Origin of the sequence: Bradyrhizobium sp. 33ap4 (assembly GCF_032654765.1) — a bacterium.
GTDB lineage: Bacteria > Pseudomonadota > Alphaproteobacteria > Rhizobiales > Xanthobacteraceae > Bradyrhizobium > Bradyrhizobium australafricanum.
In genome coordinates this window covers 1-57671 of record NZ_JAUMTJ010000044.1, presented here as the reverse complement: position 1 = coordinate 57671, position 57671 = coordinate 1, and the positions used below count along the sequence as shown (strand labels likewise).

The following is a 57671-nucleotide window of genomic DNA, read 5'->3' as shown; positions in this document are numbered from 1 at the left end:
CTCGCGACGAACGGTGGGACACAGCAAGACGCTCGAACGCATCGAGGGTGCGGGCGTGCGGCTCCTGAGAGGCATCCTGGGGTTTCCGCCCGGGCGAGGCACTGCGGGCAATCGGACGGGAGCGCTTCGCGCACCGCCTGCTGCTCGCGGGAAAACTCGACCTCGAGGGAGCCGACCTCTCCCGGATTTCTCCACATTATCACTCCCAAGGAAGCAGATCGCGACCGCTTTCGGGAGCCGCGGCGTACATTCTGACGATCGAAAACTTCGCAAGCTTCAACCGGCACATTGCCGAGGCGGACCCCGTCGACTGGGAACGACGACGTACGTCGGCGGTTACTCCTCGCTCGCCACCCAGCAGGCGCTGCGGACGGTCGTAGGGTCGGTATCCGAACAGACGCCGACCTTCCATCGGTCGGACATCGATCCCGACGGGACCGGATATTCCACACCATCGAGCGCGCCGTCGGTCGACCGATCCGCCCCCGCCTGATGAGCGTCGAAATTGCCGAGCGCTCGGGACAAGTGCCGTCCAAAAACTCCGGACCCGCCAGATGCTCACCAGAGTCCGGTATCGCGCTGCTGGCAGCGTACCTGGCAGAAGATGAAGCCAAGACGGTTGAGCAGGAAGAACTCGATCCCGTTTTGCCAGAGCTTCGTTAGAAAATCCGCGTCGGTGGCAGGACCGACATCGCGCCGTCCGCGATTCAAGAATCTCGGCGGGCGATTGTTGAACAACACCCGCGATCGGCAAAGCGGACGCCATGAGTAAGGCGGCTGCTCGCCGGGATAAGATAAACGTCGTCGGCACGCGGCGACACGCCCCGAAGCACCCGCCTGCCCTCCGGAAGAGATCGCATCTACCGCTTTTCTGAGTTGCGAACCCAAGCTCGTGGTCAAGCGTATGCGTACAAGGGCGGCGCTTGTGATCAGCGTGACGGCGGAGGACCATGTCCATCTCGCCAATGCCCGCGGAGGCATCGTGACCGATGTTGCCGTCCGGACACAAGTAATGGGAAGTGGGTCGATGTCTGTCTTCGACGAACTCATCAATCTCGGCACATATGCGCAGAATTCCGGTCTGGTGCAGCGTGAATTCAAGACGAAGGAGCCTGCTCCGACCGCAAGCCGGCCGATCGCCAATCTTACACCCGTCCCTGCCGCCCGGCATCGCATATTGGCAATCGGCACCCTAGAATGTTTCACGTCTACCGGAGCACGGGGCCGCCAACTCCTTCATAGATGCCGAGGATCGTCTCTATGACGTGGGTCGCTCCTTGAACTGCGAAGGCATCTCGTCCGGCAATGCACCTTCTGTGTGGCGTCAACGCGCCGGGCCGATCATTCCCCTCGCCTATGTTACTGACAAGCCGCAGTCGGCCAGGTCGACCACGACGTCGCTTGTAGAAACCACGCCTTTGCGGTGAGTGATCGCCAGCACGGTCACATCTTTGGCTAGCGTACGGATATGGTCCATAATGTCCTGCTCGGTTTCTTCGTCGAGCGCGGAGCTGGCCTCGTCAAGAAGAAGGATCGCCGGCTCGCCATAAAGCGCGCGGGCAATAGCAATACGCTGGCGCTCTCCGCCGGAAAGCTTCAAACCACGTTCTCCAACGGCTGTGTCAAATCCTTCAGGCAAGGCCTCGATTAAGGGGAGAATAGCGGCTTTTTCCGACGCAGCGCGAAGGCGCACCTCGTTGCGGGGCCGTCCTAGCAGGATGTTGTCGGCTAGCGACTCATTGAGCAACATCACGTCCTGCGGCACGACAGCAACTGCGGCATACCAATCCGCGCGTTCGATACCCGCTATATCGGTTCCATCCACCAAAATACGACCGCAGTCCGGTTCAATCGATTTCAAGACGAGCTTAAAGATTGTCGATTTTCCCGACCCCGATTCACCGACAAGGAAGGTGATCCCACCGCGCCCGGCCATAAACGAGACGTTCGTAATGCCACGACCGCTGTCGTAGGCGTAACCAATGCCCTCGAAAGATAGCTGGCCAGCGGAAGGCGTAAACTCTTGAGCGTGAGATGGTCGCCGCTCTTCCGGTGCGGCCCATAGCCTAGCTAGAGGGATGAGGTCGGCTCGCGACCGCGCCACGTCAGAAATGGCTCGCGCAACCATCTCGAATGGCATATTGAGCTGGAGCAGAAGCATGTTGAATAGCACCATATTCCCGATGGTGACCGCCCCAACCTGGTATTCAGGTATGAGAAGGAGAAACGTGACCGCAAATTGTAGCGCGACGGCTGGGCCGAGCACGGCGATGTAGGCGACGCGTTGCAACACATAGGCGCGCCAGTTGTCACGCACCTCCCGCGCCTTCATCGTAAAGCGCTGGCTCACCCAGGAATGACTGCCGAAATACCGCAAGGTGTCCATGGAGTTCATGACGTTGCCAACGAAACGCGCATTGTCCTGTCCGGCTTCTCTGGCTCGTTCCAGGAACACGTACGCGCGACGCGTGGAACTCCACGTCAATGTGATCAGAACTGCGCCATAGACGATGACGATTGCAGCGATCTGGATATTGAGGAGCACACCGAGAGTAGCGAACGTAAGCAGAAGTTGTGTTGCAGCAGGGATGAACACGACGATCCCAAGCTGGACCAAAGCCGTCAGGGCGCTGCGCCCGCGAGCGGCCGCATTCTGTATCTCTACGGGATTGTGCTCAAGAAAAAAGGCTGCGGTTTTCCTCAGGATGCGATCAAAGAAGCCTGTTGCAGCGATGAAGCCCAGGTTCTCGGCTGTCATGAAGGACAGATACTGCAGCATGCGCTGCAATGCGGAGGCTGTCCCGAGTAGGACCGCATAGCCTGCGACCCCCCATGCAAGCACCGACATGTCTTCCCGCGGGAGGCGGTCAATGAGGCACGAAAATACATAGGGCGCTGCGACGCTGGTCGCGCTTGAGATCAGCACCACTGCGACAACGACGAGAAGCAACCACTGATCGGAGCGCCAATACGCATGCAAGATTTCGAAAACCGGTGATAACGTGCTGTCGTTCGACATATCTAGCGGATAGAGGAAATGAGCTCTGCTTAGGCTGAAAGAGCCGACATAGCTCCGTTTGCACGATGATGATATGCGAGCTCACATAAAAAACGATCGATGAGTGCTCGCCGGGACTTTCCGTGTACTATTGCTTGGCTTCAAATCGAACGATCCAGCACGCTCATCAACTCACCAAGGCTGGTAGGTTGTCGTCCGACTTCTCACATGAGAGATCATGTTTCGTGGCGTGCTGGCTGAACACCAGTGCGAATTTTGCGATTTTTGTTTGGCTATTGCAAACTCGACGTAGCGCTATGGGTTTTCACCTTGAAGCGCGCCGAGACAACATTAGGCAGGAGGTCTCAACTCAACGATTTCAACCGCGTTGATATCTCGTTCCTGGCCTCGGTGACAAAGTGGAGCTCAGCGGCGCGCGTTGCCTGATCGTTGTCAACCACGCTGTCCTTCCGGGCGCCCCCAAAGCTCCGGCGGAGCGGAGTCATAGTGATAGGCAACCGGCTGGCGTCGATCGCGGCGATCCACCAGCAGGAACGACCATTGGGAACCACGGCGATTGAGGTTTGTAGCGTTTGCATCATTCGCGGCAAGAACAGGAAGCCGGCTGTATCGCTACCATTCTTGACAGTGCGATGGGCAGAAGTTCGCCACGATATTCACGCAGTCGGCGGAACAGTATCCGCTTAACACCTACGCACACCTATGCTCTCGGCCTGCCTGACCGCGCTCCGGCTGCGTACCAACATGCCACGTAACTGTATCCGCAGGCATTGCTACCCCCAAATGTTGCGGGGCAGAATTATTGCCGGAGGGAACGCTGAAGAAAGTGCAGTTAGCAATCTGCCAGCATAGTCGGAGAAGGAGGACGCGGCCGCCGTCCAGCGAGCGGCCGGTGCCTCTATCCTCGTTCTAGGCTTGGTTTGTCTTCCGTCGTTAGTGCTGTACGCACGCCGGATCGGTCAAACAAAAAAACAGATCACAGATGCCATCCAACGGGTCCTCCGCGCATTGAGGATATGACGTATCGGCTAGCTGCACCTTGCTGGCGACGGGTTGATCGGCGGCCTCGGCAACAAAGGCCGGCAGCGCCGTCGTTGCAAACGCAGCGGCGCTCGCGGTTACAAACAGCAATTTTTTCATTTCAGAGTCACTCCCGTAGATAGGCCCCGAGCCGTCCTCCACGGATATATGAAGGCGCCATAAGTGGTACAATTGATTTTCTTGATCAGGCTCATCTACGGAATGGATGAATTGGGATATCTCCGCGGCTCTGGCCATCAGTCGCTCGGAATCAGCGGAGCCAATCATGGTTGCTTCTCGCGGGCTTCGAGGACTCACGCATTAATCGGAGCAATTGGAGAACGCGGTGACTGCATTGGCCGGGGCCGGGTGACTTGCATTCCTTGACCGGACGAGTGACGCCCGGCCGTCCCGTCACATCCCTCATCGAGTGCGCAAGCGAACTCTTCGTGGCGCATGCGATGACCGCAGAGATCGGTGAATTCCGTTCGTTTGTTCGGCTACCTGATCATCGGCGACAACCCATCGATCAGTCCTCCCGCCCTTCCGGCTGCCCTTCGCGAGCCCCGCGCTCATAGCAACCAGCCTGCCTGAGCTTTCTGGAGCTTAGCCGTCGATGCCAACCAACTAACCAGTCTGGCCATCCCCTTTGCAGCAACGCCTGAGGAGTTCGGCGGTGGATCTTCTTCGCACTGATCTGGTCGCCCCGGATTCGGGCACGGGTCGGAACGCCACTTACAAGCACAATCCTGCTCCCCGCAGGTGCAGGGCTGTGGACGGCAGCACATAAGGTCCCCGCGCCTTGTCCCGCCAGACGTCGCCTTGGCCTTGCCGGCTTTGATGCATTATTCGTCAACCTATTCGGCGCCTTCCTTCTCTCAGCATACGGCTCGCACGGTGGCGGCTTGATACGAGCCGCTTCCTCCGCTGGGAATGATGCGATCGCTAACATCCCTGTCATCGGCCGCCGGCTTACTGACGGCCTATTTCTGGCATTCGGCGTGGTTTCGTTGGCGCGGGGATTGCGCACATGTATGCTGATGCCGTTCGCGTAGTCTGGGCCGCGGCCGAGAAAAGCACCGCGCGGCTAAAGCCAGACAACCGCCACTCAGGATATCGGCCAGGATCCCATCGCGACATTTGCTGCGTTGTAAAAAGGATGATCGCTCTCGGGGCGAGCCAGACGTCTACGAAGATTTATGAACATGCGTGTTACATCGCGCTCCTCTGTCTGACCCAGCGTCCGCACCCAAGTGAACGTGAGATTGCAGTTGCGGCAAATCAGAGCGCCAACGAGGAAGTTTTCGCAAACTAAAGTGTTTGGCAAAGCGGCGGAAATCTTTATCGACGGTCAACCACGCGCTCAATCAGCTTAAGTTTCCTTTAGCTTCTCGCTGTAGCAAAGGCGGCCTCAGAGCTTCACGCCGTGATCATTGAGCACCTTGTCTCTTAGAGCGCCCTTGATCTCGCGGGCGATTTCCTTGCGAATCTCAGCACCCAATTCTCGCTTGGCATCCTCGACGAGATCAGATGCACTCCCGGCCAAGCCTTTGTCGGCGAGTTGTTGCTCCAGCCGGTTGTCGAACTCCTCCCCCATTGCATCAATGAGCTGGCCCTGCATCATGGCATATTCTTCAGGAGCGATTCGCCGCACCAGGCCGTCCCAAGGTTGCCAGTCCGTCGCCAAATAGCCGGCGAATTCCGCCGCCTCCTTGGTCAGGACGGAGGTCTCCGCACTGTCAACGTCGGCATCGGTGACGCCGGAGACTTCAAAATAGCGCATAGCGGGCGCGACGTGTTGCAGTCCTAGCCGGTCGCGCAGCTTGTTCTGATAAGCAAGATAGACCTCAACGGCGTCGATGTCTTCGACGTTGTAGGCGGACTGAAGCGAGTGAGTCTTTTCGCGCGCAATCCGCTCAAGCGCGTCCAGACGGAACATGATGCGCCCAAGATCGACGAGATCGGGAAGTCGGGCCGTATCGTCGTAGGCCCCGTTCTCGACGTCTGCGATGAGCCGCGCGGTTTGCATGCCGTTCCAAGTCAAAGTTCTCCGATCCTCGCAGCTTTGGTTGGCGTCGAGAGCCAGTTGAAAGTACTGCGCGCGCAATTGCGGGTTGGTGGCCGCCAAGCGCAGATCGTCAGCGACCGACTGCTGGAATTGTTCATTGCCAGAATTGACCGAGTCGAACAGCTTTTCGAGGAAAAACGCGTATTCTTGGGCGCCCGGCTCTTCTGCAAAGCTCTGCCAAGTGGCCAGTACCTCTCGATCGCCCTGCTTCGGATCGCTCCTGAGCCAGGCTGCGACTGTTTCAGCGAGATCATCGGCCTGTCCATCGTCTGTCCCGGACAAATCACTTTCGTCATCGCGCGAAAGGTAGACGGTCGGACCGGTATACCCTTCGGCGCGGAGGGTTGTGTCCAGGTTCGTCAGCACCTGCTCGGGCAGGGGATTTTCACCCAGCTCTATCCTGGCACCTGCGCCCAACTGCGTCAGCAGATCCTCAGGCAGACTCGCCAACTGGTTTTCGCTGACGTCGAGAAACCGGAGCATGGCAGGGAGAGATTGCGGCAAAGCCGTCAAGCGGTTTTGGCAGACGTCGAGAAACTGGAGCGTAGCCGGCAGATCCTCCGGCAGACCCGTCAACCGATTGTGGCTGGCATAGAGAAACTGGAGCGAAGCAGGGAGAGTCTCAGGCAGGCTCGGTAACTGATTGTGGCTGACGTCGAGGAACTGGAGCGCTGTAGGCAGGACCTCGGGCAGGCTCCTCAGTCGATTTGAGCTTGCATCAAGCCCTCTGAGCTCGGCCGGAAGAGCCGACAGACTAGTCAGCTGATTGCCCCTGATGTCGAGACGCTGGAGCGAAGCAGGCAGACCATCGGGCAGACTGGTCAGCCGATTGAAGGGGACCTCGAGCACGACGATTTCGGTCGGAAGTCGAGGCAGACTGGTAAGAGACAATGATTCGAGATCCAGTCTCGCGACCTCATCCCGAGCATTCACTCGCCTTAGCGCCTCTTCCCGATCCTCCAGTGGACCCACGTGCTGTTCAGCAGCCCAATTCTCAAGCGTCTGGTCTATTTCTCCGTTCGCATGAGCTGAATCCGCCGGGCTTTCTGCATAGCCTGACACAACTCCGTCCCACTGCGCCGATGCCTCATTTTCCCGGTCGGTTTGGCCGGAAGACGCGGAAAGGCTGGCACTACCCCGCTGTATCTGTCGCTCCTGAAAAGAATCCATCCCCACCCCCTTGCGAGACCGAGCATGCTCAGTCCATGACGACAGATAGGAGGGCTTAAGACATCTAGCTTTCCATAAGCTGACAGGTCCGATCGGCAAAAACTGCAACCACGCGTCGGAAACGACACTGCTGTCGTGACCTGAAACTGGGCTGTGGATCCTGGCTGAGGATACGATCCATTCGTACCCGTGCGTTCTAGCAATCAGAGCAAGCGCTGCGATCTTCCAAAAGGTGCGACGTCTCTCCCCAAGTAACAAGCAGTCGGCACCGACTCATCTGAAGAGGTTGATCCGCTCAGCCGTTGGTGTGACCTACTTTGGCAACAACGGTTGAGCGAACTGGCCAACCTGGAGCAACGCTCGTCAGCTGATCGACAGGTAGGCCTGCTAAGCTCAGAAAGCTTCCACGATGACGGTCTTCAGGACTTATCTGGTCACGAAGTGGCAGCAAGCCTGGCAACAGGATCGATCCAATTGCCTCGGAGGACCTCGTGTGAGGCTTACCGGCTCGGCCAGGAGTCGGTAGCCCCTGAGCGTCTGCGTTCGCTCGAACGATCGTTGCGCTGCGCAACGGCCTGCTTCGCGGTCTTGGGAAGCGCCGGGCGTACTCTTTGATTCCAACAGTGAAGAAAGTTGATGAACACAGGACAGGCACAGCGAAGTGCAAACTCCTCCCTCGACACTTTTGAAGATGGGGAGCAGGAAAGCTACCTCGGCGGCTTCAACCGAGCCTTGGCAGATTGGGTCGAAGCCTTGACAGGATATCGGACCCCCGCTTCTTCGCGTGCGCGCATCCTGGAAAACTGGGCCGCCGAAGAGGGCCAGGGCGAAGCCGAGAATCGGCGACAGGGGCGCTCACGAATTAGGGCTGCGGAGAACATTGGATCGCATTTGGTAGATCTGTCATCCCTCTCCCTGACCGCTTTGCCCGACGCCCTGCCGCCCCGGCTGAGGGAACTGCGCGCCATGCACAACGAGCTAGGCAGCCTGCCCGCTCGGCTGCCCCCGGGTCTCAACGAACTTCTTGTTAGCCATAACCAGTTGACCAGTTTGCCGGACGTGCTCCCGGCGAGCCTCTATCGCCTGGAAGCGAACGATAACAGGTTGACCAGTCTGCCGGCAGATCTCCCGGCGGGGCTCGGGATCCTAAGCGCAAACAATAACCGACTCGTCAGCCTGCCCGACGCGCTCCCGACCGGCCTCACCTCGCTCGCGGTTAGCGGCAATCAGCTGACCGAGCTTCCCGTCCTCCCATCGGGGCTTATCGAAATCGATGTCAGCAGCAATCAGTTGATCAGCCTCCCCGAACCCCTTCCCGGCTGGCTTCAATCGCTCAATCTGAGCGGCAACCGGCTGACCGGCCTGCCTGAGGATCTCCTATCGAGTTTAAACTACCCGAATTTGGAGCTTGCGTTCGCCGACAACCCGCTCCCGGACGAGGTCCGCGCTCACCTGGCGGCACCGCATCTTGAACAACGGTCTCTGCACGAGGCTGCGGCGCACTGGCTCGGGAACGACCTCGCAGCGCTTGCCGAATGGCAGCACTTTGCGGATGAGCCGGGCGCTCAGGACTACGCCCGCTTCCTGGAGAGGCTACGAGGGACCGTAAACCAGGGCAGCGACGAGTTTCGGCAGGCAGTGGCTGACGATCTGCGGCAGGCGGCGGCCGATCCGAGACTGCGCGAGCAGTTTTTCACACAGGCTTCCGAGGCCAACGCGAGCTGCGAGGATCGTATTACCCTGCACTGGAACGGTATGCGGACCGCGCGCCTCAATGCTGAGGTCGAGAATGGGTCGTATGATGATCGGCTTAGCGAGCTGATCCAGCGCGCCCGCGTTGCTTTTCGCCTCGAGGCGCTGGACGGGATCGCGCGCGACAGGGTTGAATCGCTCCTCAGCGTCGACCCGAACGTAGACGATGTCGAAGTCTACCTTGCCTATCAACACCTCCTGCGCGAGCCGCTGGAGCTCAGTCACGTCGCCCCTGAGATGCGTTTCCTGTCGGTCTCTCACGTGACCCCGGATGATGCGGCGCGGGCGCTGGACCTGGTTCGGGAGCAGGAAGCGAACCAATTCACCGACTACATGGCAACCCGCTGGCAACCCTGGGAGACGGTGCTGAGGCGCATCGCTCCGGACGAATATGAAGCAATGCAAGATCGGCTCGTCGAAGCCATGGGTGAGGAGTTTCAAAGCCGCCTGGATCAGCGCTTGGCCGAGCACGGTCTGCTAGGCGACCCAGATGCCGAGCGGGTGCTCGGAGCTCAAATCCGGAACCAAATCGCTGGCGAGATCAAAGGCGAAGTCATGCACCGGCTGCTCGCAGACCGCGGGATCGAACAATAAGACTTCTCAGAGCCGCCGCGCAGATATCTTCATTGCTCTGCAGCGCTGATCGGTTGTGTCAACTGACATCATCTTCGAACTGCCGCTGACCATCACCGATCGAGATTGGTCAGCGGATCGAATAACGCACGCCGACGAGCAACGTCGGGCTCGCTCACGAGTGATGAGCAAGGATCGAGCCGGCACAAATGGGGATCGAAGGCGCGCAGTGGCAGCATAAGAGACTTGAAGTGCTCGCAAGCGTTGGAAGGTCGAGCTATGGACTGCCGGACGTGGCGCGATGTGGCCAGACCCGAGGACGCTAGATTGCTCAGGCCTGAGCACGGTAGAACTGAGCTAGGGACCATACGTAGCAGGCGAGCCTGCCCGCCATGACTGGCTAGCCGCACTTGCGTCAACCCTAGGACCTGGATTGCCGATGTTCTCGCAGCGTGGGCGGGGCGAGGCCGTCTCAATAGCGCGATTGGTGAATTGCTTTAGGCGCTAACCGGCCGGCCGATGCGCCGTGGCGGGAAATCCCGCCGGGAGATGTTCGAAGAGATCGAGCGCGCCATTGGCGCCACTCCCGACGAAATCCTTATTCGAATATGCCGAATGGAAAACGGCAAACGTGCACCCGCTTATCGTGTCAAAGTCGATAAGACCTTTTACTTGGCGCCGCGCCGGCTGATCAGTCGTCAGGTGGACATCCGGCCTGCCATCGCGCGGTCGACATCTTGCAGAATCACCACGTCGCCAGCCAGGCGCGGCGTTCCAAGCGCAGTCGCCATGTTACGTTGAACGAGCACACCCCAATCCTAGGCCTCACGTCAATATGACGCCGGCCAGCTTGATCAAGATGGCAGCGCGGAATGCGTCTGCCTCGCCATGCCGGTCGAGCGGTTGATGCGCGAGCGCCCGTATTCCGAACAGTATTTTTATTTCGCCACGGGCATTATCGCTCTGGCGCGACGCTACGAGCGCAATCGGCTGGAATCAGCCTACGAGAGCGCGCTCAATGCGATTCAGCTGCGCCTCCGTGAGCGCCGTCGTCAAGGCAGGGCTCGACCACGCGAGCCCGCGACGCGCCCGTCGAAGCCATGCCTTTGCCGCGCCAGCATCCGTGGCGGACTACTATCAATGAAGGAAGTGATGACCGTGATGCTGAGCCACCCGACCCTCGACCAGATGCGACTCGGCCCTGGCCGGAACGGTGGCGGCCTACTGACCTTCCGCATCGATCAGGGGGAAGCCGCCATATAAAGCTGGCTGCACCCGTCATAGGCGTCTGCCTACAGGATGGCGTTATCGAGCCAGATGTGCCCGAAGATATTCAGCCGAGCGGTCGTGGGAACATTGATGCCGCCGGGCCGGTGCGCCACCAAACGACAGATCGTCCGGACATGGACCCAGCACCGGCGCGGATCGAGATCGGGCGCGCCCCAACGCGCTCAAGGAACAACGAAAAGCCCCAGCACCTTCTGGGGGCCGTGGAAGCCGGGATGCTGGGGCCATCGTAGCCTCATCCAAGAGCAGCATGGATAGGCAACCGCACTGTGCATCGCCAATTCGATTCGTCAAACCGGCCCAGGATACTTGTCTTCCTGGGGGCGGATCATGCAAAAGCGCCCTAAAATCCCGCCGAAGGTTTGCCCGCCAGTTCGCAAGGATATGACAGGTCTTTGCCGCCGTTCGTGATCACATTCGAACGGATCGCCGTCGGCACCGGACACATTTGTCCCTCCAACTAAAGCACACCGTGCCATGGGGCCGCTTGTCACCCGAGCGCTGGTCTTCGCACTCGGTCGAATCGCTTCGTAGTGGGGGCTTGCTCGTGCGGCATCGAAAACGGATTGCCTGCGATTGTGTAGATAGAGCGCGTGTCTCTTCCCGCGCCTCGATTCTCCCAGGAGTTAGTGCCCGCGGGCCCAAGGTGCGGTTCATTCGAACACTAGGATTCGGATGCGAAGAAGACCGATGCCGTCACCACAAGCGGCACTCTGCCGAGACGCCTTGACTGGTCTCGTGTCGAGTCACCTGCGTATCCCGTGCTCCGTCTCGGTAAAAGGATAGCCTGGGTAGCCGCTAAAAGCGGCACCTAACAAGGATTTGCAGAACGCAGGCGTGAGCTTGCCGCGGTGAATCACGACGTCATCGTGGCCTGTTGCAGCTCGAGCGTTCTGCCAGAGGCGATTGTAGCCGCGCTGTTCGTTGGATTTCACGTGGCAAGCGGCGAACTCGGCGTCATCCAATGTCGCCAACTGCCATGCATAGACCGGCCGCTTCGTATGGATGTGCACCCACATCGGATGTGGCACCGCACCATTGACCAGTGGCGCAGGCTGCAGCTTGATCTCGAACAACTTTCCTGGCTCGCCCTTCAACGCGCGCGGTGGCTCCAAGGGAGCCAACTCTTCGGCCGTCTGCAACCGTTCGAGGTACTTCTGCGAGGGGAACGCGTAGGTCTTCATGCAATCGATCTCGATCGACGCCTTTCGTGCCTTCAAAGCATGTATCTGCCCCTGAACCTCCGACAACATCGCCTTGAGGCGGACTATTTTGTCGTGCACTTCCGGCACTTGCACAGGCGTGAGTAGGCCGCGTCGGCGAGGTTCGTCGAGCGCGGCTACACACGCCTCTATCTCCGCAGATTGGCTCTGCAGCCGCTCGACCACGGTGTCCACGACGTGGTCGGCATCTTCCGGCTTCATGTGGCGCGCTTGCGAAACGGCTCTTTGCTGACTGCCCAGATCGAATTGCAAGAGTTCGTCCAACCGCTCGAGCAGGCGTGTCAGTGCCTCCTTCGATGGCGGAGCCTGCCATATCGCCAAGTGTCCCCTCGCCGACGATGACGCCCTCGCATGCGCCTCCTCCGCACTCGCGAGTTTCTTCGTGCCCAGATCCGAGAGCACAATGACCTTGGCGGCTCGCGCCGTGTCAGCGTCGGGCATAGCGGGCTGCGGCTCGGGACGCCGCCCGGCTGCCGAACTCCCCGCACCTCCGGCCTGCCTGCGCTTGCCCTTCCCTTTCCTGCGCGCTGGACTGTCTTCGGCCGCCGGGGCCCTGCCGGCGGCGTCGGCCGGTATCGCAAGGCCAGCCTCCGTTGGCGGTGCAATGATGGCTGGTGTCTTCGGCTGCACTGCCAGGAGGCGCATAACCTCATGGGCAGTGACCCACGCTCCTTCCACGATCTGATCCAACAGTTCCAACGGAAGCTCGGGACTTGCTCCCTTATTCCTTAGCTCGGCAACCATGTTGGGCAACGCCGACGCAAATTCCGATAGGCGCTCCATGACCCCTTCCAGAACGGCGCAGTGCGCTGCATCGAGGGCTTGCCCTTTGCTCTTCAGGACAGCGTCGCCCGTTGAGAGGAATGCCGGAATGACATCCTCCATGAAGGTTCCGAGTAGACGTGCCCGACCGTTCTCGCCCAAGAGGATTTGCCTGACGGCCGGGTCGAGCGTGCTCGCCTGCGACTCAATCATGACCCGCGCGAGAGCGACCTGCGACTGCAGATGCACGCACTTCGTATACAGTGCCCAGCCGGTGTGCAGCCGTAGTGTCGCCTGTTCCGCCTGTCGTATTTCGGCCGTTGCACTTGGCAAGTTGGCAGTGGCTGCGCAGACGGACTGCATCCGTTCGGAGCGCAATGCCTTTTTTCCCCACCAATCCGTGCAGGCCAAATAGTGTTTCGCCGCACTAGAAGCCGTTCGGATCAGGTGGTCGGGCGGAGCATTGGATTGGCGCATCCGCTCGAGTATCTTTCCTGCATTCTTCCTACTCTGCTCCAAGGCGTAGATAGTCGGCGCGGCCAGCGCGTTGCATTGGTTCCCCGCATCCAGCGTCTGGTCACGAACTCGGCGAGCCTGATCGTCGAAAAGAATGCCGCGCGTCACATCTGGGGGAAGGCCCGCGTAGTAGTCCAGAACTGCTGCGCCCGCTTTGACAACCTGATCGATCAACTCTTGCGCCTCAGACGAGCTCTGAGCGCCCATGGCAGCGCTGTGGCAAGCATCAAGTTCCTCAAGCAGGCCGTCCATATTTCGTTTCGCTGCGTTGATCCCCTCACCACTTGAGGAAATGGGGACTGCCACACCCGAACCTGAGGGCAGGCTCGCGAGCGTCGCCATTCTATCTTCAGGCGCTAAGCGCATCCGCTCCACGACGGAGTCGAAAACCCGGTTGCCTTCCGCAGGGACAAACGCAGGGACAAAATTGGGCGCCGAAGGCGTACTACTCGATCCCGACGTGCTGTCGGCTCCTGTAGCCCCAACGTACGGCTCGCCAGGTCGGCCAATGCCCGTCATGTCCATCTCCCATACGGTCAACAATGCGCAGCCTCCCTGGATAGACCGCCTGGCTGACGGTTGGCTGACGAAGGATGCTCTGCGGATGCACAAAGAAACCCCCGGCCGCCCGAGTTCCAATTTCATGGAAGCTGTTGTGGCGCTGGAGGCAGCAATAGGGATGACCCATGAGGCGCGGGAGGCTCGGTTGTAACGCGTGTCCGCATTCGGCGCTGCCTCGCCGTGACCAATAGAAATGCGCACTGCCAGGCTGCGCGTTATGGCAGTGACGGCGATCCCTCAAGGACTCGGCGATGGCGGCGGCTTGTCTAGGGCATAGCCCTGCCAGTGCCTTCCCGAATACCGAAGGCTGTCTAGCATGCCGAACCGTGGAACGGACTGGAGGACTGCGGCAAAGGAAGTACCGGTAGGATGTCGATTTGCAGACTTTCGGCAGCAGCGAACCTCTTGCTAACCGGGAAAGAGATGCCGTTGTTCGACCGAGAGTTTACGGATCCAACCAGAAGAGTTTACCGATCCAACGATACGTAGATGTGGCTCGATTGGAACGGTGCGTCGTAACAACCTCTTTTTCTCGTGTTCGAATTGAGCAGAACGGACGTTGTGCAAGTCCTTTTCAGGATAGAACCGCCGAGATGCTGCCCATCTAGGCGTACTTGGAATATGCTCATAAAAATAACGCGGCGAGCGTGCCAAGCACACCGAGCGCCAATCCGATCAGCGAACCTACCGTCGGCACGTCTCGAAACAGCAGAAGCGTGAGAATCGGTTCCACCACTAAAATTGCTCCCACCGATGTCGCGATGATGACCCAGATATTCTCAAGATACATGTAACCCAGTGCATATCCGAAGACGAGAAGGATGCCGCCGAACGCTATCAGCAGGAACATCGGCAGGAGAGTTGTCAAATCGCCGCCGTCCTTTCCGAATTGCTTTGAGGCAACCAACTCTGCAATGATCGAAAGCGCTTCTCCAAAGAAAATCGCGCCCACCGCTACAATCTTCAATGTTGAGCTCATCGCTTGACACATCGAAATTGCTGTCAAAGGTTGTTTCCAATCTGGGATCGGTCTCTGGCCTGCCTCAGCCAGCAGGAAAAGCCGACGCCCTCGAGCACCTCCATTCGTCGCTTGTCGCAGGCGCTCAACGTTTGCCGAAAGCCACCCGGCTCCCGAGACGCCTCGCGCGGATCACCGCTTTCGGTCCTGCGCGGCGGAGAGTGGTCAAACAGTGAGACGAGACCGCGCAGCTGAGCGGCTGCTAGTAGCCGGAGCATCACGACCTAAGCTGCAATCTGCGCAGGAAGAGCGGAATACCCGTGGACAAAGTTGGACGCAATTCGCTCGGGTTCGCCGACAACCTTGATCTCCAGCCGCGCCTTCAAGATTTCTTCCCAGAGGATTTTCAACTGCAGCTCTGCAAGATGTCGCCCAACGCAGCGATGGATCCCGAATCCGAACGAAAGATGTTGCCGCACGTTCTTGCGGTCGATGACGAAGCTATCGGCATTCTCGATGACCTCTTCGTCCCGGTTACCAGAAATATACCACATGACGACCTTGTCGCCCTTCCTGATATGTTTCCCACCTACGATGATATCGGCCGTGGCGTTGCGGCGCATATGTGCGATGGGCGTTTGATACCGAATAATCTCGGACACGGCGCTTGAGACCAGCTTGGGATTATCGCGTAGCTTTTGCAGCTCGGAGGGATGCTGGTTCATGAACAGAAGACCGCCGGTAATCGAATTGCGCGTTGTATCATTCCCACCCACGATCAGAAGAATTAGATTGCCAAGAAATTCGCTCGGCTCCATGTGTCGCGTTGCAGGCGAGTGCGCCATCATTGAAATCAGGTCGAGACGCGGCTCGGCATTGATGCGCTCGTTCCAAAGCCGCGCGAAACACGCCAAGCACTCAGACAAAATCGCACTTCGCTTCTCCCAGCTGTCGACGGGCTGGCCGGTTTTCGGAATTGCAACAGCCACATCCGACCAATAGGTCAAGAGCCGCCGATCCTCAAATGGAAAGTCGAATAGCGTAGCAAGCATCTGCGTCGTCAACTCGATGGAGACCCGATCCACCCAATTGAAGTCATCGTTGCGCGGCAAGCCGTCCAGAATCGTTCTGACGCGACGGCGGATCAAGCTTTCGAGCTTCGTCAGGTTTTCCGGCGCGACGATCGGACTTACAGTATCACGCTGCTCGCGATGCTTAGGAGGACCCATCTTGATGAAACTTTGCGTCCAGTGCTTGTCAGGCACGTCGGCGATGGTAACACCCCGCTCCGACGAGAATATCTTGTGATTGGTATCTACCTCTACGATATCGCGGTATTTCGTTAGCGACCAATATGGACCATAGAGGCTTTCTTGGCAGTAGTGGACGGGATCTTCCCTTCGCAGCCGCTCGAAGTAATCCCATATGCTATCGTCTTGAAAGCGCTTGGCTTCGCTCACATCCAGCTTGCTCAGCGGGACATTGGAGGCGTCGTCGTCGGCTCGAAAGTCCGCCAATTGCGTTTTCATGATCGTCTCCGCAGATTTTGCTCTCTCAAGAGATGAGGGATCCACAGATCGCGATCGATAGTTTCGAGCTGCCGTGGCGTGCCGGTTGCGAGCGGGTCGCTGCTCCAGCAGAATATCGCAAAAACCGGACAGTCACCCCTACCATTTCCGGCAGGTAAGTATCGTATTGACTTTCTAACTCCGTTTGCGCCAGTGGGGCGATGAGAACCATCCGCGCTACGTAAGCGGTGCCTAATGCTCCAGCCAGTGGCTGCTCAAGCTATCAAACAGGACGCAATGCGACCGCAGCTCCCCCCTCTTTAAGAGGCCAAAATGCGAAGTCTTCAGCTCCTAACGGCCGCACTCAATTCCTTGCTTGGCGCTGGATCGTGCGGTGACCACCGCCCGCGCTGATCCTGCCCACGAAAACGGTTACCGCCGCTCCGCCGGGAACAGCAAGTTTGTTCATCGGTATGCAACAAGGCTGCTTCATCCATCATCCTGACCAGCAACTTGCATTTGGGCGGGACGGGAAGCTCTCGCGGACAACTGCCGTCGAGGGCTGCGATGATTGATCGTCCGCGCCATCACGTTCACATCGTCGGGGCCATTCGGGAGGGCTATCGCTCCGCCTGACATAAAAAAGAGGGCCTCGGGTCCGCGCCGCCCGTCAAGAGGAAATACGAAGTCCCGATGGGGCGGGCGGTCAGATACTCGTTCCGCTTCGCCAGGATTGCGTAAGCGTCCCCACCGAGGTTACCGAGTCCAGCATCAAGTTGTGCGAAACGAAACTATGATGCCAATGACGGCCAACGGTACCAAGTGGCGGTTGTGGCGGAGAGGAGGAGTTGACGCGCCAGATCAGCCCCACCTTGCTTGAGCATTATCGAACTCAGCGCGTTGTTAGCGTTGAGGCAGGATCTTGGTCTAGGTCGTTTCGCCAAACGACCTATCCTGGATTTGCAATCCGTGAGAAGCAAGGCAAGCCGCTGCGCACCAAATGCTGCGCTCTTTCTCCAATTCTCCGGCACCTGAAAGGACCAGACAGAATGATGGCATATCCCATGGTGTTACAAAGCTTACGCGCCGTCAATCCTGGTCGCAGGGTGTTGGAGATAACCACGACCGCAGGATGCATCGTCAGATGTTCATATTGCTCCCAGGACAAGTTCGCCGATCGTCAAAGACCTGTGTCTCTAGCGAAGCATCTTGGCCTGCACGATTTCGAGCGATGTTTGGCACGCGTGCCCACGGCTACCGACATCAGTTTTGCCGGCTACTCGGAGCCTTGGCTGCATCCGTCGTGCACCAGCATGGTTGAGCATGCTTACGCACGCGGCCATGACATCCGAATTTTCACGACCCTTGTCGGGATGAACGGGAGTGACGTCCGGCGCTTGCAAATGCTCCAGTTTAGGGCTTTCGTCGTCCATGTTCCTGATGACGGCAGTTATATGAACAGACGCCTCGTTGGAAAGTCCTATCTCAACGTCATGGGCCAACTTCTCGAGGCGAACATTCCCTCAATTCGATTCGTCGTGCTGGGCACAATCCATCCCGCTCTCGCCGACATCATTCCCGCTAAAAAGCTTGAGCGCTTGCGGCCACTGAGCAGCACGCGAGGACGTCTCGATCCGGATATCATCAAACCACGACGGCCGGTCATCGGAGCCTTGACATGTCTTGGCAAACAACAATATCGCAATATCCTTCTTCCAAACGGCGATGTTACTCTGTGCTGCATGGATTTCGAGCGGCGTCATGTCTTGGGCAATCTTTTGCGCGACGAGTACGAACATCTCTTTGAAGGAACAATCTTTCGCGAAGTCGTCGATCGCATGAACGGAATGGCTGGTTTTCTGCTCTGCAGGAGGTGCGAGTTTGCCAATCCGCAGACGTCAGGACGGCGTATGGACGCCGACCAACAAGCTTGACGGCAGGGCCACGCGACTGCGGATGTCAAGAATTCACGTAGATCGCTACGTGCCGGAAATGGCCATACCAACGGGGAAACTCGCCTTGATCGGATATACGACTGCCACTAGGTGGATCAGAGACGCGCTCCAGCGAGGTGAACCAGTTGGGAGCCTGCTCTGTAGAGGGCCTCACGGGCGGCACGAAACCGCCGATGTTCAACAGGCCCCGCTGGAAGTGGTAGATCCTTTTCTGCAAGGTGGCCGAGGACGTAGGACGCCAACACACGGCCGAAGACGGTCCCGGGTGCAATCCCGCGTCCGTTATAGCCGCCGACGGAGACGAGGTTACGGTCGAGCTTGTGAAAGCGCGGCAGGTGGTCCGAAGTCATGCCGATCATCCCGAACCAACCGGTTTCGAACTCAAGCTCATCGAGCTGCGGAAACAGCCTGCGAAGCGATCTGATCGCCCAGGCTCGGTGAACCAAGGCACCGATCCCCTGTAAAGCGCCAACGCTGCCGAACACCAGACGGCCCGACCGATCGAAGCGAAACGAGGAAAGGACCGCGCTGGTGTCCCATGCTCCCTGCCGTTCGGGCAAGATTGAGGTCCTGAGACGATCTGACAACGGCCGCGTGGCCAAATTGAAGTAAGGAAGACGGACCTGCGACCAAGGTCTGTTCCCGTAAGCGTCGGTGGCGACGACCACCCACTCAGCACGTACGGATCCCATAGCCGTGCCGACCCTCCAGCACAAACCCATGTCGCTGACTGTGAGAACCTCAGTCCGACTGAATATCCTCGCGCCCGCTGCAAGCGCAAGGCGCGCCAAACCCCGCGCATAGGCCAGCGGCTGTATTGTACCGGCGCGCTTGTCTAGCATCGCGCCAGTATAGTTGCCTCCGCCAATCTTTCTGCGGGTCTCCTCCGCGTTAAGCACGACGACCGGAGCACCGCGCTTTTGCCACTGCTCGGCACGTATCTGGATTTCCTGCAAGCCCCTATGGCCGACCGCGCAATGCAGGGTCCCCGCGCGCTCAACTTCGCAGTCGACCACATCTCTCTCGATCAGTTCAAAAACCTCTTACGGTGCTCCAGCCAGCAATTCGATGAGCCGTTCGCCAAACGGAGGGCCAAGCGTACCCGAGAGCGTGTCGGGCATGACCCACATGCCCGCATTGACGAACTTAACGTTGCGCCCAGAACCACCGAACCCAATTTCGTATGCCTCCAGCACGACGGCGCGCGCGCCAGCCTTCGCGAGGTGAATGGCTGCGGAGAGACCGGTGTATCCACCGCCGATCACGACGACATCAGCTCTCGCATCGCCTACAAGAGGACCCGTATTCGGCGGCGCGGGTGCCGTCAGTTCCCACAAGCCGTGCGATTTGGGATTGCCGTGCATCCGACGAACTCGTTCTGTCCATCATCATGAATGATCTCGACCTACACATCGTGGCTGGCGGCAATAGAAATCAACTCCAACATTGTGCACTTGCTCTTCTCCTCAAAGGAGGCAAGTGCGTTGGCCAATTGCCGTGCTCCTCCCCTCTTTGTCGCCAACTTTATCTTGAGGGCACCACGCAGCAGCACCTCGGAGAAGGCATTTGCCGACTCCCATTGATTCCTACATCTGGCGAGCCCACGTCAGGTTTTGGAAAGCTGAGGGTACTAGCGAGAGAACACGAGGGCGACACCAGCAGACGAGACCATGGACCGATTCAACAATATCAACCCAGCCGATACCGGACCCGCTGCGTCCGAAGCAACGGTGGAGCAACCGCAACGGCAGCAAGCCGAATTTGAGCAGCACTTGGGGGAAGCGGGTCAGGCTGGCCCTATATATCCACACCGAGAGCTTTATGATGTCTCTGAGGAAGACGATCGCCTGATCCAGGCAGCGTCCAGCGCTGCCCTCGAGCGAGGGCCACCGCCGGGTTCTACCACCGTGAGCATTTATGATCGCCGACTTCGCAAATTGGCCGAGTTGCTGAAGCAGTCAGGTAAATCAATTGCTGAGCTCAATGACGATACGTTGCTCGCTTATGCCAAGAAGCTGCTGCCAACGGACAAAGTCATCGCTCCAGCATTGTTGATGGTCAGCCGCTACCGCGAGCCTGACGCCATCGCGAGGCCCACCAAAGCACATTACCGTCCTTCCAAGGAAGATGAACGGCTCATCAGGGAGGCCGCTGAGGCAGGCTTCGGTCGAGCAATCGACGCGAAAACGGCCGGAAATTATGCTAGCAGTCTCCGGAAGCTAGCGGCAGCACTGCGACCCCTGTCAATGGCTAAACTCAGCGACAAAGCGCTGCTCGGTCATGCCAAAGCTTTGTTTCGGGATGACGATAAACTTGTCTACGCCTTGAACAGGCTCAGCAACTATCGCGCGATCATCGGGCCGAACAATTTGGGAGCAGCCAGCTCGCGCCTGCCGACGCAGCCAGCCGCCCATTCACCGCTGCAGGTTCTCGAGGAGCAGCCTTTTGGGAACGCTGCGGATCGGGGCGCATTGGCGGCTGACGGTTTCAATGCTCCGCAGGGTTGGCATGAAATGGGTTTAGCCACTTATTCTCCCATCCAAAGTGTAACCCAGGACATGCTTTTCGACGCCGCGGAGCGGAGCGGCGAGCTTACGCCTTCCAGCTTCGATGCATCGCTGCTTTGGCAGGGAATGCGCGATGCCGCTTCCTGGCCCGTGCAAAGTTTCGTTCAGGAACAGCATTTCGATGCCGCGGATCGCCAGAGCCTGCTGCCAGCCATGCCCTATGATGCATCGGCGTCTTGGCCGACGATGAGCTCCGCCGGCCACTCTAACCCGCAAAGTGTCGACGAGAGTGAGCTTTTCCATGCCGTGAATCGAGAGGACGCGCCGGCAGGCACAACTTTCGATGCACCTGAACTGTGGCCGCCGCCAAGTTCAGTCGTCCCCTCGCCCATGCAAAGCTTTGCCCAGGAAGATCTTTTCGATGCCGCGGATCGGGAGGGCTCTGCGACCGCGGACCGTCTTGTTGTACCGGAGTTTTGGCGGGAAGTGGGCTCGCCTGACCGCCCAGGGATGCAAAGTGTCCGTGGGGAAGAGTTTTTCGATGTCCTCCCCTCACAGCCGAGCTCGCGGCCGCAGAATCCTGCCTCTGAAGAGTACCTTGCAGGGATGATGGACCAAGGCGGTGCTATCCTCGCCACGAGGTCTCCCCCAGGCAGCGAAAGCTTTGATGCTTCCTGGGCCGTTCCAGACGACTTCTCCCACGGCAACCAGTCCGCGCCGGATATGATGCGCTCCAAATTGGGCCACTGGGGTCTGTTGCCCGACTCGGCACAGCGGGTACAGACCTACGACATTGCCGGTGAGCGCTATACGGCCGTGTTAGGACCGGGAGGGCGCAATGATGTTCAGCTTATCCATCTGCGGTCTCCCGCTGCCGGTGACACGTTTGATGTTTCATTCGCGGTGCCAAGGGACTTTTCCCATGGCACGCAGCTGGCGCCCGACATGATGCTATCCACCCTGGGCAAGTGGGACTTCTTGCCTAATGTGGAACATCCGATCATGAACTATGAGATTGGCGGCGAACGCTACACGGCTGTGTTGGGACCGAGCGGATCCAACGACGTTCAACTCATTCATCACCCCAAGTTCGCTTTGCTGGGTGACGCTGCGCTTTTGACGCCGACGCCTCTCGCGCATACGTACGGCGGCCTTCTACCCGGGTTTGATCCGCCCGCGTCGCTCGAATTGCGAAAGGCGGCGGCAAACCCTCCAACGCCGTCTGCGGCGCAGGCATCGGGCCATCAGCCGCTCCGGCAAGTGCCTGAAATCGGAGAGTTGTTCCCCCACGACTGGAGGCACGGCCCCCAAGAGGCTTCGCCTGCCGTGATCGACATGCTCCAAAATCTGGGTCTTCTGCCGAGCGAGTATGTCCCAATGACACGATTTTTAATCCACGGTCAGCCCTACACGGCCGAAAGCCTGCCCGGAGGCCGCGTTCTTCTCTTCCATCGGCCACAATTTGGCTGAACGAGGTGCTCGGCGGCTCGGACAGCTGCTCAAGCCTTCCGAGCCTAGGTCGGAGCTTTCGCTTTCAGAGATGTTAGAACCGCATCCGAATGACAGCTTAACCAGTGAGCAAACCCCAATGCGGCCAGCGCCCGCACGATTCTTAAGCTCAACGATTTCAATCGCCTTGTGCATCGCATTCGGCAGCTAACTTTCACGGTTTCTGATGCTAGGTTGAATGTCTTTGCAGGAACAGCTTGGCGGTTGCTCGCATTAAAGGTCTCGATTGGAGGCCGGGTCCACATCTGTCGAACCTGAAATGCGCCCCCGGCACTACAACATTTATGGGGAGCTCGATCTCGAACAACACGTCTCTCTGTCGCGGTACCTCCACGGCAAGGAGACGACTGCAGGATGAGGTATAACCGGTCGGATGCGTCGGGGTCTTGGGCCGAAGTCGACCCATATCGACGAAAATCATATGGATGGTTATTGGCTATACGCAGCCAAAGAGATTCCAGCACACAGTCGCTTGTGATCCCTTCGTCGAGAGACCATCTAACGATTGCTCGGCCTATACCGCTGCGGAGTCTCAACTCGAAAAGCAATGACAGCTTTTTCTATCGGATCACTTGGACCTCCGAGCGGTCGAAATTGGAAATCGAGGCCTGCTTCCGTCCTGCTCCGCCCGTCGTGTTCGTTTGACAACGTCCTATGCCAGAAGTCGGACATGGAGCCGCGAAGCTCAGAGCGTATCACGTAGTCTGCGTCTCTTCGGCAAGGGTGCCAGATGATATCTCATTGGCACGCCGATTGCTGAGAAGATGGCAGATGCGTGCCGCTCGGTTGGGTCGCCAGCAGCAGTTCGCGGGCGTGATCGGCCGTGAGCCTGGCAACGAAAGCGACCGCCCCTAATTCGAGAAGACCAGACAAATCATGCGCTGCGGTCACCCACGAAAATGCAATCTCGCAATGCGAGCCTCCAACCGTCTGATATTGCGCAATGATTATGTTCCCAAGACGAATCCGCCGCATCTACGATCTGGAAGGATATCCGCTCTTCGTCAATGGCGCGCAGTAGCACCCGTATAGGCACCAAGGAGAATTTATGAACGCTTCTCCAGAGATGATCCCGTCAGAAGCCGACGTCGAGCCTGTCAGCGGGGATAACCTCTCCTCGTTGCTCGCCGAGATCCGAAGCCGTCGAAACACGTTCGCGGTCGCGCAAAAAATTCCAGGCGACATAATCGATGGCTTTAAACGAGTTGGCGTCTATCGAGCTATGGTCGCCAAGCGTTTCGGCGGCGAGGAGCAAACGCCGGCCGCGTTCTGTCAGCTGATCGAGCGCATTTCCGAGGCAGATGGCTCGGCCGGTTGGGTCGCCAGCTTCGGTGATGGGGCTTGCAATCTCGCTGCTCTTCCGGATGAAACACTCGCCAAAGTCTATGCGAATGGACCCGATGTGGTGTACGCGGCTGCGCTTTTTCCGCTACAGGCCGCCAGGCGCAGTGCCGGCGGATTTGTCGTGAACGGCGTGTGGCCATTTGCCAGCGGCTCGCCCGGGGCGGCTTTGATCGGCGTCGGCATCAGGGTGGAAGACGATCCCATCGGCGACCTTCCGCGTGTAGCCGTAGTGCCGGCCGAAAAGGTAACTATCCGCCCCAATTGGGACGTCATTGGGCTGCAGGGAACCGGCAGCCATGACTTAGTTATCGAAGACGTCGTCGTGCCGGAGGAATGGACCCTGGTCCGCGGCGGCTCGCCGACACTCGACCGGCCGATCTACCGTTATCCGTCAGTGACGTTCGCCGCCCAGGCACATGCGATCGTTGGCGTCGGTATTGCGCGCTCCGCACTGAACGAGGTGATCGCTATGAGCAGGAACCGCGCCTCGATCACCGGAGCGCCTGTGATGGGAGAGCGGGGCTACATCCAACTAGAAGCGGCCAGAGCCGAGGCTATGCTGCGTTCCGCGCGGTCCTTCTTCTATGAGGCTACCGATGAGCTGTGGAACGAGGCGCTCAATGACGCGGTAAATCCGAATACGGCGACGCTGATGCGGCTCGCCGCGACTAACGCCGCGCTTCAAAGCGCCGAGGTCTGTAAGATCGCGAGCCGTCTCGCCGGCACTGGCTCACTGTACACGACGAGCAATCTGGCGCGCGCGATGTGCGACAGCTTCGTGGTTGCTCAGCATGCGGCTTTGAACGAAGGGACACTTCAGCGTGCGGGCCAACTCCTGCTCGGAGGTGCAGCGCAGCCAGGCTTTCCTTGACGTGGTTCATTCGGGAGCATTTTCGCACGAGTAGCTGCGAAGGAAGGGCCACGAGCCATCAAACGGCCAACGCTGTAGCAGCGGTTTCTCCGCTTGCTCCGATCTCGTTATCTTCAGGACCGGGACCCCGCTGTCGTGGCGGGTATTCGCTCGGTACCTTGAGCGACTGCAACAAGTCCGAGCGGCTCGATGAGCCTCGCGGAAAAGACGGCCAGAAACAATCTGGCCGTCTCTCATGATCGATATTATCCGCGTGGCTTGCGAAGATACCCGCACGGCTAAAGGATCGAGGTCTCCAAGCGCATCCCCGTCCCTGTACTCTTTCGTTTACCAGATGAACTTTGCGCCATCCGGCAGTTCACAGATGAATTCGCCCTGGTTCACGAGTTCGGTGGTCCCGACGACAAGCTTTGCGGCCCGCACCGTGAGCTTACCTTCGCGGCTGAGGCTATGGCGAATGTATTCGGTCACCGCATGTCCGGAGCTGTCCACCGTTTGGTGCGCATTGGCGAAGCTGATTCCGTTCTGCGGGGTCACCCTGAATGCATTGATGACCAGACCGGCCTGTGTCGCCGAAGCTGGCTTGCCACCCTCCGCGGCAGCACAGCGGCTCATGTCCAGGATGAGCTTCACGTTCTTGCCGGCCTGCAGAGCATTGAGCACCTCAGTGTATTTCGGCGAGGGCTCATCGGCTCTCGCCATCGTGCTCACGCTCATGGCCGAAAGCAATGAGAGCAGGATCGCCAGCCCTTTGCCAATAAACTTCATATGCTCTTCTCCCTCGATAAGTACCACTGATCACACGTGGCAAGATGCCGTGCTCGCAAGCCGTTTGGCGGAAACCAGACATCAAGCACACGCGCGCCTGCGACAAAAACAACCTGTCGCAACCAGGCGCAAGTGGCTCTGGCGGCTATCCCCACCTCACAACCTCGTAGGTCAGGTTTGCTAAAGCGGCCTATCCTCGTGCGACATCGCTGGAGCGATTTTGATCAAGTGGCAGCCGCTCGGAAACCACAAACGGCAAGCGGTCGCGCTGATCCAATGGAGACCCATACGATTGGATGCCACGACGATCGCGACGATGCGGTTCCTCACGTGCGCGTAAACGAACGATTTCCAACGAACATTTAGACCAGCCACATCTGCCAGCTTGTCCACCTTGATACCCTGGCAACGGCTCTTTGCCACTCAGACGACAGACCAACAATGAAGCGAATCTCGCTCCGCGCGGTGAAAAGGCTCGTCAAGGCTCCAATTTCGGCCTCGTCACAAATGGCAGACCGCACAAAGCAGCACCGATTTGTGATCCATCGATTTGCGCCGCTTCCACCTGGCTCAGCGCTCGCCTCACTGAACTCAGCCGGTGACCGTCAAACCGACACTGGCTCACCGCCTGGTCCGTCAGCTTCTCGAAAGCTGCACCTGCAACAATCTACACTAGCAGCCGGCACTCGAGGGGAGAGAGAAATGAATGTTGATCCACGGGATGCTCCAGACGCTCGCTTTGAGCTTCAGGACGTGCTGCAGCAGCCGCATCGGACGGACCGGCAGCCAAACGAACTGAGCGTACAAATTAGCACACCGGCATCCGGCTCCGAGGAGCAGGCAAGCTTTGAGCAGCAGCTAGATGATTTGGATCCAGACGAATTGAATTCGGTCTACCTTACCTCCCTTCCGGAAAATTATACGACTGCTACGTCCTCGCCCGCGCCGCACGTGAGGGTCCCGGAAACCAGTCCCTATCCAGCCACGTCATTCGTCAGCGCGCGCGCTCAACTTGCCGCGACGCTCCCTTAAGGACGAGTTGAAGGACGCGCGCAGGCTTCACGAACAATAGCTTGAGCAGCCTGCGCCTCGAGCTATCAAATGCCTCAATCGGCGCCGTTATGAGAGCGAACTCGACGCCCGGAGCCCATTCAACTCGCTCTTCCAAGTGATTCTTTGGCGGTGCTCATTCGTGTTTTTCGGCTATTGCCTGGCTTGAGCCGGTGAAAACTCCGCCTCTACCCATGGCCGGCTTGGCCTGACGCAGGAGGCGTTCAACCAGAAGACCGGTGGACGCGACCGCATGGCCAGCGCACTAAAAGCTGCATCACCCATGGTATGGCAGGCGGCGGCGAGCGCCGCGCCTATCCGTCGCTTGAATGCGTTCCATCAAAACAATTGATTTTTCCGATCCCGCCCAAAGCCCGCATAGTCGGCCGCAGTCTTTGGAGCAGCATTCAGGAACGTGGTGTGACAGTCGACCGTCTCTTCAATCCTTTGCCAGTCAATTCGATTTGGCAACCGCGCGTCTGCCCCCCACGACGTTAAGCGCTATGCGTCAGATCAGCCCATCTCGGCCGGCCATGGTCCGCCTGCCAATCGCCACGTTTGAGGCTACCAGGCAATCTCATGCTCGCGCGCGTTATGGCTTGCCTTAACGCGCAGCGGGAACAACTAGCTCACGCTATCGCTACAGCTGAAGCTGCACCTCGCAGAATTTGGAGAGGCGAAATGCTCACAACCTTCGAGACCACGAGAGCGACCGCGACCCATAAGGCCATGACGGTGTTCAAACTGTGTCGTGACCGAGTCAAGACGCGCACAAGATGGAGGGTACTCGTAACCAACTGTTAAAGACACTTGATCCTCACCTGACGTCAGATTGTAGGATTTCCGACAGCTTCGCGACACCGAACCCGCGCGCGAACACTTCCTGACAGGTAGCAAGAATTGCGAACGTCTCTCAAACTTAACGACGCTCCGCTCCGCCCCATCGCGCGGGTCGATCACCACTGTGGACGACGTGCTCTCCGCACCGTCTCTGTGCAGAACAGAGAAGCGCGCGCCACTCCTGTTGCGGCCCGAGCAGAATTTAGCGGCCGAGTAGAACTCGGATTCTGTTTGCCTTGGCCTAACCGCGCACGACGTAGCTCCAAATTCGCGCTTCGATTACTTTGCAGTCGATCATTGCAAGTGAGGAGATGCAACTGGCGTAGCAATATCAACCAGATTGGCTATCGCCCAGAAATGCGGCAGTCCCCTCCGTCTCTCGTTCGCTACTTTCGAGGGGATCACGCATCGGAGCTGACCGAAGGTTTCGAGCGTCGGCGTCCTGCGCGTCTATCACCGGCTAGGGAAAGCCCGCTTCAGTAGCCAGGAGGCCGCATCATCGTTCGTTCGCCGCGCAACGCAGCTCTGGAGACATCGTCCAGACGCGTAGCGTGAAACTGTCTTCACGCGGAACAGCTTGCCTTGTCGCGAGACAGCATAGCAAGAACTGACCGCGGGACTGGGGAAAAGTGGGAGTTCCCAATGCCGGTTTCGCTAGACTATTCAGCCACGACTCCATCCGCTCGCTCCTGCGCTTGGGTGTCGATGTCGATTGCGCGGCCCAGCGCTATTAGGATCGACGGCTGCTGTGCATTACGTGCAAACACGGACGCGATCGATGCGCACAGGCGTCAAACTGTTGCGACGACTTCTGCCCTCGTGAATGACTTCGAAAGTCTTTTCGATCCAAGGGGTCTGCTCGGCATCGCCGATGACGCATGCAGCCCCCAGCGGTCCACTGCGCTTTCCAACCCGGTGACAAGGAATTCACCGGGATTGATCGTCCGTCACCATGCTCTGCTTCCTCGCCGCCGGACATTGCCGCTCATGCCGAAGCGGGCGCCGGTCAGCTTCATCGAACCTCTTGGCCAACCGTGACGCGCCTAAGGTCTTGGCGCGGATGGACGAGAGGCGATGAAATGCGAATTCTCCTGGTTGATCATCAAGCGGACTTTGCCCGTGCTGTGAAGGAAGCGCTTCCTGATTGCGGGTTTGCCGTTGACGTGACACGCACGCTGGACGAGGCGTCGGCCGCGCTGGATTGCGCAAACTACCACATTCTTTTGCTCGAATTGGTTTTGCCCGATGGAGACGGCTTGGACTGGCTGAAGCAGCTCCGGCGCGAGGGATGTTCAATGCCGGCCATCATGATGAGCAGCCTCAACGACCTCGGGCGGCGGATTGCGATCTTTAACGCGGGTGCGGACGACTTCCTCCCCAAACCCGTGTCGACCGAAGAACTCATCGCGCGCATGCGAGCTATTCTGCGGCGGTCAACGCAAATGACGGCGCCGGTCGTGACATTCGGCAATCTGCATTTCGATCCGATCGCGAGGCAAGTCGCGGTCGGCGGTCGGATACTGAGGATTGCCCGCCGCGAAGTGTGCATTCTCGAACATTTGCTCAACCGTGCCGGTCGTACCGTGCCGCGCGCATCTCTGGAGGATAGCCTTTATGCGTTCGACGACGAGGTCTCGACCAATGCGCTGGAAGTCGGCATCTATCGCTTGCGTACGCATTTGAGCCAGTCGGGTGCGACGCTCAGGATCAAGACTGCGCGCGGCGTCGGTTACACCCTTGAACTCATTGGCGCAGCGTCGGCTGCTTAGCCGATTCAACTTGAAAGCAATAACCCCTTGAATTTCGATAACAATGCTGCGCGCGCTGATGAGCTGTCGATGGTAGCTGGGGCAACGCGCTCTGCCGTTTTGCCTCGCCTCTGCTACGTCCTGTGCGGACTTGCTCTGCTATTTCCGCTTGCTGCGGCAGCCCAAACCAAGCGGGATGGCAAAGCAGAACCGCCGCGTAGCGCGCCCGGCAGCACCTCCGGCACGCTGAACCTGATTTCCTCACAGGGCAAGACGATCCATCTGACCGCTGCGGCGGCGAGCATCTTTGTTGCCGACCCGACGATTGCGGATTATCAGGCGCCGTCAAATACGACAATCTTCGTGTTTGGCAAGAAATCAGGACGCACCAGCCTCTTTGCCCTGAACGAAAACGGCGAGGCTCTCGCCGAGCTACGCGTGGTCGTCACACAACCGATCGAGGACCTGCGAGCCATGCTTCGAGCTGAGGTCGGCGACTATCCGATCCAGGTCAGCTACACCCCGCGCGGAGCGATCCTGAGCGGTACCGCGCCCAATGCCGAGGTCGTCGAGACAGCCAAGAAAGTCACCGAGCAGTTTCTCGGGGCGGGTGCGCTCGTCGTCAACAAGATCCAGGTGGCCGGCTCGCTGCAGGTGAATCTCAGCGTACGGGTCGCAGAAGTGTCCCGCAGCGCCGTCAAGGATCTCAATATCCACTTCACGGCCTCCAGCCCAAACGGCGCTTTCCTTATCAGCGGCAAGGATGGCGGATCCGCCGCGGCGAACGGCGGCGGCACGATCGGTATCGGGTTCAGCGCGGGCAATACCAACCTCAGCGCTGTTCTGGACGCGCTCGCCAGCGAGCATCTCGCCTCGATCCTGGCTGAGCCGAATCTGACGGCGATGTCCGGCGAGTCCGCGAGTTTCCTGGCCGGCGGCGAATTCCCCATTCCTGTGATGCAGGATAATCGGCAGGTTTCGGTCCAATTCCGCCAGTTCGGCGTGAGCCTCGAATTCGTCCCGACAGTGCTCAACAATAATCAGATCAATGTCCGTGTGAAGCCCGAAGTCAGCGAACTGTCGAGCGAAGGCCAAGTCAAGATCAATGGCATGGAAGTCCCTGCGCTTTCGACGCGACGAGCTAGCACCGTGGTCGAACTCGCCAGCGGTCAGAGCTTTGCCATCGGCGGACTGATCAGGCGCAACTTCAACAACGACATTGGCGAGTTTCCCTGGCTCGGCGACGTGCCGATCCTTGGCGCGCTGTTTCGCTCCTCATCGTTTCAAAAGCGCGAGACCGAGCTGGTTATTATTGTCACGCCTTACATCGTGCGGCCCGGATCGAACCCGACCCGGATGAGTGCACCGACCGACCGCATAGCACCGCCCTCAGACACGGGCCGCATCTTGACGAACACGCTGGCGCGGCCGCCAAAAGACCGCGATGCGCCCCGCACGAGCGCACCAGGATTGACCGGCAGCGCCGGCTTTATCATCGAATGAGGATCGTCAAATGACCTTGCGACATTTGTGCCATTTGATCGTTGTTGCGGCAACATTGGGCGGATGCGCAAACAGTGCTTCGATCCGTCCCGGGCCGGCTGAACAGGCGATCCAAGTGGAGCAGAAGAACAGTGTTTTGTTCCTACAGAGCCTTCGTGGCTCCGAAAGGCACCGGCTGCGGAGCTTCATTGCGAGTGCAAGTGGCGGCCGGCGGGACGCACTCCATGTCGATGTCACCGGCACGCCCCGGCTCATTGCACAGGTGGCCCACGAGGCCCGTGCCATGGGCGTTGCCCCCTATAATATTCGCCTGTCCGCCTCACCTCTCGATCTGCCCTCCCGTTTCGGGGTAAGGATCGAGGCGATCACCTTTGAAGCCCAGCCTCCTGTCTGTCCGTCGCTTTCCATCGTCGGGCCTGCGGTCAACGATAATTCGTTCGACCCGACGCTTGGCTGCTCGACCAGAAGCAATCTGGCAGTCATGGTCAACGATCCGCTCGACTTGCTGGACAATCGCTCGGTCATGACGAGTAATGGCGATCGCGCCGCCATTCCGGTTGCCAGCTATGGCACGTTTGGCCTGGGCAACAAGAGCAACGGAGAAGGTGGACAGAGCAATGGGGCCGCGTCGGAAGCTCCCGCGGCGGCAACGAGGGACGTACAGCCTCCTCGGTGACGGGCGTTGCATCGCCGCCGCGTGATCAAAATGATCGAGCGATTTCCCGTGCCGATTGAATAGCAGGCCGGATTTTTGTTCTGGCGCGCTTTCTTCCGCGAACCGGTACACAACTTCGCTCGAAAGCCGTCTAGTCTAGAGACTTTTCCGTTCCGATTGAATCGGAACGGAGCTGTAGATTCTTGTTTGACGCATTTCCTTCGCGCGAACCGGCGTCCACCTCGCTGGAAACCGCTCTAGACCAGCCCGGCAGCGTAAAGGGCTTTTGCGACCGACTCGAAATATTGCGACGGAACCGGGTTGCCGAGTCTTGCTTTGCCGAGCAGCTGGTGTGTCAGGACGTCGTCATCCACTATCTTGAGGCGCAGCGCGCGTGCCTCGCCTAGCAACTTGGAAGCAGCTTCGCCCTCACCCCGACAGACCAGAACCGGCACGCCGGTTTCGCCGCGAACATAGCGCAGCCCAATCAAGGCTGCGGACCCCCTTAGTATCAAGTTGGCGCGATTGACGCCAAGCGGAGCCTCGTTCGCCGACACCTGGCGCAGACGCCTGCGTTCACTCTTCACCTGCGGATTGCCTTGCTGCTCCTTGTTCTCGCGCTTGGCCTCGGTTTCGGTCATGCGCAGCTCCTGCATGAACAACCAGCGCTGGATCAGAAGGTCGGCCAACCCGCCGACGAGGAACGCCCCGGCAGCAATCCCGGCCAGCAGCTTGATCTCGGTGAAGACTATTCCGAGGCAGCCCATGCCGCAGACCGGCAAATACACCAGTGCCTTCCAGCTTGCGGTCACGGTAAGGAAAAAGCACGTCCCGAGGAGCAGCACCTTAACCAGCGTCTTGCCAAGCTCGACGGCCGAACGTTTAGATGCAAGCCGCGTCAAGCCTTTGATCGGATCCAGTTTCTCAAGCTTCGGTTTGAGCGGCTCCAACGCAAACATGAAACCGCCGTTGGCCACGACATTGGCCAGAAGGGCTGCTGCGACGGCAGCCGCGAGCAAAGGCCCGACCGTTGCCATCGAAAGTTCCAGCAAACCGTTGAGCGCCTGCGGAACCGCGCTCGTGAAGGGCTGCTCCTGCAGTTTGTCGATCAGCTGGACCGTTTCATGCCACTTGTCTTCGATCGCACCCGCTCTCCACCACAGACAGGAAAAGCCGGCGCAGGCGCTGACCCCGCTCACCAGGTCGGAGCTGCGCGCGCTCTGCCCTTTCTTGCGCGCATCGCGCAGCTTCTTGGGGGTCGGGGGAAGCTTCTTCTCCTCGCTCGTGCCGCTCATTTCAAGAGCTTCTTGAAGGACTCGAGCACGTTGTTCGACGTGAGGATTTCAGCTCCTGCGTATTCGAGGAGATAGACGGTATAGCTGACCATGATGACACCGAAGGCAACATTCTTGATCGTGGGCGAAAGATCGTTCAGCTTGAGTTGCGATGCAAAGCGGCCGAGCATCATGACCGACACGTCGATCAGCAGCAGCAGGGCCAGCACCGGCCCGGCGACCAATAGCGTCGTCAGCATGATATGATCGAGAAGAGCGAGGCATTCCATTGCTCCCAGTGCCGTCACCGCAGGCAGGAACTGATACACGGGCCAGATCAGATAGCTGCCATAAAGGCTGCTCACCATGGTCTGCAGGCCGCCGACCAGAACGAAGATCGTGACCGCAGTGACGCCGAGAAAAAGCCCGGTCCCCGACGCTTGGCTGTGAGTCGCAGGATCTTCTGCTGCGACCTGGCTGGAGATTCCTCGTTGCGTATCGATGATGTCGCCGACTGCCTGGATGCTCCATAGGGGAATGCTGAGCAGGATACCGAGCAGAAGGCCGACGAACACCTCCTTCAAACCGAGCATGGTTACGCTGACCAGACGCGTGTTCGGATCTAGCGCCTCCAGTCCTAGCTTGATCTGCGCCAGACACGGTAGCCCGATCGCGATCGTCAGACTTCCGCGGATCAGGCCACTGATGCGCGGCCGGGTGAAGACGGGAAGCACAAGCATGATGCCCAAGGCGCGGGCCGCGCTCAGGCCGGTTGCTGCGATAAGTTCGATTCCGCCCTGGACGAGGGCGTGCGCATCTGTAGGTGACAGGCCGGCCATCCAAGCCCTGCTAGTATCTTGCGGTGAGTGCAGGAAACTCGCTGAAAATGCGTTCGGCCTGCTCGATGAGCGGAGCGCTGAGCACCGGAGAGAACCCGGCGAGTACGGCGACGACGACCAGAAGTTTCACCGTCAGGGGCAAGGTTTGATCTTGGAGCTGGGTTGCCGCCTGGATGAGGCCGATGATCAATCCCGAGATCAGGGCTGCCAGGAGCGGCGGCAGAACCCAGATCATGAAAAGCACGAGCGATTCGCTCAGGTACTTGAGGATGCTGGCTTCGTTCATGATCAACCTCCCGGCGTCGTGTAGCTCAAAACCAGCCCGTGCATGAGACGTGACCAGCCGTCGATGGTAACGAACAAAAAGAGCTTGAAGGGAACAGATATCACTGTCGGCGACACCATCGACATCCCCATGGCCATCAAAATCGTCGTGACGATCAGGTCGATGGTGATAAAGGGAAGATAAAGAAGAAAGCCGATTTCGAAGCCGCGCTTGAGCTCCGAGATCAAGAACGACGGCACAAGAATCACAAAATCATCAGCCGTGGCGCTGCCGCGCATCTCCTCCGACCAGACATGTTCGGTCGATGACAGGAAAAACCGGCGCTGCTCTTCATTAGTGAACTTCTTCAAATGCGCGCGCAGCGGTTCCTGCCCCTCCTTGGCGGCCGCCACCCAGTCATCAAACGTTTGGTAGCGGAGTTGCGGGTCCGTCAGGCGGTTGTAGGTCTGCTCAAACACCGGCGCGCTGATGAAGACGGTCAGGATCAGTGCCGCCCCATACAGGACGATATTGGGCGGTATCGATTGTGTCCCGAGCGCGTTGCGCACCAGGAAAAGCACAACGGAGACCTTTATGAAGGCGGTCGTCGTCACGACGACGAAGGCGAGCAGGCCGAGACCGACCGTGATCGCCAAAAGCGCGAGGATGCTGGGTTGAATCTCAGTCATTGACCGCCAACCTGCCGCGTAACCTTACGGCAAGTTCGTCGCCGACCCGTACGATATCGCCACGGCCGATGCGCTGCCCGTTGGCAAGGATATCAACAGGGCCGTCAAGCGACCGGCCGAGTTCGAACACATGGCCTTCGTTGATGCTCCGCAAGGTTCCAATCGGCATCGGCCAGCGGCCGCATTCGAATACGAGTGTGATCTCGAGGCTATCGATATCGGCCTCGGAGGGAGGCTGCTGGGCTTGGGATTGTGTCGTCATGTGTCCACTTTTCGAGGGGTGAGATTGCGAGCGGAATGGTGCCCGCAGGACCAGTCGGTCGCCGGCAACCTCCGCAGGGGCCCACAATGTGCCGGCAGTGAGGATGATCTGGCCACGAGCAAGGTAAATTGCGTCCGGCAGCAGCGCATCGCCTTGCTGGGCTTGACGAACAAGGCCGATTGTAATGCGGAGCGAGCCAACTTCGCCTGCAACGATCACAGGGAGTTCAGGGCGAAGCTTAGGCGTCTGTCGCGGCAATCGGCCAAGCAATTCACCTAGGACGCCGAACGCTGGCGGAACCAGACCGTCAAGAGACGAGAATAGGAGCAGGCGAACCTTGCTCGTGAGCGGCCCATAGGCGACATCGAACTCAAGGAATGGACCTGATTTCGCCGCTTCATCGGTGCGGAGAAGCTGCAAATGCAGCTGCATCAGCTGCTCCAGGGAAGAGAGCAACGGGTCTAGCGCGAGTTCAAGGACCAGCGAACGCGTTGGCTCGGAAGGTAAGGTAAGGCCATTCTGCACCGTCGCAATCAGCGCTTCGGCAAACGACCTGGGCAAGGACAGGACGAGCGTTTCGCCGCCTGCGTCAAAGACGCAGTCAAGCATCGATGTCTCAGGTGGCTCGACCTGCCAGACAAGCCGGACCATGCGCAGCGATAGCGGCTTATCGCCGAAACGGCTTTGCAGAGGTCCGCGGAAAGCTGCGATCTCATTGAGCCACGAGACCACAGCACGAGATAGGGTCAGCTGTGGCCTGAATGGTACGGGTCCGCCCAGCCTCTGTGTCGCAGGCGGCGCCTGCCCATCGCAGCACGCCGGCAAAGGAGAATTGGCCATCAGCTCGGCCCGCCTCCCGCTTGGACGGGCGCGCCTCTGCGGTAGCGAAGCAACACCTCATCATCGGCTTCGATTTCCGCCGCGGCTTCAACATGAGCATTGGTGATGCGCTCAACATCACGCTCGATCTCTTGCCATTTGTGGCACGCAGCGGAACGTTTGGCCCATAGCGTCCGCGCCTCACGGACCGCCGCCTCGGCCTGATCTTGAGCGGTGTGCGCCTTGTCAAGAAGTAGCTGCGCCGCCGCGATATCCTCTGTGAGCCGCCCAATGATAAGATGATGGCGGCGCTCGAGTTCGCTGACGGATATCGCATCGGCCGATAACATCTCCCGATAAAGCTCGGCTTCGACCCTTGCGCGGTGTCTTTCGGCATTGGCAAGCTGCTCGGAAGCCTGTTCGACGGCTTCACCTGCGATGCGGCGCTTGGCTTCCATGTTGGACAGTTCACGAAGGGCGCTTCGCTCCCTCATGTCCTTCACCGCCCGCAATTTCGACGCATGAGCGGTGTTCAGGCGGTCAAACGTGACATCCATGCGATCGTCTCCTCAAATTTGCACGCCTCGTCCTGGCCTTGGCGCAGGAACGTCCGCAACTCCTCAATCGAGGCGATCGCCCGGTCGGTCAGCGGATCAGCGCCTTGCTTATATTCGCCGACCTTGATCAAAAACTCGGCCTCGGCGTAGCGCGAGAGCAGATCACGAAAGAAGGATGCCGCCTTGCGATGCGGCACAGACACGACCGCATCCATGACGCGGCTTCGGCTCGACAGCACGTCGATGGCCGGAAAATGCTCCCGCGAAGCCAGCGCACGCGAAAGAATGATGTGTCCGTCGAGAATGCCGCGCGATTCTTCGGCGATTGGATCGCCCGTGCCGTCACCTTCGACTAGCACGGTATAAAAGGCCGTGATGGAGCCCTGCTCGCCCATGCCGGCCCGCTCCAACAGACCCGGCAGCAGAGCAAAGACGGAGGGCGGAAATCCGCGCCGGGTCGGAGGCTCTCCTGCGGCAAGGCCGATCTCGCGCATCGCACGACTAAAGCGCGTCAAGGAATCCATCATCAGAACGACGCGCAGCCCCTGATCACGAAAGTATTCGGCCAGCGCCGTCGCCATATGGGCACATTGTGCCCGCTCCATCGCCGAACGGTCGGAGGTTTCCACGACGACGACCGAACGGCGGAGTGCCTCGCCAAGATGACGTTCGATGAATTCACGTACCTCTCTGCCACGTTCGCCGATCAGCGCGACAATCGTGACGTCGGCGGCTGCGCCTTTGACGATTTGCGACATCAGCGTCGACTTGCCGCAACCCGCGTCCCCATAGATTCCGATCCGCTGGCCTTCACCACATGTCAGAAGCCCATCCAGGACACGAACGCCGAGTGGGAAAGGCTGCTCGATACCGCGCCGTTTCATGGGGTTGGGCGCCTTGCCGCGCAGCGGGCGCACTTCGCCAGCCTTTATTGGCCCCTTACCATCGAGTGGGCGACCGAAACTGTCGATCACGCGGCCGAGCAAATCGGGGCCGACCGGAACTTCCTGCATTCGCCCAGTCGTGACGACCTCGGCACGGTTGGACAAGCCGACCATGTCACCGATCGGCGTGAGCAACACCCCGTCCGGCAACAAGCCGATCACCTCCGCCTCGAGCGACCACCCGCTGCGGGGATCCTGCAGCAGGCATAGCTCCCCAACCCGGGCTTCCGGCAAGACGGCATGGAGCAGCGTACCGATAGCCTTCGTGATCCGGCCGCGGACGGCACGCGTGTCGATATGCTTGACCGAAGATCTCAAGGAAGACAGTGCGGCGTGGACAGCCTCTTCTTCAGCCGCACCATGGGTCGATCGTTGCGCAGTCACGGTCCACCTTCCTGCGACGGCAAGCCAAACCCCACACGAAGCGCACGAAGCTGCGCGGCAAGTCCGAGATCGACATTGCCAAACTCGCTCCACAAGACACATTGGTCCGCCGTGAGCGCCGGATCCGGCTCGATCCTGACCTTGGGCCGGCCCTCCTGTCCGTTGTAGGCTGCGAATTCACTGGCAAGCAGATCGGCTTTCAGGGGGGACACGTGAAGGCAGACTTCCGTGTTCTTGTACTTTTGCTCAATCGCGTGACGAACGCTGCGCACCAGCATCTCGCCCGGATCAAAGGCGCCGAGCAAATCTCGCACGATCTCGATGACCAGCTCGGGCAATTCTTGTTCCAGAACGGCCTTTCGCTGCGCGAGTTCACAAGCAGCCTGCGCAATCAGGCGTGCGATTTCCTCTGCGCCCGCTTTCACCCCCTCGGCATGGCCGCGCGCCCGTTCCCGCTCAAAAGCTTTGCGTCCCCAGCCGCGAACACGCTGCAGATGCCGCTCAGCAGTGGCCCGCGCGTGCACGGCGTCATGCCAGATCTTGAGCTCGGCTGCCGGGATCAGGGGCCCAAGCGGACGGATCTGTGGGGCCACAGGCAATGCTGGGAAGTCGACTGTCATACCGTGGCAGCCTCCGTCCCCAAATGGGCCACAACCAAGGAAAGCAGCGGGCCTGAAGCACGATGGTGCTCAGCCGCCGGATTGTCCGCGGCCGTCCCACGAGGCAAGCGTAGAAGCACGCGGATACGCTCGATCGCTGGAGCCCGGTCGAGCCAAGCGCCCAGACAGGCATGTCCATCGCGTTCAATCTGTCGCGACAGGTGTTCCGGATCGGCAATGAGTGCTGTTGCAACCGCGCTGGGTAAATGCCGGATGGCGAAGGCATGCGCTTCGGCACCGATCATCTCGACCAAGATCGAAAGATCGCGCTTTGAAACCAGCTTCAGGACGGAATGAGCATGCCAGATACCGCCGGCGAGCAGCGCAGCCCGACGCGGATCATGCCCGAGCAGAAGGTCGTCGTTCCAGCCAGCTCCGCTCACATCCACGTCGCTGCCGAGCAGCAGCTCGGCCAGCCTTGGCTGCAACCTGGAACTCTGCTGCAGTCGGAGTAATGTGGCGGGCGACAGCAGCGGATCGAGACACGCGGCAAAACGGCTCGGATGGATCGAGGCAATAAGCTCGCGCAGCCGTTCTGAAGCCAGCGTGATCGAACGATTGGGTTCGGTGGGTGATATCGATGACGACATGAGCGTCCTGGTTATGTCGCATCGGAGGTGATCTTTTTGCCAGCAGCCTGGACAGCGGTCACATTCGAACGCCTGCCGAACATGGTAAGTTTGCGCGATGATTGACCGAACTGACGAAGACGCGCGCCTAGCAACAGATAAGATGCAATGACGAATGCGGCGCTTGCGCCCCCGACCCCAAGCGCAAGCCACGGCGTTGAAGCCGGCCTTGTTGATTGAGACGAAGCGGCTGCCGACTGCGCCGGCTGCTCAAGCGGCGCTCGCTCAACCGGCACAAAGACCACAGCCACCTTGTCGTAAGATAGCCCTTCGATGCTGTTGGCGACGAGCATCTTGATCTGAGGCAACAGCGCCGAGAGCTTGGCGTTCGAACCATGTCGGATGAAAACCGACGCCGACGATGGGGTCGCGTCTTGCCGCAGAAGATCGTTCTTCGGCAGAACCACGTGCACCCGCGCCGAAAGGACGCCATCGATGTCGCTAATGGTGCGCGACAATTCTTCGCTGAGGGCATAAACGTAACGGGCGCGCTCCTCGATCGGGGAGGCAACGAGGCCCGATCCCTTGAACACCTCGCCGAGATTCTTGAAAGATTGACGCGGCAGCCCCTCAACATTGAGCAGGTCAATCGAATATGCAAGCTGCCTTTCCTCGACCTGGATCGTGCTGGTTCCATCCTTGGCGACAACGCGAACAGCATCGACACCCTTGCCAAGGAGAAGCGCAAGCATCTCATTGGCCTCACGCTCCTGAATCTTGCTGTAGAGATCAGCCTTGCAGCCGATCAACGGAACAAGAAGCGGCAGAGCAAGGCAAATGCGAAGCCGCCGCCACCATTGACGGCGGCCGCAACCCCCACTGTGCATCACACCAGGCATCAGCTCCACTCAGCCCGCCGATAGCAGCTTGTTCAACGAGGAGCTCACGGCGCTGGTGCTCTTGGAGACGAGGGAAACCTGAACGACGTCCCGGTAGACATCCCGTAGATTTACGACCATCGAATCGAAATCCGCAGCCACCGGTTTAACCGCCGCATGCGCGCTGATGTCGACCGGCGGCAACAGCGGCCGCGCGGCGGGGCCGGCTTGTACGGCACTCGCAGCAGAAGACGCGCCACCGACCGCGGGAGCAACGGCATGGCTGTGGTACATGGTGGAAAGAGTTTGAAGAACGCGATCGCCCGGCGGCACCGCCAGCGTGTTCGCGCGCTGCACCTCCAGTACCGGCGAAACGACTGCAGCTCTGTGCGCAACTGGTGAGGCAGGCCCCTGACTTGAGACCGCTTGAGCAAGAGACTGCTCAAAGTGTGCCTGCTCGACGGGAGCTGCCGGCGAACAGGCATTGGAAAGGCAGTCGGCTGAATTGGGAGAGATCGGCGTTGCGCCTAACATCATATAAGGAGTCATTGTGCTCGCTGATGAGACCAAGCGTTCTCGACGGATGAACAGATCAAAATCTGTAGATTGGTGAGCTGACGAAAACCTGACGAAGATGGAGGTTATTACGCCATCTAATGATCACGTTTGGCTTCCAGGCTGGAACGAAATTCCAGGTTTAATTCTCAGGTGGAAGGCCTTCGGGAATGCTCGTTCGATCCACGATGGCGCAAAGTTTGAAGAGCAGTCTCTATGCCGGAGCTCTCATTTGTCTTGCAATGGTGAGCGCGTTTGGCGCGCCCCTGTCGCTGCCTTCGACTCCTTATAGCTATACGGTTCTCGATCAGGACCTTGCTGCCGCGCTGCAGGAGTTCGGCAACAATCTCAATATCAGGGTCAATGTCAGCACTGAAGTGAAGGGCCGGATTCGCGGGCGAATGCCGGACCTGCCGCCGCGCGACTTCCTCGAGCGTCTGACCAACCTGTACAATCTTCAATGGTACTACGACGGCCTCGTGCTTTACATATCCGCAGCCCACGAGGCGCAGAGCCGGCTGATTGTGTTGAACCCGATCAGCTTCGATGCGTTCAAGACCGCGCTCGAGGCGCTCAACATCTCCGATGAGCGCTATATCGTGAAGCCGGCGCCGGGGGATGGTCTTGTCCTGGCTTCGGGTCCGCCACGCTTCATCGCGCTGGTGGACCAGACGCTGAAGGGTCTTGTGGCGGAGGAGCAGGCGCGGCGCAATCCCGCCATCGCTGAAAGGCCGCCGCGGGATTCCGTTTTGATGTTGTTTCGTGGCTCCTCCAGCGTGGTTATTCGAGATGGGCGCCCGGAAGGGCATTATGCGTCCGACGCGCCGCGTCAGGACGGCACCGTGCGTGGAGCTGACACAGGCCAGAAATGACCTAATTGATGCGAGGCAGCTTGGGCCGAAGTCGATCCAATCTGCATCGGCTCAAATCCTTCTGATCGTCAGCTTTTCGAAAGCTAATGCTCCCAGCATGGGCGTGCGGACGCTGAACGGCGGGGCCTCCTACCGACCGCAACGGATGTGGGCAACCAGCCACCCTAGACGCGAGCGGAAGTTGGCAAGCGCCATCTTTGACGGAAGCTCGGGGCCTCAAATATCGATGAGAGCCTTCGAACCGGCTGCGTCAGAGCCGCAGGGCATGTCTCGCTCGATCCGCTCCATCATCGAAAAGGAGTAACAGGCAGGATGGATTTCAATGCAATCGGTCCGGCGAATACGAGGCCAGAGCCCGACTTACCAGAACCGTCTATGGACGCGACCGGCTTTGAGCAGCGGCTCAATGGCGCGCAAGCTGGTGCTCTGCCACAACACGCAGCCCCGCCAGTCCTGCAGGGAGGCGCCTATTCGCCATATGTGGACGCAGGCCATCCTTATTCACCGTACTTGGATGCTGGTCACCCCTATTCTCCGTACCTGGATTTAGCGCATCCCTGGCTGGACTTGGATCGGGAAGATGATCCGTTTACGCCAGGCGCGGAGCACGTCGCGCCAGAACCGGAAAGCCCGCAATATCTGCCCCAGCAGACGATCGCTCAGGCGATCGAGGCACATCCTGGTGTCGATCAGGATCTGATATGGCAGAATGTGGCCGGGCCTTCACACGCTGGGCCATCGCATGCAGGGCCATCGTACGCTGGACCACTGCTGGAGGGACCGTCCCATGCCGGGCCATCGCACGCCGGTCCCACCCACGCTCGGCCATTTCAAGCGGGCCCCTCTCAGGCTGGTCTGTCCGAAGCTGCACCACCAGAACTTTCCGAGTTCCGGATGCTGAACGGACGTCTCGCCAAGGATTACTGGGTTTTCAATGGCCAAACGGCCACAGCCGCTCAGATCGATATGCTTGAGCGCAGCGGAGTGAAGCCGAGCAAGGACCACCCCACAAAGGTTTTTATCCTTCTCGGCGTGCCTCACACAGCCGAGTGGAGAGAAGAGGGCTTCATTCGTCTTACACCGTCGCTGGACCAAACCCTTTGGCCTGAAGAGCCGGCTGAAAATAGATCTTCGCACTCCGACTCTGAGGAAGATCCGCGTATCCGCTAGGGACGGGCGTACCTTGGCTGGGCCACGTCCTGGAAGCGGATAGATTAAAAATTGCGGACGGCAGCAGCAATTGGTACGGGCCCGCAGCCGGCAAATATTGCCATTCTCCTGGTTTAAGGCCAATCGATCAGTACAGAATCGGTCAAGTCAGGATAGCTGCACGGCTCGAGATAAACGATCGCAGCCGTCCTCCTGTCGCTTTAGTCTCTCCGTCCCGCTGTGCCGACGCCACGAAGTCGGCCGCCTTGATCATCAACGCGATCGTCACATGCACAATCGCCCTTGATGATTAGCTCCAGCATGACTACGTCCGGCCGAAAGCTGCCCACACCCCGTCTTCGCCATCCCAGCTGCCGCGGCTCGCCGCCTTGGAGTATTCCGTGGCGCGCTGCTCGAAGAAATTGGCGTGCTCGACACCGTTGAGAATCTCCACGAGCCATGGCAGCGGATGTGCCTTGAGCCGGGTGAACCCGCCCTCCTTAGCCTCGAAGAAGCCGAATACCGGGGCAATCCGCAGCTGGGTCAGTCGCCAGTCGGCGACGTAGCGGACGTAGGCATGGATCTGCTCGGGATTCATACCCTCGATCTCGCCGAGGCCAAAGGCGAGGTCGACGAAGTTCTCCTCCAGCTTCACCATGGTCTTGGCGACGTCGATGATATCGTCACGGACGGAGCGCGTCACCGCGCCAGTTTCGCGGTGCCATTCGTGAAACAGCTTTATGATGCCCTCACAATGCAGGCTCTCGTCGCGCACTGACCAGCTTACGATCTGTCCCATACCGTTCATCTTGTTGTGGCGCGGAAAGTTGAGCAGCATCGCGAAGCTCGCGAACAACGCCATGCCCTCGGTGAAGGCGCCGAACATCGCCAACGTCCGGGCGACATCGGCCACGGTGCCGACGCCGAACTCGTGCATGTAGTCGGCCTTGGCGCGCATCTCAGCATAGCCGCGGAATGCCTCGAACTCGGTTTTGGGCATACCGAGCGTTTTGAGCAGTAGCGCATAGGCATCGATGTGGACCGTCTCCATGTTGGTGAAAGCTGCCATCATCATCTGGACGGTGAGCGGCTGGAAAATCGGGATGTAGCGCTTAAGATAGTTGTCGCCGACCTCGACGTCCGATTGAGTGAAGAAACGGAAGATCTGGGTGAGCAGCGCACGTTCGCTGTCGGTGACGCGGTCCGACGCCCAGTCCTTGAGGTCTGCCCCGAGCGGCACCTCCTCTCCCATCCAATGAGTCTGCTGCTGGCGCTTCCAGAACTCGTAAGCCCAGGCGTAGCGATCGACGTCGTAGCTGCCGGTCGAGTCGAGGAGGCCGACGCGCTGCTTGCCGATCAGCGCACGCGGATCGACGGACGAGAGATCGATCACTGACATGCGAGGCACTCCTCATAGTCGGTGCGCTGCTGCGATGGTTGCGGCGGCGCAGCCTTGTCGTCATCGGCGATGGCGCCGGCGAACGCCGCGCGCGAAATAGATTTTGAACGGCAGTAGTAGAGGCTCTTCACCCCCCGCTTCCATGCCGTCCAGTGCAGCATGTGAAGATCCCATTTATCGACGTCAGCTGGCAGATAGAGGTTGACCGACTGGCTCTGGCAGATGAACGCGGCGCGGTCGGCGGCAAGTTCGACGATCCAGCGCTGGTCGATCTCGAAGGCGGTGCGAAAGACCGCTTTCTCGATTTCCGAGAGGATGTCGAGATGGGCGACCGAACCCTCGTGGGCGATGATCGACTGCCAGATCGCCGAAGTATTGGCGCCCTTGGCGGCCAGCAGCTTGGCGAGATGCCTATTACGCACCGAGATGGCGCCGGACAAGGTCTTATGGGTGTAGATGTTGGCCGGGATCGGTTCTACGCAAGCGCTGGTGCCGCCGCAGATAATGCTTATCGAGGCGGTCGGCGCGATCGCGATCTTATGGCTGAAGCGGGCCATCACGCCTCGTTCCAGGGCATCCGGGCACGGCCCCCGCTCGCGCGCGAGCGTCACGGATGCCGCATCAGCATCGCGACGGATTTTCCGGAACATGTTCAGATTGAACGACTTGGCCACGACGCTTTCCATCAGAATGCTCTTGGCCTGCAGGAACGAGTGGAAGCCCATGACGCCAAGGCCGACGGAACGCTCACGCAAGGCGGCGTAGCGGGCACGCTTCATGACGCCCGGCGCCACCGTGATGAAGTGGGTCAGCACGTTGTCGAGGAAGCGCATGACGTCCTCGATGAAGCCAGGCTCCTCGTTCCACTGGTCCCAGGTCTCGAGGTTGAGCGACGACAGGCAGCACACCGCGGTACGCTCCTCGTCGCGATGATCGATGCCGGTCGGCAGGGTAATTTCGCTGCACAGGTTGGACGTTGAGACCTTGAGGCCGAGCTCGCGCTGGTGCTTAGGGAGCGCGCGGTTCACCGTGTCGATGAACAAGAGATAAGGCTCCCCCGTCTGCAGCCGGTTCTCCAGGATGCGTTGCCACAGCTGGCGGGCGTCGATTTCGCGGATAACGTCCTTGGTCTTCGGACTGCGCAGAGCGAACGCAGTGCCGGCGCCTACGGCATGCATGAACTCATCGGTGACGTTGATGCCGTGATGCAGGTTGAGACTCTTGCGGTTGAAGTCGCCGGACGCCTTGCGGATCTCGAGGAACTCCTCGATCTCGGGATGGTGGATATCGAGATAGACCGCAGCCGAGCCGCGCCGCAACGAGCCCTGGCTGATCGCCAACGTCAGGCCGTCCATGACGTGGATGAACGGGATGATGCCTGAGGTAACGCCGCCCTTCACCTGCTCGCCGATCGAGCGAACATTGCCCCAGTAGGTGCCGATGCCGCCACCGTTAGAGGCAAGCCATACGTTCTCGTTCCAGGTGCCCACGATGCCTTCGAGCGAGTCCGACACCGAGTTAAGGAAGCAGGAAATCGGCAGGCCGCGCGTCGTGCCGCCGTTGGAGAGCACCGGTGTGGCTGGCATGAACCACAGCCGAGACATCCCATCGTAGAGACGTTGGGCATGCGCAACATCATCCGCGAAGGCGCAAGACACCCGCGCGAACATGTCCTGGATCATTTCGCCGGCGAGCAGATAACGGTCGCTCAGCGTCAGCTTGCCGAACGGCGTCAACAGGTCGTCGCGCGTCCGATCGAGCTTGAGATCGGCCGGCTTTGGCGATGGCGCAAGGGGGTACGGCAGCGGGGCCGGCGACGGCGGCGGCACAAGACACAACTCAGGCGCGCTGGGCTCTGCCTGCAATGGCTGCGACCTCACGCGCGCCGGCTCCTCAATGAGATGACCATGCTGATCGAAATCGTAAGACGGCGACATCGGCAACCCCGCGATGTTAGGCGGGGGAACTGCGCGGATGACTTGCGAGGAAACCGGTCAAACGTCTCCGGCTGCAAGCGACCCAACGGGGCACCCCGCCCGAGGACTTTCGTTCAGTCGCGGCAGGTCTCCTGGCTCGCGGGTCGCCGCGGCTGTCGGCCTTCCCGGCGCTGTGCTGCGCCAGTGACCATGATGACAACCGCTCGCCGCTTACAGTTGCGGGGGCAGCCCCGGAGTAGCCGTTCGGCGCACCGGGTTCCCTCTTAGCTTCCGACCTACAAAATGTTGGGGCCAGAAGACCGTGACTGACTAGACATAGGCACTACTCGCCGGGATTCGTCAACTGGAGACGTCCAGATTAAAACGCAAAAATATACCGAAGCCCGGACGACTTTGTCGCCGCTGTCGGCTTCTGCTGCAGGTGATTGGATATGCCGTTGGGCTGCAGCACCGGTTTCCGTCAAGCCTGCGCAAAGGTCGAGGAAATTCCTGGCTCGCACGTCGCATTGATGGAATCTAAGAAACGGCGCGTCAGTAGAGGAGCAATTCGGCCAGACGCTTGATTTGAATCGCAGCGCTCCTGCTCGCCGCGACAAATGGCATCTGGACGAATTCGTTATCCACTCGCGGGCGAACAACATCGGCTCTGGCGCGCCGTCGACCGGAATGGCCTCGCATCCAGCCCCGAACAGACTCGCGCTGCACAGTGGTCCCACGCCTGTCACGGCTCCAGCGCGACCTGCAAGCCCTCCTTACTTTCAACATGAACGTAACGGGGTCCGATCGGCCGTCCCCTGCCGCTGGCGACAGTGACAATGTCTTCCAGAGGCGTGGCGCGCGCATCCGCCTCGGGGCGAGACAAGATCAGATCGGCGTGAAACAGCCCTTCCGATTCGAGGCCGGTGGCATCCACGCCAAGGGCCGCCAAGCTGGCCAAACAGCTCTCAAATTCTTCAGCATCGCGAAAGCGACGCTGGATAAACGTTGCGCCGGCAAGACGTTCTGTCACAAGACCACGGTTTGCGAACGTCGCGGCGAGCGATTCAAATGGGAACATTCGTAGCACGAAGGAGATAATCCATGGTTGCTTCTCTGCCGCATCGAGAATCTCGCTGAACGTCTTCTCGGTAACGTAGCCGATGCATCCGGTCGACATGATAACATCCACGGAGCGGAGAATGCGCGCGCTGTCCATCGATAGCGCCTCCTTTTCAAGGTCAGCGACAATGCCCTGCTCTAAAAGGCCAACACTCTTCGCATAGCTGACCGCCCGGGCCGACACATCGAGGCCGATAAAGCGTGCCAACCCGACATCAGGCCAGGCTGCATAGAAACTGCGATCGAGACTCACCAATGTCTCAGAGCTGATCGCTCTCATCTCACGCCGGGCGTAGCGGTGACGCAAGCCCGCGAAGGTCAGCGGAAAGCGATGCACCGCTGCATTGATGCCGTACGAACAACCAACATCGAGCACGACGGGCTTGAGGCCGGTGGCCGAAGCTTTCGCTGCCAGTATTTGGCGCACAACCGGCTCAGCCACGTCCGGTATCATATAATCCAGGTCTCCGAGGACCGAGAAATATGCCCTCGGATCATCCGAAGCATAAATATCGTGGAATGCAGCTTTAGACCGATTGATGCGCGAGAAATCTATCCGCAACGCAATGTCTCCTCTCATTTGCAAGCAGCTCGACGGCTGTTGCCTTCGTACCCGCCTGCACTTTGGTTATATAGGGTGTAGGCCCTTACATCCGCCGATGCGGCAACAGAAGCGGCAAGTGAACAAGCGCATCACCCCCCTCTGCGCGTCGCGGCGCGAACGATCCTGCTGTTGTGCGAAGAAACCATCAGCCCGCTCAGCCCACCGATAGAAGCTTATTCAGAGATAAGCTGACGGCGCCGGCGCCCTTGGAGATGAGCGAAACCTGAATGACGCGATCGTCAACATCCCACAGGTTCGTCAAGGCCGAATCGAAATGATCCCCACCTTCCGGTTTACCTGCCGGATGCCAGGCGGTCGGCCACCAACGAAGCTGCACCTTGCTTCGAAGCTGCCTGCGCAAGACTATCATGAAACTGGTCCCGCACCGATAAACAGCCGCTGGAGAACCATTCAGCCGGGTTGAGAGAGATCGAGGCAACGGCAGGCAACATGAGAAGAACCGTTTTGTCACGTGATGAGATTGGCACCGTCGTGAGCGCGAATGGGCCAGCACCCTAGAAACGCAAGCTGACCGAAAGCTGACGAGCCTTCGTCACCTGATGATCATCCGAGCCTTCGTCACCTGATGATCATCGAGCGCGAAACCAGTGCCCCATCTTGAGATGCTCCGGAGATCTTGCGAGATCGTTGGACCAGATCAACGAATGCTGCGGATCGGCAGACGGGAGGCCGTTAACTTGACAGACATGGCACCAGGCCAAGTGAACGCAACCATACGAAGCTGACACCGGCATTGAAAATCCGTCCGGCCTTACTGGCAAGGCCATGTCATCAATCGTGTCGAAATCGTCTGAGCGCCGTCAGCTTCTCGAAAGCTTGTTCGTCCTAGCATACGGCGTGAATATCTAGACGGCGGTGTCCCCATGGATGGTCGCGAAACTGAGCGCTGGAGGCACACCGAGCAACAGGATGCAAATGGTAGGACCTGTTGAACTCTGCCGCTCAACACTCCTTGTTCGTCGCGATCTCGGGCCGCAACTAGGTGACCGTCTTGTGGTGCACCCTTATATCGGAGAACGTATAATGTCAGTCGACCTATCGCCAACCGCCAATTCAACTGTGGCTTTACCCGGAATGCCCGCCCCGCCCTCTTCGGCGCAGGACTTTTCCAGCTTTCAGGCGATGCTGGTCGGCCTCGCGTCCAAGGACACGACCAGCGATCATTCCGCACCGCAGGAGCCGGCACCCACAGACGCAGCCAAGCAACTGACAGAGGAACTCACGCGGGAGACGCGAAGTATCCTTCCACCGGAGATTAGGGCAGCACTGGATGCATATCAGGATGACCCACAGCCGTCCTGTGCTGCGAGCAGCCCAATCATTGCGGAGGCACCCGTACAAAGCTCAAGGATCACCTGGAACGGTGGCACGCTGACTAATGCAGAACTGCAGATTGTCTCTGTTCTGAACCGCCACAAGGACAAATGTCCGCTTGATTGGAAGTCCCTGGGAGATTTGGCCAACGATCCCTCGACACCGCCGGACCTAAAGGCGGCGATCGAAGCGCTGCAACAGGACCCGGAGCTCTTCTATGCGATCGGTTCGCAAGGCGACGGCCGCTGTGGCGGCAAGATCAAGGTGGGCGATCTCTGCGGCTTTTCCGATCACCATCCCCAAGTCGCCGCGTTCCAAGAGCAGCGGGCGCGGACCTACGAGCAGAACTACATACCATCCGACGGGACCGGAAATGGTGAGCCATCGGTCATGACCCTGACCGATGCCCTGCGCGAGCTCTACCGCTATTCCGATAACCTGCCCAAGAACTTGAGCCTTGCGGATTTCAGACACATCGTGGACGGCAACGCCGACATTGGCAAATGCCCCCCACAGGTCCTCGCGGCCGCTCAATATTTTCTCGAGCACCCGGATCAATGGAAGCAGTTGTACGGCGGCTCGATCGATAAGGTGCACAAAGAGTACTTTTTGCAGGTCGCTTCATCATCGATGAGTCTCAGCCGACCCGAGCTGAGCACACTAAACACGATTAACAACAACCAGGACGCTTTCTTTGGAAATGGCGTTCTGACCCGGGAAAAGCTCGCGAGTATGGTGGACGACAAGAACCTTTCTCCCGAGGTACGAAAAGCGGCCTCCCAGCTGCTCTCGGATCCTGTGCTGTTTGGGTTGATGAACAACGCGATTACCGGCTACAAAACCCACCACAAGTTTTTCGACTTCGGCGGCGGCCATACGGTTGATTCCGGAAACATCAGCAGAAATGATTTCAAGCAGTTCTTCAATAACATGTCTGGTGCGAACCGCGCTGCTCCGCAGTTGAAGACGCATGCCGCTCAAACGCCAGCCGAACAGGAGGCTACCGCGGACATGATGAATGGCGTGGCAGACCAGCCCGACATCAAGTCTCCCAAGAAGAACGGTGGCGCCCTCATGCATGCACTTGATGACGTGCTGAAGGTCGGCTCGAAGCTGCTCGACTGGACAGCGACGGCCGTTGGTGTACTCGGCTTTATTCCAGGGCTAGGTGAGCTGGCCGATCTTGCTTCAATGGTGATCGAGGCCGAGGCGCAAGCTGCAAATCTTCTGCACACCGCGATCAGCGGTGGCAACATAAAACAGGCGCTGGAGGAAGCCGGGCTCAGTCTCGCGGCGCAGGCCGTGGGCTGCATCGCCGGCCCCGAGGTCAAGATAGCGATACGGGAAGGCTTGGTGAAGCAGGCAATTCAAGAAGCGGCGACGGCCGGCATCAACCTGCCGGTGTCGATCGCTCAGTCCTACGCGGAGAACTATCTGGATAACCTCAAGGCACGGATTGAATCCGAGCGCACGCAAGCTGCAGGTGCCTACGCCTAGTCGTAGCGGCACTATCGACACAGAGTGAAGCTGGAACGAAAGGCTAGCTTGCGAGGTCACCGCGCGGTAGGGTCGTCCGCGCGGTGCGGCTTCCGCAAGCTCCGCCAGCATTCGATGCTTACACCGGCGAGCGTATTGGCGCTAGCTAAACCAGCGCATTTGTCGGCTGTACTCGAGCGTCCGACCGACATTCTCACATCGCGTGCGCCAACGCGAAGATCTCGCCGGGCTGATTGCGCCTCCCATCGCGCTGTCAACTTTACGCCGCCACAAGCCGGACGGAGCAGCGAACCTCACCAGTTTACGTCGTCGGATCGAGAGCACATTAGTGATTCGTGAGGCTCAAGGTCCTTGTCTCCGGCGCATCGTGATCGTGTCCGACAAAGTGGACCAATTTTTATGGTCTGCCACGAGCGGAACTGGAGGATCGCTCTTCGTTGCTGACTCGCATAAGCAACTTCAACCTGCCGCCCCGCCTTGGGGCAGGATGGAGACAAGTCGCTGAGTGGCTCGAGGCAAGTAAATTGCCGAATGAGGTGCGAGTAGTCCCGCCTGGGTCCCCTGAGATTGGGCCACATCAGATCAAGCCGATTTTATCCGTCCTGGGCGCTTACATTCCGCTCATTAAAGCTGCGCTTGAAGGAACAGCGGGCTTGCCTGATCAAGTGCCACATCGGCGAGGCCTTGTTATCAACTCTCTGATCTGCAGCTTTCGCCGGCCCACTGCCGATATATGAGGCGGCTTGAGCAGAAGCAGCGTCAATGAGATCGGCTCACTGTATTTCTGCGGCTCGTCAGCTTGTCGAAAGCTAATGCTTGCATAGTAGACGTGATGGAGACTCCTTCCACCGCACGAACGAAGTTTGAAGTAGGAGAAACCCGATGCGTATTTCCAGCTCAAGCGCCGCTGGGCACCTTGATTCCGACCTCCATGCGGCTGGCGGCGCCAAAAAGGGATCCCGGGCCCCTGGTGAGCACGATGATCATGGTCGATCGACTGGTGCAGGAGCTCCCGTAGATGGCGGCACGTCTAGTCCAGATGCTGGCTCGCAAGCCGCCGCTATGCAGCAAGCGTTCAACGTCGCTCTCGGCGCCGTCCTTTTCCAATTTGCAAGTGGTGCAATGGGCAAGCTCGACGATACCATGGCCGAGACAGAGGAGGATTCCTGACCTCGCATGTTGCGGCGTCAGGAAAATCAGAGCCGCAAGTCGCGGCAATGTTCGAACAAACAGGAGAAACAATATGGCTGATAAGGTTGGTGCGTCCCATTCCTCGACTGCAGGTGGCGCAGTTGGTACTGCTACTGCAGCCGCTGGTTCCACCGCTGCTGAAGCTGCCGGAGAAGCGGCATTCAACAGGCAACTCGCCGCACTGACTGCCACCAGCACGAAGGCAGCTGAAAGGGATGTGGAACTTCGCGTCGTCACGACCGAGCTCTCGACCGTCAAGAAGGTGGCCGACGAGCGGGTGCAGTAACGGATGAAGCGGGACGGCGTTATATCCTCCCGCTTTTGCCGGCCGCATGATCTGTGAAGTCGCAACAGGCCGTACGGCTTTGCCGTACGGCCTCGTTCTTCATTCAGGAGGCGACCGTGAATGAACCAGCTTCCCCGCTTTTCGAAGTGTTGTCGGGGTCCTATTCTGGGCTGACCGGCAAGGCGGGTGGCGGCTCGTGCTTGATTGGCAGCAGCCTCGATGCTGATTTGGTCTTCGTCGAGCAAGGCCTCGAACCGCACCATCTTCGCGTCAGCTGGCATGTCAGCTCGATCGAGATCGAGGCCCTTGCCGCGGACGTCGCGATCGAGGGCCGCGACTCTATTTCGCCAAATGAGATCGTTGTTCTCCCTCTTCCTGCCGTCATCCGTATGGGCGCGATGTCCATTCGCTTGTCGATCGAGGGCTCTCAACAAGCCGGCTCTACCGGCCGCCGGCATGTACCGATTACCGTGCTCGCCTTGGTCCTTATCAGCTCTGCCGCAGTTGGCACTGTCTCAACGAGCCTTATCCAGTCCGACGGCGCCGCGGTACTGAGCACTTCGTCCTCCGCCGCGGACATTGGCCCCAAAGTCGCGCTCGCCGCCCCTGATGCTCCGGCCGCCGACGCAGCTGCTCGACGGCTGCAAGGGGAAGTTGATGCAGCGGGCCTGCTCGGTATCAAAGTCGGTTCTGGGCCGGGCGTTGTGACGGCCGATGGCACCATTACGCCTGCCTCGCTCGCTAAATGGCGGGAAGTCCAGCAGCGATTCGATGTCGACAGCAATGGTGGTTATACGCTCGTCAGCGCGGTCGCCATCAAGGATGAGAAGACGCCCCCCGCGATTGCCGTCCAGGCAGTTTGGCGCGGAAACGACCCTTATCTGGTCATTTCTGGTCAAAAGTATTTCGTGGGCGCGCTCTTGAGCAATGGATGGACCGTAAAGGAGATCGAGGACGGACGTGTGCTGCTGACACGCAATGGCCAGCTTGCTGCTCTGTCTTATTAAAGTTTTAGCCCTCGGGCAACGAAGGAACGTTTCATGACTAGGCTGCCGCAGCGGTCCGTAGAGCTTGGCACCGCCTTTCAGGGAATCAACAACGAGCATCATGCACCTGTCGTCGCCCCGGCCACATCTCAGGCCAGTGGCATCGGCATCGACAAGGTCCAGGGAAAAGGCGGCAACGCTCACACGTCAGTTGTCCAAGACCGCGCGGCGCAGGAGCGGTTGGCTGCCAACACGATCGATAACGCGCTCGAACTCAAGTCAATCGATCCAATCTCGCGGATCAATCCCACCGACGCCACCGAGCACGCAGATAAGATCGGAACGAATTCGGCACTTGCATGGCTGAACGGCCCCAATCTCGCGGATAGCCTGCTCTCCTTCGTCACGCCGCGCCTGCGTCATTCGCATGTTGTGCGTCCAGAGCAACAGGGCCTTCTCCTCGAGCGCCTGGCCGATGCGCTGTCAGCCGCGCCAGAGGGCTCGGTGGCACGCGAAGGGGCCGCGCTTCTGCGGCTGGAGCTACGGCGGTTAATCCTGCTCCGGCAGTATCACAACGGCTTGATCCAAGGTTAGCGATGCCAGATCCGCGCGGAGTGCAACACTTCACACCTACCCAGTCGTCGAATGTTTTCAAAACCGATGGGGTGGTGCCGATCTCTGGGCCCGAGCGCGATTTGCTCTGCGCGCTTTCCTATGTCCACCTTGCGTGCGGGCAGAGCGCACACAGTCTGGCTCTTTTACGGCCCGTGGTTCACGAACATTCTCAAGACGTCGAGCTGCTTCGTATCCTCGCCTATGCTCTCATCTCAGAGCGCCTCGGCGAGGAAGCGCTATCGGTATTGGACAGGCTGGACATGCTCGATGATCAGCCATCGTCGCGCCCGCCATTGCTGCTGCTACGCAGCCATGCTCTGCGTCAGGCTGGCCGCATGGTCGAGGCGCAGGCCACCTTCAAGCGCTATGTTTCATTGCGGAGCAGTATTGCTCCGGTCAAACAATAAGGCTTTACATGGCCACGCACCTACGAAATCTCGTCGCCCGCGCGCCGTCTCACCCGGATTTGATGGTCGCGTTGATGCTGCTTCTGGCGATCGGAATGATGATCATGCCGATGCCAATCGTGGTGCTCGATATGCTGATCGGCTTCAATCTCGGCTTTGCCATATTGCTGCTGATGGTTGCCCTTTATCTCAATACGCCTCTCGACTTTTCATCGCTGCCGGGCGTCATCCTTATCTCCACAGTCTTTCGTCTAGCACTTACCGTTGCAACGACGCGGCTGATACTCGCCGAAGGCGATGCCGGCAGCATCATCCATACGTTTGGCGATTTCGTCATATCGGGCAACATCGCCGTCGGAATTGTCATATTCCTCATCGTGACCATGGTGCAGTTCATGGTTCTCGCTAAGGGGGCCGAACGCGTCGCAGAGGTATCGGCGCGCTTCACGCTCGACGCCCTGCCCGGCAAGCAGATGGCTATCGACGCGGAGCTGCGCAACGGCCACATCGATCAGCACGAAGCCCGCAGCCGGCGCAGCGCGCTGGAGCGAGAAAGCCAACTTCACGGCGCCATGGACGGCGCTATGAAATTCGTCAAGGGCGATGCCATCGCCGGCCTCATCGTCATCTGCATCAACATGCTGGGCGGCATCACGATCGGTTCGCTTTCGAAGGGCATGTCCCTTGAGGAGGCGATGCATCAATACACCATCCTGACCATCGGTGACGCGCTCATTTCGCAGATTCCGGCTTTGCTGCTCTCAATTACAGCTGCAACCATCGTCACTCGCGTCAACGGGCCCTCCAGGCTTAATCTTGGCGCCGATATCGTCAACCAGCTTACTGCTAGCACACAAGCGCTACGGCTGGCCGCCTGCGTCCTCGTCGTGATGGGGCTTGTTCCCGGCTTCCCTTTGCCTCCCTTTTTCATGCTGGCCGCACTCTTCGGTGCGGCGAGCTTTCTCAAAGTTAGTGTGAAGCATGGCAAAGCCGACATCAAGACAGGTGCCAGTTCGACCGGTTCGGCTCCCACCTCCGCACAGGGTCAGAAGCAAACCGTCCCTGCGGAAGCACTTCCGATCACGCTCTTGCTAGCACCGAACCTGATACAGGCGATCAACAAAGCAGACCTCGATCAGGGCATCGAACGGGTTTCGGCACTAGTCTCGTCTGATCTTGGCATCACAATTCCGCGCATTCCAACCCAAGTCGACCAGCAGTTGACAGATTCGCAATTCAGGGTGGATGTCGAGGGAGTACCCGTCGAAGCGGACAGCCTTAAGCCGACAGAACTCTTGCTCAACGACGACGCGGTAAACATTGAATTGAGCGGAATCCCCTTTCGGCACGACCCAGACACGAACCGGATCTGGATCGAACAAGCTCATGCTCCTGCTCTCAAAGCAGCCGGAATCGGGCATCACCGTGCAAGCGATGTGATCGCCTTGCGGGTCCAGTCGACGTTGAGGCGCTATGCTCAACGCCTGGTGGGCATTCAAGAAACCCGTCAGCTGCTCGGACGGATGGAGCAAGAATATGCTGATCTCGTGAAGGAGGTGCTGCGCACGACGCCGATCCCCCGCATCGCGGACGTTCTGCGCCGCTTGCTGGACGAGGGCATCCCGATCCGCAACACTCGCCTAGTCCTGGAGGCGCTCGCAGAATGGAGCGAACGGGAGCAGAATGCCGTGCTGCTGACCGAATATGTCCGCTCCGGACTGAAGCGCCAGATCTGTCATCGCTATGCCAACGCCCATCGTGTTGTCGCTGCCTTTGTCGTCGAGCGCGAAACCGAGGATATCGTGCGTGGTGCCGTGCGCGAAACCCCTGTCGGCCCCTATCTTGTTTTGGAGGATCGGCAAAGCGAGATGCTGCTCGCACAATTCCATCAGATCCATTCAAGCCTCGCGCGGAGTCAGAGCCAGCCGGTCATTCTTGGCTCGATGGATATCCGGCGCTTCGTCCGCGGCTTTCTCACTCGCAACGGGATAGATCTGCCAGTTCTCTCGTATCAGGATCTTGCCGCCGACTTCACGGTCCAGCCGATTGGCTCCGTCAAACTTTCCGCTGGCAAGGACAAGGCCCCCACGGGAGAGCATCGCGATCTTCTCCGTGCGGCCGGATGAGTACAGCTGTGGGCGTGAGATAGCTTATGAAATCATATGAGATTGACGTTCCGCGGTGCCGGCGCGGCTTTCGACCGCACTCGTGCTCAGCCCTTCTCCCAATTCTCGCCGTTTTGCTGCTCGCAGGCTGCGCTAACCTGGACCACCCGGATCTTTCATCGCAGCAGACGCCTACAGCAGAGCTGGTTGGCGTTGCGGAGATCGATCCCGCTATGCGAGAGCGCATCGCTCACGCCCTTGTTCGAGACGCTGACGAGCAACAGCATTTGTGCGATACGCTGAAGCAAAGACCAGACAGCACCGATGCGGCGATTCCTCTGGCGCGGGCACTGCTGGCTCGTAAATGCCCCGGCGAGGCGATTGAGGTACTTGATACCGTCTTGTTGGCGTCACCCGGCGACCTGCGCGCACTGAACGCCAAAGCCGTCGTCCTCGATCACCAGGGCCGCCATCAGGAGGCCCAAGCGCTATACCGCAAAGCTCTCGCGAACGAACCGGCAAATCCGATGTTGCGCAACAATCTCACGCTATCGCTCGCACTTGAGGGCAAGACAGAGACAGAGAACGCCAGCTCCCAACCGCAGGCGGACGTCCGACAGGCATTGGCCCGATCGAAATAGACCAGCGACCAAGAGCAAACCACGGATGCTTGACGCCAGCGCCGTCGCCTACCGATAGAGAAGGCCGGCTATTCGCCGCGACGCTCGAGGACCGCATTCTTGGGAAGTGTTGTCTTCGGTAGAATGGGACTCGCGACGTATAAACGCATTAGCGACTGAGCACGCAATAGTTCTCAAGTGCTTCCGAGGCCGATGAAAATGAGACAGCGCGCTGAAGGGCCATCCTTGTGCCCGAAGACAGCCATGTCATTGTCTCGGATCAGGGGATTGCATCGGCGAGACCTGCCAGCAAGTTGGAACTACGCCGTCCGTCCTCCTCCTTCGCGTGCAGGTCGTGAGACGATCTCCAATCACGCGCGTGCGCAACGAGTCCATTTGCATCTCTTCATTCGGTCTCGAAATGGCATAGCCGAATGTTGCGCGGGACTTCGCGCACCCCAGGAACGGCTGTTGCGATGTTGCGAAACAATCTCGTGCTGTCGCTTGCGCTAGAAGGGAAGACGGAGACCGACGCTAGCCCACAACCGCAGAGCGACGGCAGGCACGCCGTGCCCCGATCACGATAGCGCGGCCAGCTTGATGCCTGAGCGGCGGCTGTCGGCACTAAAGCGTGATGGCATTAAGTTCGATAGCCTGAATTTTTGAGGTAGTTGGCACATTCCTCGGAGGTGAAGGCGTCGAGCGCGTGGCCGATAGCGGCGCAGACTGCGTCGACGGTTCGCGCGGCGGCGTTGCGAAGCAGGTGTTTGAGCTTGGCAAAGACCTGTTCAATCGGGTTCAGATCGGGCGAGTATTTTGGCAGGAAGAAGAGCTTGGCGCCGACCGAGCGGATGAGCTGGCGAACTACCTTGCTCCTGTGGCTGCCGAGGTTGTCCAAGATGACGATATCGCCGGGTCGAAGGACGGGCAGCAGAACCTTCTCGACATAGGTGCGAAAGCTCACGCCATCGATCGGCCCTTCGATGAACCATGGCGCATCGATCCGGTCATGGCGCAAGGCCGCCAGGAAGGTCATGGTCTTCCAGCGGCCGTGAGGAACCTTGGCGTGAAGTCTGTGTCCGCGCGGCGCCCATCCCCGCAAGGGCGCCATATCGGTCCTGGTCCAGGTCTCGTCGATGAAGACCAGCCGCTCAGCTTCGACGCGATCTTGATACTTTGTCCACTGGGCTCGTCGCCTCGCGACCTCGGGTCGATCGCGTTCGCCAGCCGCCACGCTTTTTTTTGAAGCTGAGCTTCTCGGCATGGACGAAGTCCCACACCGAGTGGTAATCGACCTTCAGGCCGCGACGGGCGAGCTCGGCAACGAGACCACGTATGGTGAAATCGCCGTCCCTGATCCGCTGCGACAGCCAGACTGCGTGGTCTCCCGAAACCGCCTTCGGCTTGTGACCGCCCATCTGGCCAGGCTCAACGCTGCCGGTCTCATCGACACGCTGCATCCAGCCGATGGCAGTGCTGATCGCCACCCCAAACTGCTTGGCGGCCCGATTGCGGGACATCCCGCCCTCAATCGCGGCTACGACACGGTTACGGAGATCCAGGGAATAAGGCTTGCCCATCCATGCCGGCCTCCTATCCAGCCAGCATGGTGAATCAGAAACACACTGATTTGGGAATCTTGAGGGTTCTGTGAGGTCGCAGGGCTAAGCCGGGCCGCGGGTCGCAGGGGTGAGCGCGACCTCATAGAA

42 protein-coding genes, 1 pseudogene and 1 riboswitch are annotated in these 57671 nt (G+C 59.3%); of the genes and pseudogenes, 19 read left to right on the top strand and 24 right to left on the bottom strand.

Annotation, left to right across the window (positions count from 1 at the left end; all coding sequences use genetic code 11):
- Positions 1-492: 492 nt before the first annotated feature.
- Positions 493-663, top strand: coding sequence for a hypothetical protein (locus tag Q2M23_RS29440; protein WP_316397906.1), 171 nt, complete (start codon positions 493-495; stop codon positions 661-663).
- Positions 664-1354: 691 nt separating this feature from the next.
- On the opposite strand, the gene Q2M23_RS29435 is transcribed toward Q2M23_RS29440, so the two are convergent.
- From Q2M23_RS29435 to Q2M23_RS29425, 3 genes are all read right to left on the bottom strand, one after another.
- Positions 1355-3019, bottom strand: a complete 1665-nt coding sequence (locus tag Q2M23_RS29435; RefSeq protein WP_316397905.1) for an ABC transporter ATP-binding protein — start codon at positions 3017-3019, stop codon at positions 1355-1357.
- A 933-nt stretch (positions 3020-3952) separates the two neighbouring features.
- The gene (locus tag Q2M23_RS29430; RefSeq protein ID WP_316397904.1) at positions 3953-4327 is read right to left on the bottom strand and encodes a hypothetical protein; all 375 of its coding nucleotides are present in this window, start codon (positions 4325-4327) and stop codon (positions 3953-3955) included.
- Between the two features lie 1123 nt (positions 4328-5450).
- A complete protein-coding gene (locus Q2M23_RS29425) occupies positions 5451-7277 on the bottom strand; it encodes an NEL-type E3 ubiquitin ligase domain-containing protein (protein WP_316397903.1) in 1827 nt (608 codons plus the stop codon).
- A gap of 636 nt (positions 7278-7913) precedes the next feature.
- Between Q2M23_RS29425 and nopM the strand changes: the two genes are divergently transcribed.
- The gene (gene nopM / locus Q2M23_RS29420) at positions 7914-9623 is read left to right on the top strand and encodes a T3SS effector NEL-type E3 ubiquitin ligase NopM (protein WP_316397902.1); all 1710 of its coding nucleotides are present in this window, start codon (positions 7914-7916) and stop codon (positions 9621-9623) included.
- Positions 9624-10490: 867 nt separating this feature from the next.
- Positions 10491-10865 (top strand): hypothetical protein, encoded by a 375-nt coding sequence (locus tag Q2M23_RS29415; RefSeq protein ID WP_316397901.1) that lies wholly within the window; start codon positions 10491-10493, stop codon positions 10863-10865.
- Between the two features lie 770 nt (positions 10866-11635).
- Here the strand turns inward: Q2M23_RS29415 and Q2M23_RS29410 are convergent.
- The 3 genes from Q2M23_RS29410 to Q2M23_RS29400 all read right to left on the bottom strand — a co-directional run bounded on the left by Q2M23_RS29410 (position 11636) and on the right by Q2M23_RS29400 (position 16438).
- Positions 11636-13909 (bottom strand): hypothetical protein, encoded by a 2274-nt coding sequence (locus Q2M23_RS29410; protein ID WP_316397900.1) that lies wholly within the window; start codon positions 13907-13909, stop codon positions 11636-11638.
- 667 nt (positions 13910-14576) lie between these two features.
- On the bottom strand, positions 14577-14918 hold the full coding sequence (locus tag Q2M23_RS29405; protein WP_233443032.1) for a hypothetical protein: 342 nt from the start codon (positions 14916-14918) through the stop codon (positions 14577-14579).
- Between the two features lie 275 nt (positions 14919-15193).
- Positions 15194-16438, bottom strand: a complete 1245-nt coding sequence (locus tag Q2M23_RS29400; protein WP_316397899.1) for a cytochrome P450 — start codon at positions 16436-16438, stop codon at positions 15194-15196.
- 827 nt (positions 16439-17265) lie between these two features.
- Between Q2M23_RS29400 and Q2M23_RS29395 the strand changes: the two genes are divergently transcribed.
- Positions 17266-18351 (top strand): radical SAM/SPASM domain-containing protein, encoded by a 1086-nt coding sequence (locus Q2M23_RS29395; RefSeq protein ID WP_316397898.1) that lies wholly within the window; start codon positions 17266-17268, stop codon positions 18349-18351.
- Positions 18352-18467: 116 nt separating this feature from the next.
- On the opposite strand, the pseudogene Q2M23_RS29390 reads toward Q2M23_RS29395, so the two are convergent.
- Positions 18468-19736: pseudogene (locus Q2M23_RS29390) on the bottom strand (NAD(P)/FAD-dependent oxidoreductase).
- Between the two features lie 306 nt (positions 19737-20042).
- Here Q2M23_RS29390 and Q2M23_RS29385 point away from each other — a divergent pair.
- Both Q2M23_RS29385 and Q2M23_RS29380 read left to right on the top strand, forming a co-directional pair.
- Positions 20043-22349, top strand: coding sequence for a hypothetical protein (locus Q2M23_RS29385; protein ID WP_316397897.1), 2307 nt, complete (start codon positions 20043-20045; stop codon positions 22347-22349).
- Positions 22350-23436: 1087 nt separating this feature from the next.
- Positions 23437-24603, top strand: coding sequence for an acyl-CoA dehydrogenase family protein (locus Q2M23_RS29380; protein ID WP_316397896.1), 1167 nt, complete (start codon positions 23437-23439; stop codon positions 24601-24603).
- 327 nt (positions 24604-24930) lie between these two features.
- On the opposite strand, the gene Q2M23_RS29375 is transcribed toward Q2M23_RS29380, so the two are convergent.
- Positions 24931-25371: a VirK family protein gene (locus Q2M23_RS29375; protein WP_141341422.1), complete on the bottom strand. Its 441-nt coding sequence runs from the start codon at positions 25369-25371 to the stop codon at positions 24931-24933.
- Positions 25372-26073: 702 nt separating this feature from the next.
- Here Q2M23_RS29375 and Q2M23_RS29370 point away from each other — a divergent pair.
- The 4 genes from Q2M23_RS29370 to Q2M23_RS29355 all read left to right on the top strand — a co-directional run bounded on the left by Q2M23_RS29370 (position 26074) and on the right by Q2M23_RS29355 (position 31188).
- Positions 26074-26403: a hypothetical protein gene (locus tag Q2M23_RS29370; protein ID WP_316397895.1), complete on the top strand. Its 330-nt coding sequence runs from the start codon at positions 26074-26076 to the stop codon at positions 26401-26403.
- A gap of 1937 nt (positions 26404-28340) precedes the next feature.
- Positions 28341-29030: a response regulator transcription factor gene (locus Q2M23_RS29365; RefSeq protein WP_316397894.1), complete on the top strand. Its 690-nt coding sequence runs from the start codon at positions 28341-28343 to the stop codon at positions 29028-29030.
- A gap of 69 nt (positions 29031-29099) precedes the next feature.
- Entirely contained in the window at positions 29100-30512 is a 1413-nt protein-coding gene (locus tag Q2M23_RS29360; RefSeq protein ID WP_316397924.1) for a type II and III secretion system protein family protein, read from the top strand.
- 10 nt (positions 30513-30522) lie between these two features.
- Entirely contained in the window at positions 30523-31188 is a 666-nt protein-coding gene (locus Q2M23_RS29355) for a CpaD family pilus assembly lipoprotein (RefSeq protein ID WP_316397893.1), read from the top strand.
- Positions 31189-31424: 236 nt separating this feature from the next.
- On the opposite strand, the gene Q2M23_RS29350 is transcribed toward Q2M23_RS29355, so the two are convergent.
- From Q2M23_RS29350 to Q2M23_RS29300, 11 genes are all read right to left on the bottom strand, one after another.
- Positions 31425-32462: an EscU/YscU/HrcU family type III secretion system export apparatus switch protein gene (locus Q2M23_RS29350; protein WP_316397892.1), complete on the bottom strand. Its 1038-nt coding sequence runs from the start codon at positions 32460-32462 to the stop codon at positions 31425-31427.
- A complete protein-coding gene (sctT, locus tag Q2M23_RS29345) occupies positions 32459-33280 on the bottom strand; it encodes a type III secretion system export apparatus subunit SctT (protein WP_141342535.1) in 822 nt (273 codons plus the stop codon). Before sctT ends, Q2M23_RS29350 begins: the two co-directional genes overlap by 4 nt.
- A gap of 10 nt (positions 33281-33290) precedes the next feature.
- On the bottom strand, positions 33291-33566 hold the full coding sequence (locus Q2M23_RS29340) for an EscS/YscS/HrcS family type III secretion system export apparatus protein (protein ID WP_057018251.1): 276 nt from the start codon (positions 33564-33566) through the stop codon (positions 33291-33293).
- Between the two features lie 2 nt (positions 33567-33568).
- Positions 33569-34234 (bottom strand): type III secretion system export apparatus subunit SctR, encoded by a 666-nt coding sequence (sctR, locus tag Q2M23_RS29335; protein ID WP_057018250.1) that lies wholly within the window; start codon positions 34232-34234, stop codon positions 33569-33571.
- Positions 34227-35228 carry a type III secretion system cytoplasmic ring protein SctQ gene (gene sctQ / locus Q2M23_RS29330; RefSeq protein ID WP_316397923.1) on the bottom strand — a complete coding sequence of 334 codons (1002 nt, stop codon included), beginning with the start codon at positions 35226-35228 and terminating at the stop codon, positions 34227-34229. Before sctQ ends, sctR begins: the two co-directional genes overlap by 8 nt.
- Positions 35229-35335: 107 nt before the next feature.
- Positions 35336-35872 carry a hypothetical protein gene (locus Q2M23_RS29325; RefSeq protein WP_316397891.1) on the bottom strand — a complete coding sequence of 179 codons (537 nt, stop codon included), beginning with the start codon at positions 35870-35872 and terminating at the stop codon, positions 35336-35338.
- On the bottom strand, positions 35848-37200 hold the full coding sequence (gene sctN, locus Q2M23_RS29320; protein WP_316397890.1) for a type III secretion system ATPase SctN: 1353 nt from the start codon (positions 37198-37200) through the stop codon (positions 35848-35850). The genes Q2M23_RS29325 and sctN overlap by 25 nt, the downstream gene beginning before the upstream one ends.
- Positions 37197-37820 carry a type III secretion system stator protein SctL gene (gene sctL / locus Q2M23_RS29315; RefSeq protein ID WP_057018248.1) on the bottom strand — a complete coding sequence of 208 codons (624 nt, stop codon included), beginning with the start codon at positions 37818-37820 and terminating at the stop codon, positions 37197-37199. Before sctL ends, sctN begins: the two co-directional genes overlap by 4 nt.
- Positions 37817-38449 (bottom strand): nodulation protein NolU, encoded by a 633-nt coding sequence (locus Q2M23_RS29310; protein ID WP_081334766.1) that lies wholly within the window; start codon positions 38447-38449, stop codon positions 37817-37819. Before Q2M23_RS29310 ends, sctL begins: the two co-directional genes overlap by 4 nt.
- A gap of 11 nt (positions 38450-38460) precedes the next feature.
- Positions 38461-39327, bottom strand: coding sequence for a type III secretion system inner membrane ring lipoprotein SctJ (sctJ, locus tag Q2M23_RS29305; protein WP_069280074.1), 867 nt, complete (start codon positions 39325-39327; stop codon positions 38461-38463).
- Between the two features lie 9 nt (positions 39328-39336).
- Positions 39337-39855 (bottom strand): nodulation protein NolB, encoded by a 519-nt coding sequence (locus Q2M23_RS29300; protein WP_316397889.1) that lies wholly within the window; start codon positions 39853-39855, stop codon positions 39337-39339.
- 176 nt (positions 39856-40031) lie between these two features.
- Here Q2M23_RS29300 and Q2M23_RS29295 point away from each other — a divergent pair, with 176 nt between their 5' ends.
- Together Q2M23_RS29295 and Q2M23_RS29290 are read left to right on the top strand one after the other, a co-directional pair.
- A complete protein-coding gene (locus tag Q2M23_RS29295) occupies positions 40032-40733 on the top strand; it encodes a secretin N-terminal domain-containing protein (protein WP_375167005.1) in 702 nt (233 codons plus the stop codon).
- 312 nt (positions 40734-41045) lie between these two features.
- Positions 41046-41903 (top strand): hypothetical protein, encoded by an 858-nt coding sequence (locus tag Q2M23_RS29290; protein ID WP_316397888.1) that lies wholly within the window; start codon positions 41046-41048, stop codon positions 41901-41903.
- A 304-nt stretch (positions 41904-42207) separates the two neighbouring features.
- Here Q2M23_RS29290 and Q2M23_RS29285 read toward each other — a convergent pair whose 3' ends face one another.
- The 4 genes from Q2M23_RS29285 to Q2M23_RS29270 all read right to left on the bottom strand — a co-directional run bounded on the left by Q2M23_RS29285 (position 42208) and on the right by Q2M23_RS29270 (position 47290).
- Complete coding sequence (locus tag Q2M23_RS29285) at positions 42208-43281, bottom strand: ribonucleotide-diphosphate reductase subunit beta (RefSeq protein WP_316397887.1); 1074 nt, start codon at positions 43279-43281, stop codon at positions 42208-42210.
- Complete coding sequence (locus Q2M23_RS29280) at positions 43272-45161, bottom strand: ribonucleoside-diphosphate reductase subunit alpha (protein ID WP_316397886.1); 1890 nt, start codon at positions 45159-45161, stop codon at positions 43272-43274. The genes Q2M23_RS29285 and Q2M23_RS29280 overlap by 10 nt, the downstream gene beginning before the upstream one ends.
- Before the next feature lie 160 nt (positions 45162-45321).
- A riboswitch (cobalamin riboswitch) is annotated at positions 45322-45537 on the bottom strand.
- Between the two features lie 402 nt (positions 45538-45939).
- On the bottom strand, positions 45940-46896 hold the full coding sequence (locus Q2M23_RS29275) for a class I SAM-dependent methyltransferase (protein WP_316397885.1): 957 nt from the start codon (positions 46894-46896) through the stop codon (positions 45940-45942).
- A gap of 178 nt (positions 46897-47074) precedes the next feature.
- Positions 47075-47290 (bottom strand): nodulation protein NolB, encoded by a 216-nt coding sequence (locus Q2M23_RS29270; protein WP_156436310.1) that lies wholly within the window; start codon positions 47288-47290, stop codon positions 47075-47077.
- Between the two features lie 674 nt (positions 47291-47964).
- Between Q2M23_RS29270 and Q2M23_RS29265 the strand changes: the two genes are divergently transcribed.
- The 7 genes from Q2M23_RS29265 to Q2M23_RS29235 all read left to right on the top strand — a co-directional run bounded on the left by Q2M23_RS29265 (position 47965) and on the right by Q2M23_RS29235 (position 55983).
- Positions 47965-49752 carry an HrpF/NolX family T3SS translocon protein gene (locus tag Q2M23_RS29265; protein WP_410469786.1) on the top strand — a complete coding sequence of 596 codons (1788 nt, stop codon included), beginning with the start codon at positions 47965-47967 and terminating at the stop codon, positions 49750-49752.
- Positions 49753-50995: 1243 nt separating this feature from the next.
- Positions 50996-51229, top strand: a complete 234-nt coding sequence (locus tag Q2M23_RS29260) for a nodulation protein NopA (protein ID WP_316397884.1) — start codon at positions 50996-50998, stop codon at positions 51227-51229.
- A 116-nt stretch (positions 51230-51345) separates the two neighbouring features.
- A complete protein-coding gene (locus Q2M23_RS29255; protein ID WP_316397883.1) occupies positions 51346-52236 on the top strand; it encodes a hypothetical protein in 891 nt (296 codons plus the stop codon).
- A 33-nt stretch (positions 52237-52269) separates the two neighbouring features.
- Entirely contained in the window at positions 52270-52809 is a 540-nt protein-coding gene (locus Q2M23_RS29250) for a hypothetical protein (protein ID WP_316397882.1), read from the top strand.
- A gap of 2 nt (positions 52810-52811) precedes the next feature.
- Positions 52812-53237 (top strand): histidine kinase, encoded by a 426-nt coding sequence (locus Q2M23_RS29245; RefSeq protein ID WP_316397881.1) that lies wholly within the window; start codon positions 52812-52814, stop codon positions 53235-53237.
- 8 nt (positions 53238-53245) lie between these two features.
- Positions 53246-55363, top strand: a complete 2118-nt coding sequence (gene sctV / locus Q2M23_RS29240; RefSeq protein ID WP_316397880.1) for a type III secretion system export apparatus subunit SctV — start codon at positions 53246-53248, stop codon at positions 55361-55363.
- A gap of 26 nt (positions 55364-55389) precedes the next feature.
- Positions 55390-55983 carry a tetratricopeptide repeat protein gene (locus Q2M23_RS29235; protein WP_316397879.1) on the top strand — a complete coding sequence of 198 codons (594 nt, stop codon included), beginning with the start codon at positions 55390-55392 and terminating at the stop codon, positions 55981-55983.
- A gap of 619 nt (positions 55984-56602) precedes the next feature.
- Here the strand turns inward: Q2M23_RS29235 and Q2M23_RS29230 are convergent.
- A protein-coding gene (locus Q2M23_RS29230) for an IS630 family transposase (RefSeq protein ID WP_370143840.1) occupies positions 56603-57542 on the bottom strand; the annotation gives its coding sequence in 2 pieces (ribosomal slippage) (positions 56603-57205 and positions 57207-57542; 939 coding nt in all).
- Positions 57543-57671: the final 129 nt, after the last annotated feature.

What these genes read in the sequence shown, in the direction of transcription:
- Q2M23_RS29385 (WP_316397897.1), top strand. Translation starts at nt 20,043, where the DNA reads ATGGACCGATTCAACAATATCAACCCAGCCGATACCGGACCCGCTGCG.
- Q2M23_RS29425 (WP_316397903.1), bottom strand. Translation starts at nt 7,277, where the DNA reads ATGGATTCTTTTCAGGAGCGACAGATACAGCGGGGTAGTGCCAGCCTT.
- sctR (WP_057018250.1), bottom strand. Translation starts at nt 34,234, where the DNA reads ATGACTGAGATTCAACCCAGCATCCTCGCGCTTTTGGCGATCACGGTC.
- Q2M23_RS29440 (WP_316397906.1), top strand. Translation starts at nt 493, where the DNA reads ATGAGCGTCGAAATTGCCGAGCGCTCGGGACAAGTGCCGTCCAAAAAC.
- sctV (WP_316397880.1), top strand. Translation starts at nt 53,246, where the DNA reads ATGGCCACGCACCTACGAAATCTCGTCGCCCGCGCGCCGTCTCACCCG.
- Q2M23_RS29250 (WP_316397882.1), top strand. Translation starts at nt 52,270, where the DNA reads ATGACTAGGCTGCCGCAGCGGTCCGTAGAGCTTGGCACCGCCTTTCAG.
- Q2M23_RS29310 (WP_081334766.1), bottom strand. Translation starts at nt 38,449, where the DNA reads ATGTCGTCATCGATATCACCCACCGAACCCAATCGTTCGATCACGCTG.
- Q2M23_RS29430 (WP_316397904.1), bottom strand. Translation starts at nt 4,327, where the DNA reads ATGATTGGCTCCGCTGATTCCGAGCGACTGATGGCCAGAGCCGCGGAG.
- sctL (WP_057018248.1), bottom strand. Translation starts at nt 37,820, where the DNA reads ATGACAGTCGACTTCCCAGCATTGCCTGTGGCCCCACAGATCCGTCCG.
- Q2M23_RS29245 (WP_316397881.1), top strand. Translation starts at nt 52,812, where the DNA reads ATGCCAGATCCGCGCGGAGTGCAACACTTCACACCTACCCAGTCGTCG.
- Q2M23_RS29365 (WP_316397894.1), top strand. Translation starts at nt 28,341, where the DNA reads ATGCGAATTCTCCTGGTTGATCATCAAGCGGACTTTGCCCGTGCTGTG.
- Q2M23_RS29380 (WP_316397896.1), top strand. Translation starts at nt 23,437, where the DNA reads ATGAACGCTTCTCCAGAGATGATCCCGTCAGAAGCCGACGTCGAGCCT.
- Q2M23_RS29435 (WP_316397905.1), bottom strand. Translation starts at nt 3,019, where the DNA reads ATGTCGAACGACAGCACGTTATCACCGGTTTTCGAAATCTTGCATGCG.
- Q2M23_RS29400 (WP_316397899.1), bottom strand. Translation starts at nt 16,438, where the DNA reads ATGAAAACGCAATTGGCGGACTTTCGAGCCGACGACGACGCCTCCAAT.
- sctT (WP_141342535.1), bottom strand. Translation starts at nt 33,280, where the DNA reads ATGGCCGGCCTGTCACCTACAGATGCGCACGCCCTCGTCCAGGGCGGA.
- Q2M23_RS29290 (WP_316397888.1), top strand. Translation starts at nt 41,046, where the DNA reads ATGGATTTCAATGCAATCGGTCCGGCGAATACGAGGCCAGAGCCCGAC.
- Q2M23_RS29235 (WP_316397879.1), top strand. Translation starts at nt 55,390, where the DNA reads ATGAAATCATATGAGATTGACGTTCCGCGGTGCCGGCGCGGCTTTCGA.
- Q2M23_RS29275 (WP_316397885.1), bottom strand. Translation starts at nt 46,896, where the DNA reads ATGAGAGGAGACATTGCGTTGCGGATAGATTTCTCGCGCATCAATCGG.
- Q2M23_RS29270 (WP_156436310.1), bottom strand. Translation starts at nt 47,290, where the DNA reads ATGATAGTCTTGCGCAGGCAGCTTCGAAGCAAGGTGCAGCTTCGTTGG.
- Q2M23_RS29360 (WP_316397924.1), top strand. Translation starts at nt 29,100, where the DNA reads ATGGTAGCTGGGGCAACGCGCTCTGCCGTTTTGCCTCGCCTCTGCTAC.
- sctJ (WP_069280074.1), bottom strand. Translation starts at nt 39,327, where the DNA reads ATGCCTGGTGTGATGCACAGTGGGGGTTGCGGCCGCCGTCAATGGTGG.
- Q2M23_RS29295 (WP_375167005.1), top strand. Translation starts at nt 40,032, where the DNA reads ATGCTCGTTCGATCCACGATGGCGCAAAGTTTGAAGAGCAGTCTCTAT.
- Q2M23_RS29265 (WP_410469786.1), top strand. Translation starts at nt 47,965, where the DNA reads ATGTCAGTCGACCTATCGCCAACCGCCAATTCAACTGTGGCTTTACCC.
- Q2M23_RS29300 (WP_316397889.1), bottom strand. Translation starts at nt 39,855, where the DNA reads ATGACTCCTTATATGATGTTAGGCGCAACGCCGATCTCTCCCAATTCA.
- nopM (WP_316397902.1), top strand. Translation starts at nt 7,914, where the DNA reads ATGAACACAGGACAGGCACAGCGAAGTGCAAACTCCTCCCTCGACACT.
- Q2M23_RS29340 (WP_057018251.1), bottom strand. Translation starts at nt 33,566, where the DNA reads ATGAACGAAGCCAGCATCCTCAAGTACCTGAGCGAATCGCTCGTGCTT.
- Q2M23_RS29325 (WP_316397891.1), bottom strand. Translation starts at nt 35,872, where the DNA reads ATGGATGTCACGTTTGACCGCCTGAACACCGCTCATGCGTCGAAATTG.
- Q2M23_RS29350 (WP_316397892.1), bottom strand. Translation starts at nt 32,462, where the DNA reads ATGAGCGGCACGAGCGAGGAGAAGAAGCTTCCCCCGACCCCCAAGAAG.
- Q2M23_RS29285 (WP_316397887.1), bottom strand. Translation starts at nt 43,281, where the DNA reads ATGTCAGTGATCGATCTCTCGTCCGTCGATCCGCGTGCGCTGATCGGC.
- Q2M23_RS29355 (WP_316397893.1), top strand. Translation starts at nt 30,523, where the DNA reads ATGACCTTGCGACATTTGTGCCATTTGATCGTTGTTGCGGCAACATTG.
- Q2M23_RS29370 (WP_316397895.1), top strand. Translation starts at nt 26,074, where the DNA reads ATGAATGTTGATCCACGGGATGCTCCAGACGCTCGCTTTGAGCTTCAG.
- Q2M23_RS29410 (WP_316397900.1), bottom strand. Translation starts at nt 13,909, where the DNA reads ATGACGGGCATTGGCCGACCTGGCGAGCCGTACGTTGGGGCTACAGGA.
- Q2M23_RS29260 (WP_316397884.1), top strand. Translation starts at nt 50,996, where the DNA reads ATGGCTGATAAGGTTGGTGCGTCCCATTCCTCGACTGCAGGTGGCGCA.
- Q2M23_RS29375 (WP_141341422.1), bottom strand. Translation starts at nt 25,371, where the DNA reads ATGAAGTTTATTGGCAAAGGGCTGGCGATCCTGCTCTCATTGCTTTCG.
- Q2M23_RS29415 (WP_316397901.1), top strand. Translation starts at nt 10,491, where the DNA reads ATGCCGGTCGAGCGGTTGATGCGCGAGCGCCCGTATTCCGAACAGTAT.